The sequence below is a fragment of the Nocardia sp. JCM 34519.1 genome (assembly GCF_020361265.1).
Lineage (GTDB): Bacteria > Actinomycetota > Actinomycetes > Mycobacteriales > Mycobacteriaceae > Nocardia > Nocardia arthritidis_A.
Window position 1 is genome coordinate 57,672 of record NZ_JAIRBR010000019.1, and the last position, 57,671, is coordinate 115,342.

The following is a 57,671-nucleotide window of genomic DNA, read 5'->3' on the forward strand; positions in this document are numbered from 1 at the left end:
CACCGTCATGGCCGTGACCGATGCGGACAAGGGCGCCAACGGTATTTCGGCGTTCCTGGTCCACAAGGACGACGAGGGCTTCGTGGTCGGCCCGCTGGAACACAAGCTCGGCATCAAGGGATCGCCAACGGCCGAACTGTATTTCGAGAACTGCCGGGTGCCGGGCGACCGGATCATCGGCGAGCCGGGCACCGGTTTCAAGACCGCGCTGCAGACCCTGGACCACACCCGTCCGACCATCGGCGCGCAGGCGGTCGGCCTGGCGCAGGGCGCGCTGGACGCGGCCATCGCATACACCAAGGACCGCAAGCAGTTCGGCAAGTCCATCGCCGACTTCCAGAACACCCAGTTCATGCTCGCCGATATGGCGATGAAGGTCGAGGCCGCCCGCCTGATGGTGTACACCTCGGCCGCGCGCGCCGAGCGTGGGGAAAAGAACCTCGGTTTCATCTCCGCTGCCGCAAAGTGTTTCGCCTCCGACGTGGCCATGGAGGTCACCACCAACGCGGTGCAGCTGTTCGGCGGCGCGGGCTACACCACCGACTTCCCGGTGGAGCGGATGATGCGCGACGCCAAGATCACTCAAATCTACGAGGGCACCAACCAGATCCAGCGCGTGGTGATGTCGCGGGCGCTGCTGCGCTGAGCGAGCGCCGTCGCGGCGGTGACCCGCGTGGCGAAATTGGACAGGGCGGTTCGGGGTTTCGGCCCCGAACCGCCCTGTTTTTTACTCACGGGCCGATCGATCCGAAATGGAATCGAGGCCGACAGGTTGTGTTCCACTGTTAATATTGACGGATTCGTTATCGGCTCGGACGCATATTGTCACGATTGCGGTTTCGGGGGAAGATCGGCCGGATCGCCGGGTTCTAATCACCGATCTGCGCAGTTCAGAGCCGGTGCGGCGGTGAATGGGCATTATCGATAAAACTGACCCGTGTGTTAACGAATTTCACCATTGGATCGGCATGGAATAGTCCCCGGAAATTGGGTACTAATTACTCGTGAAATTTTGTTGACTTTTGGTGGATACTCGGACACGTAACGTGACGAGGTGAACGCATGACCAAGATCGTTATCGGACCGCGGTCGGGGATGAATTGGATCCCGCTGTCCAATATCGAGATACCGTGCCCATTCGCCGGATCCGCCGCTGGGGTGGTACGGGCGTGGGTCGAAGATCATTTGACGAGCAGTGCGCCGGAGCTCGGGCGCGACGGGCCCATCTGTCCGTATGTCGGGCCGTCGATTCGCCGAGATCTCATGTGGGTCGGCCGGATTCCGGGTATCCGGCCGCTACCGGACTTCGTGCGCCTGGTGCTCGCCGATGCGCTGGAGGTCTTTCCGAGGCTGCCGCCCGTCGATGGCGGGGCGGCGGTGCTGCGCACGCTTATCACCGCACTGCCGGATCTGGGTGACTACTCGCTGATCGACGAGCTGCACGCCGAACTCAAGACCGAATTCGTCGCGCGCGCAATGATGCTCGGTCAGTTCTACCCCGGCTGCGCGCAACCGGGCCTGTGGAACAAGGATTTTCATCCGCTGGACGCGCCGATCCCGATGCTGGTGGTGCGCAGCATGATGGCCACCGATTTTCCCTTCCTGCTGGAGCGGCCGGAGTGGATGTCGGCCTATGTCAAGAAATTCGCACCCGCGCTGCCCGCGCACGTGCGACACGCGGTGGTGCGCCGGCTGACGGCGAATCCGGACACGGAGGTGGCGGCCTACCGCGCCGCGCCGGACGACGAGCCGATGCCCGCCGGGCACCGCGCCGACTGATGCAAGGAAAATCTTTATGACGCACGGTGTTTCGACATCGGAATTTCCGCTGTCACCGGCCCAGCTCGGCATGTGGTATGCCCAGCAACTCGATCCCGGTGTGCCGCTGTACGAGGCGCAGTACATCGAGATGGACGGACCGCTCGATATCGCTGTGCTGCGCGACGTTTCGGTGCGCGCGGCGCGGGAGTTCGGCTCCGGGCTGCTGCGGCTGACCGAAAAAGACGGTCGGCCATGGCAGGTCGTGGCCGAGGATGTCGAGCAGCGGATGGCCTATCTGGATCTCAGCGATGCCGCCGATCCCGATGCCGAGGCGCTGCGCTGGATGCGCGCGGATGTGGCCGCTCCGATCGATCTGTTGCGTGACCCGCTCGGCATGTCCGCGCTGATCCGGGTCGGTCCGCAACGGGTGCTGTGGTACTCGCGGTGCCATCACATCCTGCTCGACGGGTTCGGGTCGGCGAGCCTGCTGTACCGGGTCGCCGACCTGTACAACGCCGCGGTCTCCGGAGTCGAGACGAAAACCGCTGCGGCTATGAGCCTTTCGGAGATCCACGAGGCGGAGATGAGCTACCGCGGCTCGCCCCGATTCGCGAGCGACGCCGCGTACTGGGCCGAACGCACGGCGGGCATGCCGCGCCGGTGCAGCCTCGTCGATGCGTACGCACCCGCGCATGCGCTAGGGCGTACGCATCGAATTACCTTGTCCGACAACGTTATCGAACGACTTGATGCGGCGGAAGCCCGATTCGGGACCGGTGCGCCCGCGCTGGTGCTGGCCGCGCTCGCGCTCTATTACGCCAGGCTGACCGGGCAGCGCGAGGTGGTGCTCAGCCTCCCGGTATCCGGGCGCACCACCGCGATGCTGCGGCGCTCGGGCGGCATGCTGGCGAATGTGGTGCCGCTGCGGATTTCGGTGACCGACGACAGCACCGTCGCCGATATCGTCGCCGCGATCCGGGTCGAGGTGTCAGGGGCGCTGCGGCATCAGCGATTCCGGCACGAGGAAATGCGCCAGGACGAGTCGGTCGGGCGCGGATTCGTCGGGCCGGTGGTGAACATCATGCTGTTCCCGGCCGAGGTGAACTTCACCGGCGTGCGGACCAACCTGCACGTGCTCACCTCGGGTCCGATCGAGGATCTGTTCGTCAACCTGTACCAGTACGGCGCGGGCGCGCCGATCCATGTCGACTTCACCGGGAATCCCGATCTGTACGACGCGGATTCCCTTGCCCGCCACCACAACCGGTTCATGCTGCTGTTCGAATCGCTGCTCGGCGCCGAGGCGGGTACTCAGGTGGCCGCGCTCGACTATTTCCTCGACGAGGACCGTCAGCTGCTGTCCGGGATGCCGGGTCCGGTGGTGCGGGCGCCGCGGCTGCTGCCGGAGATCCTGGACGCGGGTCTGCGCGCGGCCGGGCCCTCGGCCGTCGCCGTGCTGTCGGGTGCGCGCACGCTGACCTACGGCGAACTGGATCGGCTCTCGGATCGGCTGGCGCGGGCGCTGCTCGCGCGCGGTGCCGGGCCGGAGACGAGTGTGCTTGTCGCGCTGCCCCGTTCGGTGGAGTCCGTGGTGGCGCTGTGGGGTATCGCGCGATCCGGGGCGACGTATGTACCGGTCGGCGCCGGTGTTCCGGTCGAGCGGGTGGCGAGAATGGCCGCGGAATGCGGTGCTCGGCTGGGGATTACGTCCGCCGACGCGGTGGCCGAACTGCCGGGCGCGGTTTCGTGGATCGTCCCTTCAGAGCTGCCGTCGAACGAAGGCGTTGTGCGGCAGGCGATTCGACCCGAGCATCCTGCCTATACGGTATTCACGTCTGGTTCGACCGGTGTGCCGAAGGGGGTCGTCGTCACCCATGCCGGACTGGCCGGGCTGGTCGCCGCGGTGCGCGACGCCTACGGGGCCGGGCCGGGTTCGCGGGTATTGCACTGCCTCAACCCGGGATTCGACGCGTCGATCCTGGAGCTGTTGCTGGCCTTCAGCTCCGGCGCGACGTTGGTGATCGCGACGGGCGACGCGGTGGCCGATACCGGGCTCGCGGGCGCGATAGCGGAGTTCGGCATCACCCAATTGTGTTCCACGCCAGCCGTTCTGGCCACACTGCCGACCGGAGCGCTCGATGGTGTTCGCGCCGTGTCCACGGGCGGGGAGGCCTGTCCGCCGGAGCTTGTCGCGCGTTTCGGGGCGGGGCGCAAACTGGTGAATTCGTATGGGCCGTCGGAGGCGACGATCGCCGCCACCTTCACCGAGGGACTGACACCCGGCCTGGTCGCCGGAATCGGCAGGCCGGTGCCGGGGATGCGGCTGCTGGCGCTGGACCGGTTGCTGCGGCCGGTGCCGGTCGGTATGCCGGGCGAGCTCTATCTGGCCGGTCCGGGCTTGGCCCGCGGCTACGCCGGGCGGACAGGGCAGACCGCCGAGCGATTCGTCGCGAATCCGTTCGGGCCGAAGGGAACTCGGATGTACCGGACCGGCGATCTGGTTCGGTGGTATGCGGCGCCGGACGGTCCGGTGCTCGAATACCTCGGCCGCACCGACTTCCAGGTGAAACTGCGCGGAATGCGGGTCGAGCCGGGCGAAGTGGATATCGTGCTCGCCGCGCATCCCGCCATCGAGATCGCGGTGACCGTGCCGCGCCGGACCGCAGCAGGCGGCTCCGCGCTTGCCTCGTATGTGGTTCCGGTGGATCGTGACGGGCCGGGTCCGGACCTGGCCGAGCTGACCGAATTCTGCGCCAGTCGGCTGCCCGGCCACATGGTGCCCGCGACCATCACCGTGCTCGCCGCGCTGCCACTCACCCGCAACGGGAAGATCGACCGGCAAGCCCTACCCGAACCGGAACCGGTTGCCCACGAGGCGATCCGGGCCGCCGGAACAGAGACCGAACGCGCGCTGTGCGCACTCTTCGCCGAACTGCTCGGCGGCGGACCGGTCGGCGCCGAATCGTCGTTCTTCACCCTCGGCGGCGATTCGATCATGGCGATTCAACTGGTCTCCCGCGCCCGCGCGGCGGGCTTGGTCTTCTCGGCCCGCGACGTCTTCGAAAATCCAACCCCCGCGGCCCTCGCCAGAGTCGTCACCGCACCGCCGACCGAACGCCCTGTGCTGCAAGAGATTCCCGGCGGCGCGACCGGCCGGATGTCGCACACCCCGATAGTCGGCTGGCTGCTCGAAAACCCAACGGGCTGGGAACATTTCAGCCAATCAATGGTCCTGGAACTACCCACCGGCATCGATCGCCCACGCCTCGCCCAAGTGTTGCAAGCCGTCATCGATCGCCACGACATGCTCCGTGCCCGCCTCATCGATGGAGAACTCGAGGTCCTACCGGCAGGCGCGGTGAACGCCGACAAGCTGATCCATCGAATCGACGCCGCTGGGCATGAGTCCGCGCCGCAGCGATGCGCCGATGCCGCGCCGGGCTCAGCGCCCGAGCTGGGCAGGGATTCAACTGCGGTCGAGAATGCCGCCCGGCCGCCCAGGTCCGAACTCTGCGACGGTTCGGCGATGGACGCCGCGCCGCCCGCCTCCGAGCGACCCGACGATGAGGCTGCGGTCGCGGATGCCGTGCGGCGGTTCGGGTCCGAGCGCGGCGAGGATTCGGCGGAGGTCGCGGCTGTCCCGCCGGGATGTGCACCTGAGCGGCGGGCTGATTCGGCCGAGGCCGCGGACGGAGCGCTGAGGCTCGCCGCTGAATCGGACGAGGACCGGGTCGTCGCCGTGGCTGCGACAGTGCGGTCCGCGGATGAACCGGGCGAGGATTTGGTGACTGACGTGGATGCCGCGCCGGGAGTGGGCGGCGATCCGGCCGTCGCCGTCGCCGTCGCCGTCGCCGTGGCCGCCGGGCGGCCGTCCGGGTGCGCAGTCGGCGACGATTCGGCTGTGGTCGCGAGTGGCGCGATGCGGAGCGTTTCCGGGCAGGGCGACGATTCGGTCGCGGATGCCGTGCGACGGCTCGCGCCCGCGAGCGGCGTGATGTTCGCGGTTACCTGGGTGGATGCCGGGGCGGACGCGCCGGGGCGGTTGGTGTTGGTGGCGCATCATCTGGTGTTCGATGCGGTGTCGTGGCGGATCGTGATCGGCGATCTGATTGCGGCGTGGGGGCAGGTGGCGGCGGGGGTGGAGCCGCATCTGCCAGCGGTCGGGACTTCGATGCGGACTTGGGCGCATGCGCTTTCCGGCGCGGCACTTGACGATTCGTGGGTCGCGGAGGTCGGGTACTGGGCCGATGTGTTGGCGGGTTCCGCAGCGGTATTGGGGCGGCGGGCTTTGGATCCGGCGCGAGATCTGCGGCGTGACACCGGGCGAATCGAGGTGCGGGTGCCGGTGGAGACGATGCGGCCGCTGCTGGAGCGGATGCCGGTGGCGTTCCGGGCCGGGGTCGAGGACGCGCTGCTCACGGCGTTCGCGGTTGCGGTCGCGCGGTGGCGTCCGGCAATGGATTCCGCGCTGGTGATGGTGGAGCGGCACGGTCGTGATGAGACCGCGGTGCCCGGGGCCGATCTCTCGCGCACCGTTGGCTGGTTCACCAATCAGTTCCCGCTGCGACTCGAGCTGCCACGCGTGACGCCGGGCGCGGACTATCGCTCGCGTCCAGATCTGGCACGGGTGACGTCGCGCGGAGAAAGCCATTTGCGACTCGACACGTCGCGTGTGGTGCCGGATGCGGATGGCGACGGGCGCCCCGGCTCGTCGGCGCAGCTCGATGATTTGTCGAATTATGCTGTGCCGCAATATGAACGCGCTTTCATCACTGCTGCTCTGAAAGCGGTCAAGGAGCGGGTACGGGAGGTGCCGAGGGGCGGTATCGGGTTCGGGGTTCTGCGCTATCTCAACGAGGAGGCCGGTGCGCGATTGCGTCGGGTTCCGGAGTTCGGGTTCAACTATCTCGGGCAGGTGCCGGGCGGTGGATCCGGGCCGTGGTTGCCGGTCGCGGTCGGCACGGAATTGGGTGGTCTCGGTGACGCCGATCTGCCTGCCGCCGCGGTGGTTTCGCTCGATGCGGTGACGGTGGAGACCGCGGCGGGGCCGCGGCTGCAGGCGCTTTGGCGGTTCGCGTCCGGGGTGATCGATCGTGAGGATGTCGAAGAGCTGGTGCGGCAGTGGGTTTCGGCTCTGGACGTGATCGCGCGCCTGCTCGCCGAGCCGCACGCGGGTGGGCTGACACCCTCGGATCTGCCGCTGGTGGCGGCGACACAGGCGCGGATCGACGAGTGGGAGTCCCGCTATCGCGGCGTCACCGATGTGTGGCCGCTGACGCCGCTGCAGCGCGGACTGCTGTTCCATGCGCAGTTGGCGGAGCACCGATCCGACGGGTATTCGGTGCAGGCGGTGATCGATCTGGAGGGGGAGGTGGATCTCGACCGGATGGCGTCGGCCGCGCGAATCCTGTTGCGGCGCCACGATGCCCTGCGTACCGCGTTCCACACCGGTGATACGCCCGTGCAGGTGGTGCTCGAGGAGGTGGAGCTGCCATGGCGGTGCGTGACGGTTGATCCGCACGACGGTGCGGCCCTGGCGGACGCGGAACTGGCCGAACCGTTCCGGCTGGATCGGCCGCCGCTTATTCGTTTCCTGTGCCTGCGTCGCGGGCCACACGAGGTCCAGTTGGTGATCACCAATCACCATGTGGTGCTGGACGGTTGGTCGATGCCGCTGCTTTTCGCCGAACTGCTCGCGATCTACGAAACCGGTGACGATTCCACGCTCGATACCCCGGTTTCCTTCCGGCGGTATCTGGAATGGCTTGCAGCACAGGATCATTCCGAAATGCGCGCGGCCTGGTCCGCCGCCATGGCCGGGCTGGCCGGACCGACTCTGGTGGCCGCGGCTCGCCCGCCCGCCGCGCGGGTGCCCGGTCCGGATGCCCCGGCGCTGAGTTCGGATGTGCCCCTGCCAGGGCCGACCGCATCGGCCTTGGCGCGCACCGCGGCCGAGCGCGGCGTCACGCTGAACACCGTGGTACAGGTGGCCTGGGCGCTGCTGCTCGCCGAACTCACCGGCGGCAACGATATCGTCTTCGGCGCGACGGTTTCCGTGCGTCCACCGGAAATACCGCACGTGCGCCGCATGGTGGGGATGCTGGTGAACACCATTCCGGTGCGCATCCGGCTCGAGCCCGCGGAGGAAATCGGCGAGTTGCTGGCAAGGGTGAGCCGCGAGCAGGGTGCGCTCATCGCGCATCATGCGCTGGGGCTCACCGATATTCAGGCCGTCGCGGGCGTCGGCGCGCTGTTCGATACCGCCACCGTCTTCGAGTCGTATCCGGTGGACACCGCGGCACTTTCGGCGGCGACCGGCCGGGCCGGGTTGCGGGTCGAGGAATTCCGCGGTCGCGACGGCACGCACTATCCGCTCTCGTTGGCGGCCTATGCCAGGGACGGCCTGCGGCTGGTGCTCAACTATTCGCCCTGGCTGTTCGAGGACGACGAGGCGGTCGGCCTGGCCGAACGATTGGCCAGGATCCTGGCGCGGCTCGCGGCGGATCCGCGCCAGCGCATCAGGCAGGTGCGCGGCGGTGCGGCGGGTGACTATCCGGGTGTGTTGCGTGCGCGTCCGGAGCCGCTGCGGCTGCTGCCGGACCTGCTCGCCAACGGAACAGGCGCGAGCGGTATCGCGGTGCGTGCGGTGCTGCCGGGCGGCGCAACGGTCGAAATCGGTTACGCCGACCTGGACCGCCGCTCGAATCAACTGGCCCGCCTGCTCATCGCCGCGGGCGCCGGACCGGAATCGGCTGTGTTGCTGGCGCTTCCGCGCTCGGCGGAATGGTTCGTCGCGGTGTCGGCGACCGCCAGGTCCGGTGCGGCGTTCGTCCCGGTCGATATCGCCGATCCGGCCGGTCGGATCGCGGAGATCGCGGCCGGATGCGGTGCCCTGCTCGGGATTTCGAGCACGGCGTGGCGAGACAAACTGCCCGATACCGTCGCTTGGCGGCTGCTCGACGATCCGGCGGTTCGCGAATGCTGGGAAGGCTTTGCGCCCGAGGCGATCACGGCCGCCGAGCGCCCGCCGCTGCGCGCGGGACACCCGGCCTACATCGTCCACACTTCGGGTTCGACCGGTGCGCCCAAAGGGGTTGTGGTCACCCATGCCGGTTTGTCCGGCCTGGTCGCCGGGCTCTGCGCGCGCACCGGAGTCGGTCCGGGTGATCGCGTATTACATTGCCTGAACCCAAATTTCGACGCATCGACGCTGGTCTGGCTGACCACCTTCGCGACCGGTGCGACCCTGGTGGTCGCCGGGCCGGACAGCACGGTGGGCGAGGCGGTGCTCGAGACCGCGGCCACCCAACTGGTCGCGACACCGGGCATGCTGGCCACCGTGCCACGGGCGGATCTGTCCGGCGTCCGGGTGATCCTCACCGGCGGCGAGGCCTTCCCGCCGGAGCTGTCCGCTCGGCTGGGCGCCGGTCGGGCGCTGCTGAATTCATACGGCCCGGCCGAGGCCACCGTCGCCGCCACCTGCTCGGCGCCGCTGGCCCCCGGCGATCCGATCGGAATCGGCGCACCGCTGCCCGGTGCCGGGCTCGCCGTGCTCGATCCGTGGTTGCGGCCGGTTCCGCTCGGCGCGCTCGGCGAACTGTATTTGATGGGGCCGGGTTTGGCCCGCGGCTATGCCGGACAGTCCGGACCTACGGCGGAACGGTTCGTGGCGAACCCGTTCGGGACCGCGGGCAGCCGCATGTACCGCACCGGAGATGTGGTGCGCCGCGTCTCGCATGCGCGACTGGATTTCCTGGGCCGCAACGACGCTCAGGCCAAGGTGCGCGGAATCCGGGTCGAGCCGGGCGAGGTCGATGCGGTGCTGCGGGCCGGACCGGGAATCGCCATGTCGGCGACCGTGATTCGGGACGGCGCGGCGGGCGGCAAGGTGCTGGCCAGCTATGTGGTCCCGGCAGCCGGAGCCGCGCCGACACCGGCGCGCGTCCTCGAATATCTCGGCGCGCGGCTGCCACGGCATCTCGTCCCCGTGACGGTGACGGTGCTCGCGGCGCTGCCGCTGACCGCGAACGGAAAGGTGGATCGGCGCGCGCTGCCGGAACCCGAACGGACGCAGGCGGAATATCTGGAGCCGGTCGGTGCGCAACGGGCGGTCGCGGCGGCATTCGGCGCGGTGCTCGGACACGAGCGGGTCGGCGCGGCCGACGATTTCTTCGCGCTCGGCGGCGATTCGCTGTCCGCGACCCGGGTCGCCGCGCGGATCGGTGATGCGCTCGGCGCGCGGGTGCCGGTGCGACTGATCTTCGATGCGCCGACGGTGCGTGAGCTGGCGGCGCGGATCGGTGCGGATGCGCGGGCGGACGGCCCACGGCGGGCGCCGCGACCCGAACTGGTGCCGCTTTCGCCCGCACAGCAACGGATGTGGTTGATCAACCGCTACGACCCGGCTTCCGGCGCCTACAACATCCCGGTCGCGCTGCGTTTGACCGGATCGCTCGATATCGCGGCCATGCGCGCCGCGTTCGGCGATGTGCTGGACCGGCACGAAGCGCTGCGCACCGTGTACCCGGACAGGGACGGCGTCGGACATCAGGTGATCCTGCCAATGAACTCCGTTGTGCCACCGCTTGTTCCGGAGTCGATCGGCGAAGATGATTTGCCAGCCGCGGTACTCGACTGTGTCAGCGCCGGATTCACGGTGACGGCCGAGATTCCGGTGCGGGCGCGGCTGTTCCGGCTCGGTCCGGACGAGCACGTGCTGGTGTTGGTCGCACATCACATCGCCGCCGACGGATTCTCGATGGGTCCGCTGGCCGCCGATCTGATGACGGCATACGGGATGCGCAAGCAGGGCCGCGCACCCGAATGGCGGCCGCTGCCGGTGCAGTATGCGGATTACACCCTGTGGCAGCACGAACGGCTCGGTACGACGGACGACCCGGATTCATTGCTCAGCGCGCAGATCCGGTACTGGCGCACGACATTGGCAGGTCTGCCGGACCAACTGGCGCTGCCCACCGACCGGCCGCGTCCGGCCACGGCATCGCTGCGGGCGGGCACGGTCGCGGTCGAGCTGGATCCCGGTCTCACCGCGGCGGCGACCGCGCTGGCGCGGACCGGGCAGAGCACGCTGTTCATGGTGTTGCACGGCGCGCTCGCCGCGGTGCTCGCCCGACTCGCCGTGAGCACCGATATCGCGCTCGGCACGCCGGTCGCGGGGCGTGGAGCGGCCGAACTCGACGGTGTGGTCGGCATGTTCGTCAACACGGTGGTGCTGCGCACCGAGGTGCGTCCTGCCGAATCGTTCACCGCCCTGCTGGAGCGGGTGCGCCGCACCGACCTGGATGCGTTCGCGCACAGCGATGTTCCGTTCGAGCGGCTGGTCGACGTGCTCGAACCGGTGCGGTCGGCGGCGCGCCATCCGTTGGTCCAGGTGATGTTGGTATTCCAGAATCTGCCGCCGGTCGCCTTCGAACTACCCGGATTACGGGTGGCGGCAATGGAACTCGACCAGCGGGCGATCCGCTTCGACCTGAGCGTGACCGTATCGGAGACCGATGCCGGACTCTCGGCGCGATTCACCTATGCCACCGACCTTTTCGATGCGGAAACGATCGAACTGCTGGCCCGGCGCTGGATCCGGTTGCTGCGCGCGGTGGTTTGCGACCCCGGGCGTCCGGTGGGTGATATCGAACTACTCGAATCCGCCGAACGATCGGCGCTGCTGGCACCGGGCACACCGCCGATCGCCGAGCCTCGGGTACTGCCGGACTTGCTCGCCGCCGCAGTGGCCGCGAACCCGGACGGTATCGCGATCACCGACGGAACCACCGCCCTGACCTACCGCGAACTCGACCGACGCTCGAACCGGTTGGCCAGAACGCTGATTCGCGCCGGAGCGGGACCGGAACGTACGGTCGCGCTAGCGCTGCCCCGGTCCATCGAGTCGGTACTCGCGGTGTGGGCGGTCGCCAAGTCCGGAGCCGCGTTCGTCCCTGTCGATCCCACCTACCCGGTCGAACGGATCACCCAGATACTCACCGATTCCGGTGCCGCGCTGGGAATCACCAATGGACGAGCCGCCGCGAACCTGTTCGGCGAAGCACGCTGGTCAGTCCTCGACAACCCGGGAACGGCCGGAATGCCCTCGGACGCTGCGGCGGCCACTGGCGCGCCGCTCGACCAGATGCGCAGGCCAGTACTCGACGACCCAGACGCAGCCGAGGATCCTTCAGCCGCTGGGACGGCTGCCGGGAGACTGCCCAGCGAGGCATGCGGACCGATCATCGATGACTCGCACTCGGCCAAGGCACTTTCGGCCACCGACGACAGGAGGTTGTCTGTCTCGATGCGCTGGCTGGTGCTCGACGACCTCGATACGACCGCTGGGGGTCCGTCCGGCGAGATGCGTTGGCTGGTGCCGAACAGTACGGACACGGCTGAGACGGGCGATCTGCCGGGCGAGATGCGTTGGCCGGTGGACCCGGTCGAGACGCCTGTGACCACTGGACCGGAAGCCTGCTCGGTGTATCGGCTTTCGACCGAAGACGCCGACACGGCAGCGGTGCGTTCGGTCACCGACTCCGCGATAGGCGACGATGAGCGGCCGCCGCTGCGGCCCGATAATCCGGCCTACCTCATCTTCACCTCCGGATCGACGGGTCGGCCGAAAGGCGTGGTGGTGACCCATGCGGGCCTGGCGAATGTGGCTGCGCTGCAACGGGAACGCCTCGGCACCGATAAGTTGTCCCGAATAGCCCACCTGGCCTCGCCGAGTTTCGACGCCTCGGTGCTCGAGCTGCTCATGGCGATCGGACCCGCCGCGACCATGGTGATCGCCGGACCGACCGCATACGGCGGCACGGAACTAGCGGAACTTCTGGTTCGGCAACGGGTTACGCACATAGCGTTGACGCCGTCGGCCCTCGCGTCGGTCGAGCCGTCGGCCGTCGCCGGGGGCGAGCTCGCCGCGATAATCACCGGTGGCGAGGAATGCCCGCCGGAACTGGTCGCCCGGTGGGTGGCGCCGGGGCGTCGGCATTTCAACGATTACGGCCCCACCGAGGCGACGATTTGGGCCACCGGAAACGCGATGCGGCCGGGTGCCGAGATCACCATCGGCATGCCGGTGCCGGGCGTCACCGCACTGGTGCTCGATGAGCGACTGCACCCGGTGCCGGAAGGCGTGATCGGTGAGCTCTACCTCGCCGGAATCGCTTTGGCCCGTGGCTATCACGGCCGAGGCGGGCTCACCGCGGCGCGGTTCGTCGCCGATCCGCACGGCGCGCCGGGGGAGCGGATGTACCGCACCGGTGACCTGGTGCGCCGCAAGGCCGGTGAGCTGCACTATCTCGGCCGCGCCGATTCGCAGGTCAAATTGCGCGGGCTGCGCATCGAACTCGGCGAGGTCGCCTCCGCGCTGCTGGCCGATCCGTCGGTGCAGCAGGCGGTGGCCGATATCTACACCGATCCGGCGGTCGGCGAACTGTTGGTCGGCTATGTGGTCCCGGCCGAATCGGGCGATTTCGCGCCGGAACGTTTGAAAGAACGTATGTCCCAGCGGCTTCCGTCGTATCTGGTGCCCGCCGCGATCGTGCCGCTCGACGCCGTGCCGCGCACCGCCAATGGCAAACTCGACCGTAAGGCGCTGCCCGCGCCCGATATCCGATCCGGCCGATACCGCGCCCCGCGGACGCCGTCGGAGCGCGCCGTAGCAGCGATCTTCGCCGATCTGCTCGGCATCGAGCGAATCGGCCTGGACGACAATTTCTTCGCGCTCGGCGGCAATTCGCTGATCGCGACCAGGGTCGCCGCTCGGGTGGGCGCGGCGCTCGACATCAGGGTCCCGGTGCGCACCGTCTTCGACGTGCCCACCGTCGCGGCCCTGGTCGAGGCGGTGCGCGACGCGACATCGCCGCCCGGTCCCCGGCCCGGCCCTCGCCAACGGCCGCAACGGATCCCGCTGTCGGCGGCCCAGCGCCGGATGTGGTTCCTCAACCGCTACGACCCGGGCTCGCCCGCGCACAATGTTCCCGGCGTCTTCGAGGTCGGCGGCGATCTGGACGAGGAGGTGCTACGCGCGGCCATCGCCGATGTGCTGGCACGACATGAGTCGCTGCGGACCGTCTACCCCGTCGACGATGCGGGTGAGCCATATCAGCACATCGTGCCGATATCAGAAGTGATTGTGCCGCTTCAGGTTTCGACACACAGCGGGGGCAATACGCTGGAGCGAGCGATGCGGTCGGCGGCCGACGGCTTCGACCTCACCCGTGAGCTGCCGATCCGGATCCGGTTGCTGCGACCGGATTCCGGGCCCGCCCTGCTGGTGGTCGTCACCCATCACATCGCCGCCGACGGCTGGTCGATCGCGCCGCTGACCCGGGATGTCATGGTGGCCTGGGCCGCGCGGCGATCCGGTGCCGCGCCGCGATGGACCCCGCTGCCGTTGCAGTACGCGGATTACACGCTGTGGCAGCGGGAATCGCTCGGCACCGAAGACGATCCCGACAGCGTCGCGCATCGTCAGCTGACGTACTGGCGCGCCGCGCTGGCCGGTCTGCCGGACGCGCCGACGCTGCCGACCGACCATCCGCGGCCCGCGGTGCGGTCCGACCGGGCCGGATCCGTCGACTTCCGGATCAGTGCCACCGGGCAGCAACGGATCCGGGAGCTCGCGCGCGGATACGGCGTCAGCGTCTTCATGGTCGCGCACGCCGCGCTGGCGATCCTGCTGTCCCGGCTGTCGGGGCGCGACGACATCGCCATCGGCACGGTGACGGCCGGGCGCGGTGACGGCGAACTCGACGACCTCGTCGGCATGTTCGTCGGCACGCTGGTGTTGCGCACCCGCGTCGATCAGCGGTCCACCTTCGAAAACCTCTTGGCGGCAACGAAAGACAGCGATCTGGACGCCTTCGGTAATGCCGACCTGCCGTTCGAGCGATTGGTCGAGCTGCTCGCGCCCGCCCGCTCGATGGCCTATCACCCGCTGTTCCAGGTGCTGCTGGTGCTGCAGAACTTCGAGCGGGAGCCGATCAATTTCGCGGGGCTGGAGCTGCGGCCGGTCGAAACACCCACCGTCGGCGCGAAATTCGAGCTGGAGTGGATGCTGATGGAGGAGTTCGACGCCGACGGTGCGCCCGCCGGTGTGCGCGGCACCCTCATCTTCGCCCGCGACCTGTTCGAACCCTCGACCGCGGCGGCCATGGCGCGGCGCTATGTGGAGGTGGTCGAGGCGGTAACGGTGCATCCGGGGGTGGAAGTCGGTGCGCTGGAGGTGACCGCTCCGCCAGGGGCGTTCACCTATGAACCGCCGGAAGTCACGGTGCACCAAGCGAATCTGCCATATCGGCCACCGGTGACACCGGCCGAACACGCCGTCGTCGCCGCATTCGAGGAGGTGCTCGCTGCGGAGCGAATCGGCTTGGACGACAACTTCTTCGAACTCGGCGGCAACTCGATGGTGGCGATCCGGGTGGTCGCCGCCGTCCGTGCACGAACCGGATGCCACCTGCCGGTGCAGTGGATATTCGGTGATCCGACGCCGGGCGCGCTGGCCCGGCGCATCGCCGAAGGCGGCGGTGCCGACCCTGCGTTGCGGTCGATGCTGCCGCTGCGCCCGACGGGCGCAGGTCCCGCGTTGTTCTGTATCCATCCGGCCATCGGATTGGCATGGGGTTACGCGGGTTTGGTGCGATATCTCGACCCGGACCATCCGGTGTACGGCCTGCAATCGCCCGGCGTGACGACCGAGGTAGCACCGCGCCGGCTCGTCGAACGCGCCGCCGACTATGCCGATGAGATCGAGCGAACCCAACCGCTGGGCCCCTATCGCCTGCTCGGCTACTCGGCGGGCGGTCCGATCGCGCACGCGGTCGCCGTCGAACTGCAACGCCGCGGCGCGCAGGTATCCGCCCTGATCATCATCGACGGACGGGCCGACATCGCACCCGAAAGCGCAACGGAGGCACCGTCACCCGAGTACCTGCTGGCCGAATTCGGCGGCGTCGACCCGGCGGCGTTCGTCGATGACCAACCGGCGGACACCACGCTCGCCGAACGCGCCGCGGCCCTGCTGCGTGCCGCCGACGGCCCCTCCCTCACCGCCGACACCTTGAACCGGCTATACGCCGACTATCTCGAGCTCGTTCGGGAGGCCGCCGACCATCGACCCGCCCGCTTCACCGGTGACCTGCTGTTCTTCAGCAGCACCGACTCCACGGCGGCGGGCACGCCCAACGCCGCCACCTGGCTCCCGTATATCGATGGAGAACTCGTCGACCACGAAATTCCGTACGAACACAACAAACTCACCACGCCGGAGTCCTTCGCGTTGATCGGTCCGATCGTCGCCGCCTACCTGCGCTAGCCGAAGTGGCCTGCGGCGCATTTCGCCCGGAAACTTTACGGGTCAATGGCAAATCGCTGTGGCGCTACCCGAAAGGAGAGACCCGGAATCGCAAACGCCTGTGCGGGATCTGCGGCGCATGGGTGAAAAGCCGTCGGCCGATGAAAGTTCCGGGGCAGAATTGGCGCGCATCCGAGAGGAGTATTGCGATGCGTGGACGAATTATCTTGTCCCTGGCCATAATTGCCGCCGCAGGTGCGTTCGCCGGTCCGGCCGAGGCGGATACCGGAGGCCCGGTCGTCACCCACCCCGGATCCACACCGTTCGATTATCCGGCGGGTGAGGTGTGCGCGTTTCCCGCGCACGTGGAGTTCCCGGTGAGCGATTTGACCGAGCAGGTCTGGTACGACGGTGCGGGTCGACCCCTATTCGGCACGGAGACAGGCGCTTTGGTGATTCGGATAACGAATACCGACACCGGACGGACAGTGGACCGGAACATATCCGGCGACGGCACGCTGGTCTATCCCACGCTCGACCAGGACGACTTCGTGCTGAGCGGCGGTGATTGGTCGGCCGGATTCCACGGCTCCGACTCGCCCGCCTCCGCCCGGCACCACTGGTACATCTCCCACGGCTTCATGTCCGTGCGGGTGACGCGGCAGGGCGGTCAGATCACCCGGCAACTGCTGGCTTTGGTGGGCCCCTACGAGGACATATGTGAGGTCCTCGCCGGCTAGCCGGTGATGGCCGGATGATCTGTCGATGATGCCGAAATATCCCATTTGTCGAGCTCATCGGTAGATTTGCGCGCGGGTCGGGCTCGTCGATTGGAGTTGATTCAGTTATGCGCATGCGTCACCAGGTGGCAGTCGGCCTTGGTATCGCTGCTCTGTTCGGAAGTGCGGTGGGCGTGTTGGCGCCACAGGCCGCCGCGCAGGAATTGGCGCCCGGAGTTTCATGCGACGGATTCACCTGCCGCAACGACACCGACGATACCTATCGGGTAGAGGGCGTCGGGCAGTGCACGGACTTCGGCCAGCGCCGCATCACCGGGCAGGTGGTGGTGCGGCAACGTGTCCGCCCGCACTCGACCGAAAACATCAGCGTCAGCTGCACGAGTCCCGGCGACATGTGGCGCGATCCGATCTGGATCGATTACCGCAGCGCGGTAGTCGACAACTCCAGGCCGCCAACGGGTTCCGCCGGATAGCACGCGGCTGAACGAAAGGCTACGACGCCAGGAGTCCCGGGCGTCGTAGCCGCCACCCACTCGGCGCCGGTGAAAACCGATTGTGCCGGTGACGGTCTCATCGCACACTGGATCCTGCTGCGCTGAACATCCTTGGTAGATAAGGTTTCTGATTCACGGAGGTGGCGATCGTGGGGGAGCGCGTTCCGGTACTCGTCGTCGGCGCCGGGCTGGCAGGCCTGTCCAGCGCGATGTTCCTGGCCCGGCGTGGAGTCGGCGTGCTGCTGGTGGAGCGGCACACCGGAACATCGCTGTTCCCAAGGGCGGTCGGGCAGAACCAGCGCACGATGGAACTGCTCGGATACGGCGGTATCGCGGCCGACGTGCCGACGATCACCCCGAAAACACCGGGGCTGCGGGTGCGGATGGCGGCCACTCTGGCGGGACCGGCCTTCCACGAGGAGCCGCTTGAGACCGTCGCCGAAAACCTGAGCACCCTCTCCCCGGCCGGGGTCGGCACGCTCGGTCAGGACAAGCTGGAGCCGCTATTGCGTACGCGCGCGGTCGAATTCGGCGCGGAACTGCGTTTCGGCACCGAGCTGGTGTCCTTCACCCAGGATGACGACGGGGTGACGGCCGTGCTCCGCGGACCCGAGCGGACCGGCCGGGTACGCGCGGATTACCTCGTCGCCGCCGACGGCAACCGCAGCGGCGTGCGTGCGCGGCTCGGCATCGACCGGCACGGCAGCGAAAGCCTGGGCCACAGCGTGAGCATCATCTTCGATGCCGATCTCGGCGATCTGCTGGACCGGGAGCAGCGAGCGCTGCATGTGCTGCACAACGAACGGATACACGGCTACGGCATATTCGTCACCGTCGACCACGCCATCGATCGGCATGTGTTCAGCATCGGATACGACCCGGCCGCCGGACAGTCGCCCGCGGACTTCACCACCGAGCGGTGCACCGAACTGATCCGGCTGATCACCGAATCCCCGGAGCTCGAACCGAAGATCCTGGCCGTGCGGCCGTGGGAAATGGCGGCGACGGTGGCGGACCGGTTCCGGGTGGGGCGGGTGTTGCTCGCCGGTGATGCCGCGAAGGTGACGCCGCCCAGCGGCGGATTCGGCGGCAACACCGCGATCGGCGATGCGTATGACCTGGCATGGAAGCTAGCCGCGGTACTCGACTCGTCGGCGGGGCCCGGACTGCTCGACACCTATGACGCCGAGCGCCGCCCGATCGCCGAGCGGGTTGTCGCCGAGGCGCTGCGGTTGGTGGCCAGTCGCGGGCCGGGTGCGTCGCCCGACGCCGATGGGGTCCCCGATCATCAGCGTGCCGCCGAGTTGACGCTCGGCTTCCGCTACCGCTCGTCCGCGGTGCTCATCGATGACGACGATCGCGCCGACGCCGAGGACCCGTACCGGCCCAGTGGCCGCCCCGGGTTCCGCGCACCGCACGTTCGGCTGCACCGCAACGGCGAAAAGCTTTCCACCATCGACCTTTTCGGCCACGACTTCGTATTGCTGTCCGGTGCGGACGGCGGATTCTGGTCCGGTATCGCCGAGCGTCACGGCCTGCGCACCCACACGATCGGCAGGGAACTGACCGATACGGACGGTGATTTCCGCGCCCGCTACGGGATCGGCCCGTCGGGTGCGAGCCTGGTGCGGCCGGACGGCATCGTCGCCTGGCGCGCCGTCGACGCACCGAGCGACCCGGAGCGGGCCCTGCTCGACGCACTCGGCACGATCTTGGCCAGGTGATTACCCGACCAGGTCGCCGTACTCGCTGTGTTCGGCGATGAACTTGTCCACATACCAGCAGGTGGGGATGACCGAAAACCCTTGGGCGCGCGAATCCGCCAGCGCGAACTCGACCACCTTGGCGGCGATGCCCTGGCCGCGGAACTCCGGGAAGGTCATGGTGTGGTGGAAATCCCGGACCTTGGGTTCCGTGCGCTCGGCGTAGTCGGCGTAACCGGCCAGAACGTCGTCGACATAGATTTCGAAACGGGTGTCGGCGGCATTGTGCTCGAGCCTGGTCGTCATATCGGATGCAACTCCTGAGCGGGATCGATTGTTCCGTTAGAGGATCGAGCCGGGGTTGAGAATCCCGTGCGGATCGAGTGCGTCTTTGATCCGCCGGGTGAGCGCCATTACGTCGGGGCCGAGCTGATCGGGCAGCCACGCCTTCTTCAACCGTCCGACGCCGTGCTCGCCGGTGATGGTACCGCCGAGCGCGATGGCCAGATCCATGATCTCGCCGAAGGCGCGATGCGCGCGCTCGGTGTTGTCCGGGTCGGTGGGGTCGTGCACGATCAGCGGGTGGGTGTTGCCGTCGCCCGCGTGCGCGATCACCGAGACGGTCACCTCGTTGCGCCGCCCGATCTCGGCGATGCCGGTGACCAGATCGCCGAGCCGGGGCAGCGGCACCCCGACATCCTCCAGCAGCAGCGGCCCGATCTTCTCCACCGCCGGAATGGCGAAACGCCTTGCCGCGGTGAACGCCTCGCCCTCCTCCAGATCTTCGGTGTGGAAAACCTCTGTCGCACCGGCCTTTTCGCAGGCGGCCAGCATTATCCCGGCCTCGTGCGCGGCGAATTCACCGGGCGCGTCGGAGCGGGCGACCAGCAGTGCCGCCGCATCGCGATCCAAGCCCATCCGCAGCGAATCCTCGACCGCGTTGATGGCGATCGAATCCATGAATTCCAGCATGGACGGCCGCAATTGGGCGGTGATGGACAGGATCGCCTCGGTGGCCGCCGTCAATGTCGCGAAGCTGGCCACCACCGTGCTCTGCGGCGGCTGCGCGGGCAGCAGGCGCAGCGTGAGCTCGGTGATGACGCCCAAAGTGCCTTCGCTGCCGACGAACAGCTTGGTGAGCGAGAGCCCGGCCGAATCCTTCAACCGCGGCCCGCCGAGCCGCACCACCGCGCCGTCGGCCAGCACCACCTCCATGCCGAGCACGTAATCCGTTGTCACGCCGTACTTCACGCAGCACAGCCCGCCCGCGTTGGTGGCCGCGTTACCGCCGATCGAGCACATCTCGAACGATGACGGATCCGGCGGATACCACAGACCGTGTTCCGCGACAGCGCGTTTCACCTCGGCGTTGAGCAGACCCGGTTGTACCACGGCGGTTCTCGTCACCGGATCGACGGTGATGGCCCGCATGCGCTCGGTGCTGAGCACGATGCCGCCGTCGACCGCGGTCGCCCCGCCGGACAGCCCGGACCCGGCCCCGCGCGGCACCACCGGCACCCGGTGCTCATGCGCCCAGCGCAGCGTCGCGGCGACGTCCTCGGTGCCGGTCGCGCGGACCACCGCGAGCGGTGTGCCCGCGCCGGGGTCGCGCGCCCAGTCCTGGCGGTAGGTCGCGAGCAGGTTCGGATCGGTGAGCACCGCGCCGTCGGGTAGTCGGGTGATCAGGTCATGCAGGTCCACGGCATTCACGCTAGCGCTCTGCGGCCCGTTGCGTCCCGAGGTGCGGGTTTGCCGGTTGATCATCTGGTGGACACCTGCCGCTGGCAGGCTGGCCGGGTGTCTGATCATCCCCGGATCGAAACCGTCGCGGATCGCTTCTCCCGCTGGTGCGAGGCCGTGGTGGCGCGGTTGCCGCTGGGGCTGAATCGTCTTGTCGCACCGACCTTCCTGGGTTTCGCGTTGATCAACGGCTGCACCTTCGGGGTGGATCTGACGCTGCTCACGGTGCTGCACGGCGGGCTCGGCGTTCCGGTCTGGCTGGCGGTGACCGTGGCCTATATCTGCGCGTTCGGATTGAGCTTCCTGCTCAACCGCACCTTCAACTTCCATTCGCACGCGCCGGTGGGCAGGCAGATGGTCGTCTACGTGATCGTCGTGGCGATCAACTATCTCGCGTTCATCATGGGCGTCGGCAGCGGGCTGGCGATGCTCGGCGTCGAATACCATCTGTCCCGGCTGCTCGCGGGTGGTTGCGAGGCGATCTACATGTACAGCGCGATGCGCTGGGTGGTATTCCGCCGTCGGGACACCCCGGCCGAACCGGAACTAGCGACGGACGCGTACTAGTCGCCCGGTACACTCCGCCGGTGTCCGAAGCTCAACTCGAAATTCAGATGCTGCACGACCGGGTCATGATCCGGGTGACGCCCGAGGCGGGCGAACGCCGTAGCAGCGGAGGAATTCTGATTCCGGCGACGGCGCAGGTTGCCAAGCGATTGACCTGGGGCCAGGTGTCCGGCGTAGGCGCGCACGTGCGCTCGGTCCGGGTCGGTGACCGGGTGCTGTTCAGCGCCGACGACCAGTACGAGGTCGAGATCAAGGGCCAGGCCTACCTGGTACTGCGCGAACGCGACCTGCACGCGGTGGCCAGCGAACAACCCGAACACGGCACCGGCCTCTACCTCTGAACCCTTGCACCTCACGCGGCGTGAGGACCTACCGTCGGATTCGTGGCGAAGACGAGCGAGTACGTCAAGGTCGGCGAGCTGGCCGCGGCCAGTGGGCTGACCATCCGCACCCTGCACTACTACGACGAGATCGGCCTGCTCTCGCCCTCGGGCCGCAGCGGCGCCGGGCATCGGCTGTACTCGGGTGACGATGTGCAGCGGCTGTACCGCATCGGCCTGCTGCGCGGGCTCGGGCTGCGGCTGGACGAGGTGGCCGCCGCGCTCGACGATCCGGCGTGGGATCTGCGCGGGGTGCTGCACCGGCACATGGCCCAGCTCGACCATCGGCTGGCCGTCGGGCATCGGCTGCGCCACCGGCTGACCGCGATGGTCGCCGCGATCACCGATCACCGCAGTCTCGAAACACCCGAGCTGCTGGGCACTTTGGAGGATATGGCCATGCTGGACACCAAGATTCGACGCCGCATACCGACGCTGGTCTACCGCGACATCGCCGCAGCGCACGAATTCCTCACCACCGTCTTCGGTTTGGAGCCGGGTGAGCTGAGCCGCGGTGCGGATGGCACCGTGCACCACGGCGAGGTCACCGCGGGCGACGGGGTGATCTGGTTGCACGCGGTCTCCGAACAGTTCGGCCTGCAGTCGCCTGCGACGGTCGGCGTGTGCACCGAGGGTATGTCGATCGTGGTCGATGACGTCGACGCACACTTCAGGCATGCGAAAGCCGGTGGCGCCGAGATACTTTACGAGCCGACAGATCAGTTCTACGGGTACCGCGACTACAGCGCCCGCGACCCGGAGGGGCGCCTGTGGACCTTCATGTCGCCGTTGGCTTGATCAGTTCCTCGACTCGGTCGCCGTCTACCACGATGGCGTCGTCGTCGGTGAGCGCCCAGTGCGGGATGCCTTGGGCGCGAAGGTTTTCGGCGAATCGCTTGCATTCACCGTCGAAATCGGTCGGTGAGTCGATATGGGGGACGATCGGGCGGTCGACCAATCCGAGGCCGTCCCAGCGGATTTCGTCGCCGCCCGCGGTCGCGACCTCGGCCGGATCGTCCACCGTCTCCAGGCCGTGCAGATCGGGTGTCATGACGGCGGCGCCCGCGCTGTATCCGGCGTAGACAAGGGCGTCATCGGCCAGCAGCCGGGTGAGCGCGAGATCGGCTCCGCTGCGGGCGAACTGGGCGCGCAGCACGAAGGTGTTGCCGCCACGCGCCAGCACCAGCGGATAATCCGCGAGCCTGCGCGCCAGTTCCGCACCGCGCCCGAGGTATTCGCGCAGATCGAGCACCTCGGGCGTGTAGCCGAGCCGCCGCAGCGGCACCAGATCGCTGGTCACCGCCGACGCCCAGGCCGCGGGCCAGGCGTCGCAGGCGTTGGGTATGAGCGCGACCCGGCCCGGCGCGCCGGCCAGCTCGACGAGCCGGTCGTGGTGTGCGCCGAACCGGTAGCTGGACAGGAATAGTCGCATCTACAGCGTGAAGGCCAGGTTGTCGACCAGCCTGCGGCCGAGCTCCGCGTCACCGGTGATGGCGATCTCGCCGAGGTGGTCGGCCGCGGCGGTGCGCCCACCGCCGAGCCGCACGAAAAGCCCCGAATCCAAGCGGATTCCGACGGTTTCCGGCCCGTCGAAGGATTCGACATAAGCGGCCCGCCCGTCCACTTGAATGCGCAGCTCGCGCGCCAACGGACCGGTGAGCGTGACGGCGATCCGCGAACCCTGCGGCGCACCACCGCGTTTCACCACCACCCTGGGGATCGAACCGGCGAATTCGGCGAAGGCGAGTTCGGCCCGCGCACCGCCCTCGTCCACCGTGACGCCCAACGCGTCGGCGATATCGAGTTCGTGCATCCAGCAGTCGAACAGCCGCACCCGCATGAACCGGCCATAGCTCACCTGCCCGATCGGTGACGGCGTCTCGGCCTGCCATTGCGCATCGTCCATGGCCGCCAAGGCCTTCCGGCGCCGGTCGATCACCTCCCGGTACAGCTCGAGCAGCTGTGCGCCCGAGCGGGGCCGCAGCCGCTGCACCCAGATCTCGTTCAACGCGGCGGTGTCGTTGCGCACGTGCGGCAGCGTGCGCACGTCGATCTTCTCGACCCCGTCCGGCAGCGCGGGTGGTTTCTCGCCGAGCAGCCAGGATTCGGTGCCGACAACGTGGGCCACCACGTCGAAAACCGTCCACCCCGGCAGCGGAGACGCTGTGCGCCAGCCGGTTTCGTCCAGGTCGGCGACCAGTGCGGCGATCGCGTCCCACTGCTCGGCGAGCCCGGCGATCAGCGGCGGACGCTCCAGGGTGCGGTCGGTCATGCGAATTCCTCTCTCGTCCAGCGGTATTCGGTCGAACTCAGTCGGCCGAGGCATCCAGCGCCGCGATGCCCGCGCGAATGGCGGCCGCGGTGGATTCGGGATCGTGCGGGCGGCGCAGCACCAGGCCCGTCGCGAAGCTCAATTTGTCGCCCTTGCGCCGCGGGATGACGTGCAGGTGCACGTGCGGAACCGTCTGGAAGGCCGCGGTGCCGTCGTTGAGCACCAGGTTCGCGCCGTTCGCGGCGAGGCTGCTGCGCCGGATGGCCAGCGCCAGCCGGTGCCCGGCGCGGAATATGTGCGCGCCCAGTTCGGCGTCCAGATCCTCCAACTCGGTGGCGTGCCGCTTGGGAATCACCAGCGTGTGGCCGCGCACGATCGGCCGGATGTCGAGGAACGCGCACAGCGTCTCGTCCTCGTAGACCTTGGTGGCGGGCGCCGCACCCGCCACGATGCGGCAGAACACGCAGTCCTTCACAGGGCAGACCTTACGGCCTGGTCATGATCCGCGTCACTGTCCGGTTTTACACAGTACGGCCGACCTCGTCTCGAACCTTTGAGTAAGTAAGCGACCCGTACGTTCGGTCTTGTTCGGCTCGCCCGAGCCGATCACCATCGAAATCGGCGATCGACCGATTCGCCGGGTACGGGTAGGAGGTTGGCCACCGGAGATTCGGGCATAACGCCGGAATCCGGCTCCCGTATGTGACGGGCATCTCAGATACGCTCACGGCGGGCCGGGTACAGTTTGCGAGATCCAGGCAACCTTACTCACAAGTAATAACGCTCAGGCCGACGACACAGCACAGTCGGCGAACAGTAGATCGCCCCGGCCGTCTATCGGTGGCTCGAAACTCAGCACGAGAAGGAAGTCAGACAAGTGGAGGCAACGCAGAGCGTAGGCGATTCGTCGCCGCGTGGCGCGCGTGTCGGAGTTGTTCGCGAGTCCAACGCGGGCGAACGACGTGTCGCATTGGTACCGAAGATCATTCCGAGTCTGGTCAAGCACGGTGTGGATGTGGTGATCGAGCCCGGCGCCGGCCTCGGCGCGCTCATCCCCGACGACGCCTACGTCGCGGCGGGCGCGACCATCGGCGATCCATGGTCGGCCGACGTCGTCGTCAAGGTCGCGCCGCCCAACGACGCGGAGGTGGCCAAGCTGGCGGCCGGGCAGACCCTCATCGGCTTCCTGGCCCCGCGCAATGCCGACAACCAGATCGCCAAGCTGAAATCCGCTGGGGTGCAAGCCTTCGCGGTGGAGGCGATTCCGCGCATCTCGCGCGCCCAGGTGATGGACGCGCTCTCCTCACAGGCCAATGTCGCGGGCTATAAGGCCGTGCTGCTCGCCGCCTCCGAATCGACCCGCTTCTTCCCGATGCTCACCACCGCCGCGGGCACCGTCAAACCCGCGACCGTGCTCGTGCTCGGCGTCGGCGTGGCCGGACTGCAGGCGCTGGCCACCGCGAAGCGGCTCGGCGGGCGCACCACCGGCTACGACGTGCGCCCCGAGGTCGCCGATCAGGTGCGCTCGGTGGGCGCGCAGTGGCTCGACCTCGGCATCGACGCCGCCGGTGAGGGCGGCTATGCCCGCGAGCTCACCGACGACGAAAAGGCAAGGCAGCAGCAGGCTTTGGAGGACGCGATCAAGGGCTTCGACGTGGTGATCACCACCGCGCTGGTGCCGGGTCGTCCCGCGCCGCGCCTGGTCACCGCCGCGGCCGTCGAGGGGATGAAGCCCGGCAGCGTGATCGTCGACCTGGCCGGTGAGACCGGCGGCAACTGCGAACTCACCGAACCGGGCAAAACCGTTGTCAAGCACGAGGTCACCATCGCCTCACCGCTGAACCTGCCGGCCACCATGCCCGAACACGCCAGCGAGCTGTACTCGAAAAACATTGCGGCACTGCTGGAACTGATGCTGGTGGACGGAAAACTGGCCCCCGACTTCAGCGATCAGGTGCTGGCGGATTCATGCGTCACCCGTGAGGTGGAAAAGTAATGTACACAGAACTTCTCGCGAATATCGCGATCCTGGTGCTGTCCGGGTTCGTCGGATTCGCCGTGATCTCCAAGGTGCCCAACACCTTGCACACCCCGCTGATGTCGGGCACCAACGCCATTCACGGCATCGTCGTGCTCGGCGCGCTGGTCACGCTCGGCAATGTCAAGGATCCGTCGATCCTCACCCAGATCATCCTGTTCATCGCGGTGGTCTTCGGAACCCTCAACGTGATCGGCGGTTTCGTGGTCACCGACCGCATGCTCGGCATGTTCAAGAGCAAGAAGGCGGCCAAGTGATGCACACCTTCGACAATGTGACCTACCTGGTCAACGGGCTATATATCGTCGCGTTCGCGCTGTTCATCTACGGCCTGATGGGCCTGACCGGCCCGAAGACCGCGGTGCGCGGCAACCTGATCGCCGCGGCGGGCATGGTGATCGCCGTTGTGGCGACGTTGATTTCGGTGCGGCACACCTCGAATTGGATCCTGATCATCGCGGGTGTCGTCGTCGGCGTACTGCTCGGCGTTCCGCCCGCCAAATTCACCAAGATGACCGCGATGCCGCAGTTGGTGGCCGCGTTCAACGGTGTCGGCGGCGGCACCGTCGCGCTGATCGCCTGGTCGGAATTCATCAATTCCCATGGCTTTTCGCACTTCGACGAGCAGCCGACGGTGCATATCGTCATCGGGTCGCTGTTCGCGGCGATCATCGGTTCGGTGTCGTTCTGGGGTTCGCTGATCGCCTTCGGCAAACTGCAGGAGATCCTGCCCGGCCGCCCGATCGGCATCGGCAAACTGCAGCAGCCGCTGAACCTGCTGCTGCTCGCGGGCGCCATCGCGGCCGCGGTGGTGATCGGGGTCGGCGCCACCGAAGACGGTGTGTCCCAACTGTGGATGATCGCGGTGCTGGTGCTGGCCGGTGTGCTCGGGCTGATGGTGGTGCTGCCGATCGGCGGCGCCGATATGCCCGTGGTGATCTCGCTGCTCAACGCGTTGACCGGATTGTCGGCCGCCGCGGCGGGTCTGGCGCTGAACAACACCGCGATGATCGTCGCGGGCATGATCGTCGGCGCGTCCGGTTCGATCCTGACCAACTTGATGGCCAAGGCGATGAACCGGTCCATCCCGGCCATCGTCGCGGGTGGCTTCGGCGGTGGCGGCGTCGCCGTCGGCAGCGCGGGCGGTGAGCAGAAGCAGGCCAAGGCCACCTCCGCGGCCGACGCCGCGATCCAGATGGCCTACGCGAACCAGGTGATTGTCGTCCCCGGTTACGGCATGGCGGTGGCGCAGGCCCAGCATGCGGTGAAGGAGATGGCCGCGCTGCTCGAGGCCAAGGGCGTCGAGGTCAAATACGCCATCCACCCGGTCGCGGGCCGCATGCCCGGCCATATGAACGTGCTGCTGGCCGAGGCCGAGGTGTCCTATGACGCGCTCAAGGAAATGGACGATATCAACGGCGAATTCGCCCGCACCGATGTGGCACTGGTGATCGGCGCGAACGATGTCACCAATCCGGCGGCCCGCGAGGACAGCTCCAGCCCGATCTACGGCATGCCGGTGCTGAACGTGGACCAGGCCAAGAGCGTCATCGTGCTCAAGCGATCCATGAACAGCGGCTTCGCCGGAATCGACAACCCGCTGTTCTACGCCGACCACACCTCGATGCTGTTCGGTGACGCCAAGAAATCGGTGGGTGCGGTCACCGAGGAACTGAAGGCACTGTAAAACCGACGACGGCCCGCCGTTTCGCTTCGACGCGCAACGGCGGGCCGTCTCACTGAGTGGGCAGTACGGGGCCGCCGGATAACTCGGGGATTGCATTCGGCTAGATTCTGCGTGGAGGTCGCCGGTCGAGAGGTACGACCGGATTTTCTCGGACCCGGGGAGGGATCAGATGACCACACCACCGAACTATCCGAATTCCGGTCAGCCGCAGCCAGGTTGGGGCCAAAAGCCGGGATATCCGCCCGCCGCACCGGGATACGGTCCGCCGCAACCCGAATCGGGCGCGCAGCTTGGCAATCCGGGGGGATATCCGCCCGCGCCGGGGCAGCAGGCTCCCGCGGGTGGCTATCCACAGGGCGGATATCCACCGCCGCCCCCGCCGGGCGGCTATCAGCAGGGCGGCTTTCCACCGCCGAATCAGCCTGGGCAGCAAGGGTTCCCGGGGCAGCAGCCGGGCATTCCCGGCGTGCCGCCCGCCCCGTACTCGCCGACGCCGCCGCAGTCCGGCGGCAAATCGGCGCTCAAGATCGTGATCGCGCTCGTGGTGCTGGTGGTGGTCGGTGGCGGGCTGTTCGGAGCCAGTCGGCTGCTGCGTTCTGATCCACAGAAGATCAATGTCGGCCAGTGCGCGAAACTATCCGGAACCACCTACAAACCGGAGTTCGCGACCAAGGACTGCGGCGACGCCGAGGCGAATTACGTGGTGGCACAGCGGATCGACAAATCCGACGCCGATTGCGCGACCAAGGACTACGCCAGCTACTACGAAACCGGCAAGGGCAACCATTACACGCTGTGCCTGCGCCTGAACGTCAAAGAGGGCGACTGCGTCAAGACGTCGACACTCGGTGCGAGCACCAAGGTGGCCTGCACCTCCTCGGCCGACTTCAAGATCGGCCGGATAGTCACCGGTCAGGCGACGCCGAGCGCCTGCGGCAGCGATTACACCGAACGCGAGACGATCGTCTATCCGAAACCCGATCCGATGACGCTGTGCCTGGTCGAGCCGAAGTGACGCCGTAAATTCGGTGGACAGCGGGCGGGCCCCGGGATGATCATGGTCGGGGTGTCTGCACGAAATGAGCCGCTGCGGCTGATCGGTTCCGAAGCACCCGCCCAGGGATCGTCGCCGGAGCCCGCCGCCGCGACCCGGCTTCCGTGGTCCGCCGCCATCGATTCCTCCTACACCATGCGGGATGCGCTGGACGCGCTCGCGCTGGCGCCGTTCCTGCGCGGCGATCAGCCCTACGCACGGACGATGCATCTGGAACGGGTCCGCTCGGACGCCCAACTGCGTCCGGGCGGCGCGCACGTGGTGCGGGCCGCCGAGGAGGACAACACCGGCGCCGTGCTCTCGGCCGGACCCGGCTGGACCCTGCGCTCGGTGCGCTGGTCCGGCGGTTCGGCCATGCTCGAAATCACGGCGGAGAGCGACGATCTCGCGCGCTCGGTGCTCGCCGAGGCGATCCGGGACGCCACCGAGACAACTGCGGCCACCGAAACCGTCGACATGGGTTTCTGGCATATGGACGTGCGCGGTTCGCGCCGCCGTGGCCGGGTGGTCTCCACGCCTGAATGGCCGGAGATCCGGGGCAATTATTCGGGCGCCGTCGCGGCGGCGATGGATCGGCTGATGGCGTTGACGGCGGCCGAGGTCACCGGCAGGCTCATCCTGCTGCACGGCCCGCCGGGCACCGGCAAGACCACCGCGCTGCGCGCACTGGCCCGCGCGTGGGCGTCCTGGTGTCAATTCGACTGTGTGCTCGACCCGGAGGTGCTGTTCACCAACCCCGGCTATCTCATGGAGGTGGCGGCGGGCGTCGACGCGGACGGCGAACACGGCCAGCGCTGGCGGCTGCTGGTGCTGGAGGACTGTGACGAGCTGATCCGCGGTGAAGCGAAAGAGACTGCGGGCCAGGGCCTTTCGCGTCTGCTCAACCTCACCGACGGCATACTCGGCCAGGGCCGCGATGTGCTGGTCGCGATCACCACCAACGAGGATCTGTCCCGGCTGCATCCGGCCGTCATCCGCCCCGGGCGCTGCCTCGCGCAGATCGAGGTCGGCCGCCTGTCGCCCGCGGAGGCCGCCGCCTGGCTGGACCGGGCGGGCGCGCCGCGCCTCGGCACCGTCGAATACGGTGCGACCCTTGCCGAATTGGTCGCGCACCGCGACGGTGAGGCGCGGATCCGGTCCGTCGCAAGCGATCCCGCGAGTCCAGGTATGTATCTGTAGCGATTACCGCTGCGGAGCAACGGCATCGGCGAGGATGAAGCACAGCAGAACCGCGACCAGCGGCACCGTCATCGCGATCGTCAGCGGAACGAGAAGGGTGAACCAGCCGATCAACGCTGGTCCCGCCAGCAGGCCGAAATAGCCGAGGCCGAAGACCCGCGACATATCGGTGGCGGCCGTCCGCGAGCCCAGATTGCCCGCAGCGGTGAAGATCTGCGGGACGACACCGGACAGGCCGAATCCGGCCATGGTCCAGCCGAGCAGCGTCAGCGGGATCCACAGCGATCCGATGATCAATGCGAAACCCGCTGCCGCCATGGCCGTTCCATAGCGGACCACCGCGACCCGGCCGAATGCGCCGCTGACCCGATCGGTGGCGAGCCGGCCGATGGTCATGGTGACCGAGAACGCGCCGAAAGCCAGTGCGGCGGTGGCGGCGTCGGCGCCCAGGTGGTCGCGCATGTGCAGGGTGCTCCAGTCGTTGGCGACGCCCTCGGCGAGCAGCACCCCGAATGCGATCCCGGCCAGCGCGAGCACCTTTCGGATGCGCGCGGCCGCGGGCTTCGGCGTGGAATCGGGGTGCGGCGCATCGTGACCGGCTGTCCCGGAATCCGCTCGGAAACCGGTGTGCGGATCGGCCGGATCCGCCTCGGTCGGGTGGGTATCGCGGAGCAGTCGGGGAACCAGGGCCGCCGTCAGCAGGATTCCGGCACCGGCCGCGAGGGACAGGGTCAGGCGGGCGTCCCAGCCCGCGCGCAGCGTCGCCGCACCCAACAGCGAACCCAGCAGGCCGCCGCCGGAGAACAGTGCATGGAACGCCGCCATGATCGGGCGTCCGTACGCGCGTTCCACGTGCACCGCTTGGGTATTCATCGACACGTCCAGCGCGCCGTTGCCGAATCCGAAGCAGGACAGGGCGATCGCGAGGCCCAACGGGCTGCCGGCGAGTCCGGGGCCGAGCACGGCGACCGAGGTGACGGTCGCGGCGGCGGCGACCAGCGTCCGGCTGCCGAACCGGTCGGCCAGCGGCCCCGCGACCCGCATTCCGACGATGGCCGCGCCCGCCATCAACAGGATGAAGCTGCCGAGGGTGGCGGGATCGACGCCGGTGTGGTCGGTGATCACCGGAATGTGCACGACCCACATCGCCATCAGAAAGCCGTTGAGCGTGAAGATCGTGAACACCGCACCGCGCGCGACGCGGGTGGGCCGATCGAGCGTTGTGGCAGACACCAATCGACGGTACAGATGATCGCCTGCCGCCGCATCGAGCGAACCGCGGGACCGGTGCCGAGGCGTCGTCGACCCGGCAGTGACCCGGTCGAATGGACCCCGTCGTCGCGGTCCAATCCCGCGGCACCTTCTTTCCAACTCCCTACTGCTCCTGAATATTCCATGCTCCGGTGGCCGCGACGCCCTTCACGTAATCGGCGAAATCTCTTGGCGCCCTTCCCAACGCACGCTGGACGCCATCGGCGGTCGCGGAGTTCCTGCCGTCGAGCACGGTGGCGAACAGGTAGTCCAGCAGGCTCACCACATCGGCGGGCACCTGGTATTCGGTCAGCGCCGCAACGAAATCCGTGCGCGAGATCGGGATGAAGGCGATCTCCCGGCCCGTGGCGGCCGCGATCTCGGCCACCGCCTCGGCGAAGGTCAGCGCGCGCGGCCCGGTGAGCTCGTAAACCTCTCCGGTGTGCCCGTTCTCGGTGAGCGCGGCGACCGCGACATCGGCGATATCGTCGGCGTCGACGAACGGTTCCGGCACATCGCCGTTCGGCACCGCGAATTCGCCTGCCAGCACATAGTCGACGAAGGCGCCCTCGCTGAAATTCTGCGCGAACCAGGCGCAGCGCACGATGGTCCATTCGAGACCCGAATCCCGCACGATGCCCTCGCAGACGGCGGCTTCCGGCTCGCCGCGACCGGACAGCAGCACCACCCGGCGCACCCCCGCCGCCTTGGCCGCGGCGGTGAACGCGCGAATGGTGTCCGGCGCGGTCGGCACCGCGATATCGGGCTGGTAAGCGAGGTAGACGGCGGTGATTCCGGTGAGGGCCCGGGCCCAGGTCGCGCGGTCCGCCCAGTCGAACGGGATATCGGCCTTACGTGACCCGATCCGGACGGGTCGGCCCATGTCGGTGAGCCGGGCGACGACGCGGCTGCCGGTCTTGCCGGTGCCTCCGGTGACGAGGACGAAGGGCTGGTCTGCGGTGTTTTTTGGCATGCCTCGAGTACACCGGTGCGCGCGTCGACAAAACATCGTCGAACGACTCGCGATCATTCGTCATCGTCTACCGTGGATCGGGTGGATGCGCTCGCCAGTCTCCTCGAAGGTCCACGTGCCCGCGGTGCGTTCGTGATGTGTTCGCTGCTGGATCCGCCGTGGTCGCTGCGGGTGCGCGACGAGGCGCCGCTGACCATCGTCGCGGTGGTGCGCGGCGGCGGGTGGATCGTCACCGACGGCGGTGCGCCCCGGCAGGTCGGCGTCGGCGATGTCGCGATATTCCGCGGTCCGGACCACTACACGATGGCCGACGACCCGGCGACCGAGCCGCAGATCTTCATCGAGCCGGGCAATGTCACCAAAACTCCGGACGGCGAAATCGTCTGCGAGACATTGAGTCTCGGCCTGCGCCAATGGGGGACCAACCCGGACGGCAAGACCGTGCTGGTCACCGGGTCCTACGAGTCGGCGGGGGCGGCGAGCCAGCGGCTGCTGCGTGCGCTGCCACCGCTTATCGTGTTGCAGCGCGGCGATTTCGACGCCAGGCTGCTGGAATTGCTTGTCGACGAGGCGGTTCGGGACGAGCCCGCACAGAGCGTCGTGCTCGACCGTCTGCTCGATCTGGTGCTCATCGCCGCGCTGCGCGCCTGGTTCGCCCGCAACGACGCTCCCGCCTGGTACCACGCCTATGGTGATCCGCTGGTCGGCCGGGCGCTGCGGCTGTTGCAGCACAATCCGGCGCACGGCTGGACGGTCGCGGGCCTCGCCTCGGCCGTCGGGGTGTCCAGGGCCGCGCTGGCCAAACGATTCACCGATCTGGTCGGCGAGCCGCCGATGTCCTTTCTCACCGAATGGCGGCTCGCGCTGGCGGCCGACCTGCTGCAGGAAAGCGATTCGACGGTGGAAGCGATCGCCAGGCAGGTCGGCTATGGCAGCGCGTTCGCGTTGAGCACCGCGTTCAAACGGCATTTCGGGGTCAGCCCGCGCGATCACCGGCACGGGGTGACTGGGCTATCGTCGGCCGGGTGACGCAGCAGCAATATCCGGTGCTCTGGCCGATGCCGACCCGTTGGTCGGACAACGACCACTACGGTCACGTCAACAACGTGACGTATTACTCCTATTTCGATACCGCGGTTAATGGTTGGCTGATGCAGGCCACCGGCCGCGATATCCGCGAACTGCCCGCGCTCGGCGTCGTCGCCCAGACCTCCTGCCAGTTCCTCGGCTCGCTGAGCTTCCCGGACCAGCTGCGGGTCGGCCTGCGTATCTCCCGGCTCGGCCGCTCCAGCATCACCTATGATCTGGCGATCTTCCGCGACACCAACGGTTCGCTGGAGCTGGCCGCCACCGGCACCTTCGTCCACGTCTACGTGGACGCCGAAACCCGCAAACCCGTGGCGATTCCGGAGATCATCCGCACCGCCGCGGCCGCATTGGTCACCGACTAGATCAGCTGCCCAGCTGGGCGATCACATCGATCTCGATCTGCCAATCGGGCTGCGCCAGGCCCGCGACCTGCAACAGGGTATCGGCGGGGTAAGGCTCGCTGAAGAATTCGCGCCGCAGCTTGATGATCGTTTCCAGATTGCTCATATCGGTGACCATGATGGTCGCCTTCACCACATCGGCCAGCGTGGCGCCCGCCTGGGCCAGCACGGCCGCGATATTCGCGAACGCCTGCCGCGCCTGCGCCTCGAATCCGCCGGGTACCGTGGCGCCGCTGGCTTCGATCCCGGCCTGCCCGGACAAGAACAGCAGGTTGCCGCTGCGGATGCCCTGCGAGATCGCGTAGGGCTCGTAGTAGTCCTGCTCGATGGTGATGCGTTGGGCCGTATCGAGACTCATGACAGCTCCCGTATTCGCTCGAAGATTGCTTGACGAACGTAGCTGTGTCCGAGCGAAAGTCGCGTCCACCTTTGGTAGGACCGGTCCGCGCGGACACATCACCGGCCAACATCCCCGCGCCGCCGATCCATTCCCGGTCGGTCAGACGCGGCTGAGCAGAGTCAGCGGATCCTCCAGCAAACCCGCCGTCGTCGCGAGGAAGCGGGCGGCCAATTCGCCGTCGATGAGGCGGTGGTCGAAGCTCAGGGTCAGCGTCGTCACCCAGCGGATGGCCAGCTCATCGCGATAGACCCAGGGCTGCTTGCGAATCGCGCCCAGGCAGAGGATGGCCGCCTCGCCCGGATTCACCAGGGGAATGCCGGTGTCGACGCCGAATACCCCGACATTGCTGATGGTGAACGTGCCGCCGCGCAGGTCGGTCGGGGTCGCGGCGCCGGAGCGTGCGGTGTCGACCAGCCAGCCGATCTCCCGGCACAGGTCGCGCAGGTTGAGCGCCTGTGCCTCTTTGATATTCGGCACCAGCAGGCCCCGGTCGGCCGCGACGGCGATGCCGAGGTTCACGTAGTGCTTGGTGACGATCTGCTGGTTCTGTTCGTCCCAGTGCGCGTTGATGCCCGGGAATTCGGCGATGGCCGCGAGCACCGATTTGGCAACCAGCGCAAGGGGTGTCAGCGTCAGCTCGGCGAAAGCCTTTGTGCTGCGTAGGTGATCGATCAATTCCATCGAGCCGGTGACGTCGACGGTGACCGCGGTGGCCGCCTGTGGGATGGTGCGGGCGCTGGCGATCATGGCGGCGGCGGTGCGTTTGCGGACACCGGCGATCGGTGTGCGTTCCTCGCGGGCCGCGGGACGGACGACGCCGGAACCGGATTGGGTCCGCTGGGGCGGCGGCGCGGTGGGCGCGGCCTGCGGAGCCGGTACGCGCGGCTGCGAAACCGGTACGGCCCCACGGACATCCTCGACGGTGACCGCGCCGTCCGGACCCGAACCCGCGACATACCAGAGGTCGATACCCAGCTCGCGGGCGAGCTTGCGGGCGGCGGGCGTCGCGGCTGCGCGATAGGCTTCCGGCGAATATGTTTGGGCGGCAGTATTATTCGCGGAATCCTCGGTCGTGGCCTGATCCTCGACGGGCATTACGGTGCCATTGCTGATCTGCGCGCCGTTCGCGACCGGTCCGTTCTCGGTCGTCCGGCCCGGTCGGCGACGCCGGCGGGACGCGGCCTCGGGTTCGGGTCCATATCCCACCAGTACCGCGTTCCGCTGCTGCTCGGAGCCCGGATCGGCGGTGGGCTCCGCATCGCTGGCCACCCGGATCAGCGGCGCGCCCACCAGCACCGTCGCCCCCGGCTCGGCCAGCAATTCGACGACTCGCCCGGCGAACGGCGACGGCAGCGCCACCACCGCCTTGGCCGTCTCCACCTCGGCGATGGTCTGATTCAGCTCGACGGTGTCGCCGACCGCGACCGCCCATGACACCAGCTCGGCATCGGTGAGCCCCTCGCCGAGATCCGGCAGCCGGAATTCCAGGATATTCGAATTCTGTTGCTGCGCAGTGTCTTCCACGTGGCAAACCCTTCGGGCTAGGCGGCGAGCGAGCGATCGAGCGCGGCCAGGATACGGTCGGGATCGGGCAGGTGATGCTTTTCCAGTTTGGACGGCGGGTAGGGGATGGCGAATCCGCCCACCCGCAATACCGGCGCTTCCAGATGGTAGAAGCAGCGTTCGGTGATGCGGGCGGCGATCTCCGCGCCGAGCCCGGCGAATACCGGCGCCTCGTGCGCGACGATCAATCGCCCGGTCTTGCGCACCGACTCCTCGATGGTGTCGAAATCGATCGGGGAAAGGCTGCGCAGATCGATCACCTCGAGCGAATTGCCCTCCTCGGCGGCGATTTTCGCGGCGGTCAGCGCCGACGCGACGGTGCCGCCATACGCGACGACCGTGGCGTCGGTACCGGTCACGCAGACGCGGGCCTGCTCCAGCGTGAGCTCGCCGCCCGCGTCGAGCGCCGCGAAATCGACATCGGCCTTGTCCCGGTAGCGGCGCTTGGGTTCGAAGAAGATCACCGGATCGTCGAGCGAAATCGACTGGCGGATCATCAGATACGCGTCGGCCGGATTGCTCGGGCTGACCACCCGCAGCCCCGCGGTATGCGCGAAGTACGCCTCCGGTGATTCGGAATGGTGCTCCACCGAACCGATTCCGCCGCCGAACGGGATGCGGATCGTCAGCGGCGCGGTGACCCTACCCTGGGTGCGGTAGTGGATCTTGGCCACATGCGAGACGATCTGGTCGAAGGCCGGATATACGAACCCGTCGAACTGGATCTCGCACACCGGCCGGTAACCGCGCAGCGCCATCCCGAAAGCCGTTCCGACAATGCCGGATTCGGCCAGCGGGGTATCGATCACGCGGTTGTTCCCGAAATCCTTCTGCAGTGTGTCGGTCACGCGGAAGACGCCGCCGAGCTTTCCGATGTCTTCGCCCATCAACAGCACCTTGGGATCGTCCTCCAAGGCCCGGCGCATACCGGTGTTGAGCGCGCCCGCGAAGGTGGTGATCATTTACGGGACTCCTTCCGTTCGCGCGGTCGACTCGCCGGGATCGCCGGCCAAGTACGCCGCGTAGTCCCGCCGCTCTTCGGTGACAAGCGCGTGCGGGGTGGCATAGACATGTTCGAACAGTTCCATCGGATCCGGATCGGGCATCTCGATGGTCGTGCGGCGCACCAGCGCGCCGATCTCGTCGGCGTGCGCCCGCACCCGGGCCTCGAACTCCTCGTCCAGATATCCTTCGCGGTCGAGCAGGCGGCGCAGCCGATCGATCGGATCGCGGCGCGCCCATTCCTCCAGCTCGGCGGCGGTGCGGTAGCGGGTCGGGTCGTCGGCGGTGGTGTGCGGGCCCATCCGGTAGGTGATGGCCTCGATGAACGACGGCCCGCCGCCGCTGCGCGCCCGCTCGATCGCCTGCCTGGTGACCGCGAGCACGGCGAGTGCGTCATTGCCGTCGACCTGGACGCCCGGAATCCCATAGCCGTAGGCACGCCGCACGATCGGGGTCTGGCTCTGCACCCGCACCGGTTCGCTGATCGCCCACTGATTGTTCTGGCAAAGGAATACCACCGGCGCACTCCAAGCGGATGCGAAGCCGAGCGCCTCGGCGATATCGCCCTGGCTGCTGGCGCCGTCACCGAAATACGTGAGCACGGCGATCTCCGCGCCGTCCAGATGCGCCGCGTAGGCGTAACCCGTCGCGTGCAGGCCCTGCGAGCCGACGATGATGTTCGGGTTGGTCATATTGATGGCGTTCGGATCCCAGCACGAGTGCGCGACGCCGCGCCAGAGCCTGGTGATCGATGCGGGATCGGCGCCGCGGCAATAGGCGACCGCCGCCTCGCGATAACTGCAGAACACATAGTCGTCCGGATGCAGGGCGTGTGCCGAGCCGACCTGGGTGGCCTCCTGCCCGAGCAGCGGCGCCCACAGGCCGAGCTGGCCCTGGCGCTGCAGCGCGGTGCCCTCGGCATCGATGCGCCGCGCGACCACCATGTCCTCGTATAGTCGGCGCAACTGTTCCGGGCCGACGTCGGCTACCAGCGCGGCATTTTCCCGGTCGAGCACGCGGCGGCCGTCCGGCTGTATCAATTGGACCGGGTAGATGGGCTTTTCCGGCATCATCGACCGCCTCCTCGCCACGGTGCCGAACGCACATGTGTCGTATACCACACAGCTTCCACGAGAATGCGCTCTGCGCAAGCGATCGACACGCGCATGAGCAGAATGCCCAATTTCGACCGCATCCATGGTGTCATACTGCGTCGTATGAGCAGTCGAGAATCCGTCGACATGACACTGGACGCGACCGACGCGCGCCTGTTGCTGGAACTGGTCGCGAACCCCAGGGCCACCGGTGTCGAACTGGCCGCCCGGCTCGGGCTCTCACGCAATACCGTGCAGGCCAGGCTGTCGCGGTGGGAGGCGGGCGGGGTGCTCGGCAGCTTCGAACGACGGGTGCGGCCGCGGGCGCTCGGCTATCCGCTGTCGGCGTTCGTCGCGGTGGTCGTCGATCAGCATCAGCTGGATTCGGTGGTGGACGAGCTCGCCGAGGTGCCGGAGGTGACCGAGGTCTGCGGCATGACCGGGCTCACCGATCTCACCGTCCGGGTGGTCGCCCAGGACGCCGACGACCTGTACCGGATCGCCGGGCAGATCCTGAAGATTCCCGGCGTCGAACGCACCAATATGGCGCTGGTGATGCGCGAGCTGGTCGGCCCGCGCACCGCACCGCTGCTGCACCGGCTGGCCCGCTCGCATCGCGCCACCGAATCCTCTTGACCGGCAATAAGTTCCGGGACAGTCGCGGTGTCGCCTCGATAACGGCCCTGGGCCGAGGGTGCACCGCGCACTAGGGTGCGGGAATGGAGATTTCGGGCAAGGTTGCCATTGTCACGGGTGCCGGGGCGGGGATCGGGGCGGCGCTGGCGCGGCGGCTCGTCGCCGACGGGGCCCGGGTGGTTGTCGCGGATATCGCCGGGGAGGCCGCGGCGAAGGTCGCGGCGTCGATCGGGGACGGTGCGATCGCGGCGGCGGGCGATGCCGCCGACGCGGCGGCGATCCACTCGCTGATCGTGCGGGCCGAGGCCGAATTCGGGCCGGTGGACCTGTATTTCGCGAATGCGGGCATCGGCGGTGGCGCGGGGCTCAACAGCACCGACGAGCAGTGGGCCGCCGCGCTCGAGGTCAATGTCATGGCCCATGTGCGGGCCGCGCGGCTGCTGATGCCCGGGTGGCTGCGGCGTGGCAGTGGGTATTTCGTATCGACCGCGTCGGCGGCCGGACTGCTCACCCAGCTCGGGTCCGCGCCGTATTCGGTATCCAAGCACGCGGCTGTCGGATTCGCGGAATGGTTGTCGGTGACCTACGGCGACAAGGGAATTCGAGTCAGCTGCGTATGCCCGATGGGTGTCGACACCCAACTGCTGCACGGTGGGCTGGTGCCCGCCGAGGATGCGGCCGAGGCGGAACTGGCGGTCAAGGCGGTGACGACGGCGGGCGAGGTGCTCACCCCGGAACAGGTCGCCGAGGTGATCGTCGCGGGGCTCGCGGCCGAACACTTCCTGATCCTGCCGCATCCGGAGGTGCTGAAGATGTACCGCCACAAGGGATCCGACTACGACCGCTGGCTCGGCGGCATGCGGCGGTTCCAGAGCGCGCTCGGCGGCTGAGCCCGGCGCTCGGGCGGGTGATATATCTCCCACGTCACCTGGCCGAAACACGGGACACGCTTCCCGTAAAGAACGGGGGCTAGTTCTTGAGCATGGCAGTAGCGCATCCCGTCGACACCCGGTTGCCGTTCGCGCGGCAGCTGGTGTTCGGCATCCAGCACGTTTTGATCATGTACACCGGCTGTGTCACGGTGCCGCTGGTATTCGGCGCCGCGGCCGGGCTGGACCGGGCCACCGTCGGGCTGCTGGTGAGTGCCGACCTGCTGGTCGCCGGGCTGGTGACGCTGGTGCAGAGCGTCGGCATCGGCAAACTGGCCGGAGTGCGGCTGCCGATCGTCTGCGGCGCCACCTTCGTCGGGCTGAATCCGATGATCCTGATCGCCAAGGAGTACGGGCTCGACGCGGTGTACGGATCGATGCTGGCGGGCGGTGTCGTCGGCATCGCGCTGGCCTGGCCGTTCGCCAAGGTGGTTCGTTTCTTTCCGCCGCTGGTCACCGGGACCGTGCTCACCGTTGTCGGGATCTCACTGATCGGCGTCGCGGGCGGTTTGATCGTCGGCTCCGACCCGAAAGCGGAATCCTTTGCCGCGCCTGGGAATATCGGCCTGGCCGCGGTGGTGGTCGCGATCGCCGTCGGCTTCATCTGCCTCGGACGCGGGGTATGGTCGCAGCTCGGCGTGCTGATCGCGCTGCTGGTCGGCATCCTGCTCGCATTGCCGATGGGTTTGCTGCACGATTCGGGTTCCGATGCGGCGTGGGTCGGGTTGCCACGGCCGTTCCATTTCGGCGCACCGCATTTCCCGGTCACCGCGGTCGTCGCGATGAGCATCGTGATGGCGGTGGCGTTCGCGGAGTCGACGGCGAGCATGCTCGCGGTCAGCGAGATCACCGGAAAGCCGTTGCGTGACGCGGATTTGGCGCGCGGCCTGATCGGCGACGGTCTGTCCGGCGTGCTCGGCGGCGTATTCACCGCGTTCATCGACACGATCTTCAACCAGAACGTCGGCTCGGTGGCGGCCACCCGGGTGTTCAGCCGATATGTCACCGCGACCAGCGGGGTGATCCTGGTAATCCTCGGCGTGCTACCGCGTTTCGGCGCGCTGGTGGCCGCGGTGCCGAGCCCGGTGATCGGCGGCGTCGGGCTGGTGCTGTTCGCGACCGTCACCGTGGTCGGCGTCGACACGCTGCGCCGCGCCGAACTTTCCGACAGGGTCAACGCCACCATCGTCGCGGTCGCCGTCGGCATCGGATTGCTGCCGGTAATGGTGCCCGGCATGTTCGCGAAATTCCCCACCGCCGCCCAGATCCTGTTGACCAGCGGCGTAACGCTCGGAGCGGCAACGGCTTTCACGTTGAACCTGCTGCTCAATCACACCCGGTTGGGCGCATTCGCACGCGGCACGAAGCCCGCCGAGCCGAGCGCTGTTCCGGCAGCACGAGTTCGCGCATAGCAGTTGAGTTCGCGCGCAGGCCGCCGGAATCAGTCGCGCCGGGCCAACAGCCGGTGTGCGACCAGCCCGACCAACAATGCCCAAAATGCCGCTCCGACACCGAGGAATCCGACGCCGGACGCCGCGATGACGAAGGTGAGTACCCCGGCCTCGCGATGCTCCTCCGCGCGCAGCGCACCGGTCAGCGCGGCCGCGAGCGTGCCCAACAGGGCAAGTCCGGCAACGGTTTCCAGCGTTCCGGCCGGGGCCGCGGCGATCAGCGCGACCAGGGCCGCCGAGCCGAGCGCCAGCCCGAGATAGACGCCGCCCGCCGTGAATGCCGCGATCCAGCGGCGTTTCGGATCCGGATGGGCCGACGGCGCGGCGGACAGGGCGGCGCTGATCGCGGCCAGGTTGATCGCATGCCCGCCCGCGGGCGCGCCGACGAGGGTGCCGAACCCGGTGACGGTCATCGCCGCCCGCCACGGCACCTGGTAGCCGAACGAGCCCATCACCGCGACGCCGGGAATGTTCTGCGAGGCCATCGTCACGATGTAGAGCGGCACCGCGACGCCGATCAGCGCCTGCCAATTCCATTGCGGTGCGGTCAATTCCACGGTCGGCATCATGGCGGCGAAATCCAGGCGCCGGTGCTGGACCACGATGGCGACACCCGCGCCCACGGCCGCGGTGGCGAACGCCGCGATGATCGCCCACCGCTTGGCGAAGCGCTGCAACACCAACCACACCGCGATCACCGGAAGTACGACGGCCGGACTGCTCGGCACCGCCTTCACCGGCGCGAGGCACAGCGGCAGCAGCACCCCGGCGAGCATGGCCTGCGCGATCTCCACCGGAATCGCGGCGACCAGATTGCCGATGCGCTGCCACACCCCGGTGATGACGATCAGAACTCCGGTGATCGCGAACGCGCCGACCGCGGCGGGCCAGCCGCCGGTGACGGCGCCGGTACTCGCCAGCAGTGCGGCGCCCGGCGTCGACCAGGCCAGCGTGATCGGGATCCGGTAGCGGTAGCTCAGCAGCATCATCCCGACGGCCTGGGTGACGCACACGGCGAGCAGTCCCGACGCCGCCTGCGCCGGCGTCGCCCCCGCCGTCGTCAAACCCTTGAGCACCACCGCGAACGCGCTGATGAATCCGACAAGCGCGGTGACGATGCCGGCCGCGATCGGCTGTCCGAGCCCGATGGGCCGATCGGGCGACGCGGCGGGGATCCGTGGCCGTGAGAAAACGTTCGCCATTGTGCGGATGATTCCTGCCGTGCGGTGGATGCGTCGGTAGCCAGTAGTCCGAAACTGGTCTGACTTTCGCGCATCCCGTACACCCGCGCCACCTGGACCGTTCCCGATGGTGGGCGGGGTAACGCGAGTCGGCGTCGCTCGGGTGCGTAGGGTGGTCCGCATTGACGCGAGCCGGAAATTCGTCGAGTAGGAGTGACGTTGAGCGGGGTGCTGATCTCACCGGAGGAGCTGCGGGAAGCGCTGGCGGACAAGCGAGTTCGCCTACTCGATGTGCGCTGGCTGTTGGGCGACCCGGACGGTCCGCAGCATTATCTGGACGGTCACATCCCCGGCGCGGTCTTCGTCGATATGGAGACCGAACTCGCCGCGCCCGCGTCGCCGGCCAGGGGCAGGCATCCGCTGCCGGAGATCGGCCAGCTGGAGAAGTGCGCGCGCAGTTGGGGTATCAAGGCGGGCGATTCCGTCGTCGCCTACGACGCCAACGGCGGTCTGGCCGCCGCGCGCGCCTGGTGGCTGCTGCGCTGGGGCGGACTCACCGACGTGCGCATCCTCGACGGCGGGCTGCCCGCCTGGACCGCGGCGGGCGGCGAGCTGGCCAGCGGGGCCGAACCGGATCCCGAGGTAGGTGATGTCGTGCTCACCCCCGGTCATCTGCCGGTCATCGATGCCGATACGGCGGCCCGCTGGCCGGGTGTGCTGCTCGACGCGCGGGCCGGTGAGCGCTACCGCGGCGAGACCGAGCCGATCGATCCGCGCGCAGGCCACATCCCCGGCGCGGTGAGCGCGCCGACCGCCGAAAACCTGGACCCGTCCGGCCGGTTCCGCGGCATGGACGAATTGCGGGACCGTTTCAAGGATTTGGGCGCGGGCCCGGTCGCGGTGTACTGCGGCTCCGGCGTCACCGCCGCGCATCAGATCGCGGCGCTCGCCATGGTCGGGGTAGAGGCCGCGCTGTATCCGGGTTCCTGGTCGCAGTGGTCGAACGATCCGAAACGGCCGGTGGCCACCGGCGCTTGACCGGCGCTCACAGCCAGGCGCGGGCCAGGAGTTCGTCGTCGGCGAGGTCGTGCACCCTGGGCGGGAAATGGGTAGCCGCGATGGATTCGGTATGGACCCCGTCGTGTCCGATCAGCCATGCGCCGCCGCGTTCCTCGCATTCGGCGATTTTCGCGAAGGTGGTGAGCAGGAAGGTGATCGCCTCGCGCGGGTCGACGGTGCGGGCCAGCCGCTGGGATTCGCCGGGGCGGGACAGATCGAGCCAGACGCCGCACTGTCCGTCGAGGCGCATTCCGACGATCTTGTCGGCATTGACGAAGGTGAATTTTCGCCGCTCCCACGGTGTGGTCGGTGTGAAGCTCTGCTCGAGTACCTGGAGCAGAATCGTCATGCTGCTGCCCTCCGCCTTCTCCGGTTGCCGGCTAGCTGCGATGAATATGCGATGACCAGCGGATATTCCAGTATGTTCCCAAAACGGTGCAGTTGGATAGAGGTGCGGCCGTCTCGGCCGCGCCGGAGTGTTCCCGTTTGCTGGCCCGTCGTTGCTCGTGCGGTCGGAGCCGCCGGGTCACGGCGGCGGGATGGATCCGGAAAACCGCCGCTGAGCTGGGATGTAGCCCGGAAGCCATCGGTTGCCCGCGGTCATCGTGTCCGATTTCCGCCGCTTTGGGTGATTCCAGGGCCATTGCGGCAGGCGGCCGGGTGCCGCGGGGCGATGTCGGCGTCGCCTGCTTTGATGGCCTGATGCTGCACGGTCTGTGGTCGCCTGGATCCGGGTTGCTGCTGTGGACCGAGGATCCGGCCGCCGCGGTGCCCGGTCCGTTGGGCGGTGTGCTGGCCAAATCGAAATTCCGGCATCGAGCCCGAGTTCTGCTCGACGGACAGCCGCGCGAAGTGCCCGCGCACGCGCTCGCGCCGATGACGGCCGCCACGGCGCTGCGCCAGCGGCTGCCCGCCGATTCGATATCCGGTGACCTGCGGTTTCTCGGTCATGTGGCGCAGGGGGTCGAGCGGTGGGCCCGCGCGGGCCGGGTGGCGCCGGACCTGCGGCGCGAGGATGGGCAGTGGTGGGCCCGCTGGCGGCTGGTCGGCGGCCGCGCGCAGCGGGCCTGGCTGGCCGAGCTGGTCGCGACCATGCCGCCCGCGCTCCAGGTGGCGGGCAGGCCGGGCGCGCTGCTCGACGACCTGGTGACCGAACTCGCCGATCCGATCGTGCGCGAACTGCTCGACTCGGCGGCGGCGACGCACCCGTTGCTCGCCGGGCTGGTCGGCGACACCCCGATCGATGGCGGCAGCCATCAGGTGGCCGAGGTGCTCGGGCGCTGGCGGGACAGCCTCACCGGTGACGAACCGGATCTGGTGCTGCGCCTGCTCGAACCCGACGGCGACTCCGACGATTCGGTGGCGCTGTGGCGGCTGGAGGTGTGTCTGCGCGAGTCCGGTGATGCGCCGACTCCCGTTGCGCTGCAAGGCGATCAGACGCTGGTACGGATCGCGGTCGACAAACTGGGCGCGGCGCAGCGGGCGTACCCTCGGCTGCGCGATCTGCCGAGCGATCCGCAATCGCTCGATCTGCTGCTGCCCACCGAGGTGGTCGCCGATCTGGTCGCGCACGGCGTCCATGCCCTGCAGGCGGCCGGAATTCCGCTGCTGCTGCCGCGCGCATGGAATATCACCGAACCGGCCATGCGGTTGCGGGTGGAAAGCGTGCCCGCGGCGGAGAGCACGGTCGGCATGCGCGAATTGGTTTCCTATCACTGGGAACTCGCGCTCGGCGACACCGTGCTGACCAGGGCGGAGATGGAACGACTTGTGCGGGCCAAATCGAATTTGGTGCAGCTGCGCGGCGAATGGGTGCAGGCCGATCACAAGATCTTGGCCGCGGCCGCCCGATTCGTCGCGGCGCATATCGATCCGACCACCGCCGAATTGGACCAGATGTTCGTCGAGCTGGCGAACAATCGCATCGAACAGGTGCCGATCACCGAGGTGACGGCGACCGGCTGGGTGGCCCAGATCCTTGATAGGTCAAGGAATCTCGAGCCGATGACGGCCCCCGCCGGACTACAGGCCGAGCTGCGCCCGTATCAGGAACGCGGCCTGGCTTGGCTGGCCACCATGAGCAGAATGGGTCTCGGCGCCATCCTGGCCGACGATATGGGCCTCGGCAAGACGGTGCAGGTGCTGGCCCTGCTCGTGCACGAACGCGAAGCGGCGCAACGACTTTCGCCGGGGCCGACGCTGCTGGTCTGTCCGATGTCGGTGGTCGGCAACTGGCAGCGGGAGACGGCGCGGTTCGCACCGGAGCTGCGGGTGCTGGTGCATCACGGCACCGGCAGGCTGAGCGGCGCCGAATTCGATGCCGCGGTGGCCGATTCGGATCTGGTCGTCACCACGTACTCGCTGCTCGCCCGCGACGTCGAGGAACTGAAGCGGCCGGAATGGGCCCGGGTCGTGCTGGACGAGGCACAGCACATCAAAAACTCGGCCACCAGGCAGGCCAGGGCAGCGCGCGGGCTGCGGGCGCGACATCGGTTGGCGCTCACCGGAACTCCGGTGGAGAACCGGCTGGAAGAGTTGCGGTCCATCCTGGATTTCGCGATGCCGTCGCTGCTCGGCAGCCCGCAGTCCTTCCGCGCCCGCTTCGCCGTGCCGATCGAACGCGAACGCGATCAGAACGCCATTTCGCGCCTGCGCTACGTCACCCAGCCGTTCGTATTGCGAAGGGTGAAAACCGATCCCGCCGTCATCACCGACCTGCCGGAGAAGCTGGAGATGACGGTGCGCGCCAACCTGACCGTCGAACAGGCCGCGCTGTATCAGGCCGTCGTCGACGACATGATGGCGAAGATCAAGGACGCCAAGGGTATGGCGCGTAAGGGCGCGGTGCTCGGCGCGCTCACCCGGCTGAAGCAGGTGTGCAACCATCCGGCGCATTTCCTCGCCGACGGTTCCGGGGTGCTGCATCGCGGTGCGCACCGCTCGGGCAAGCTCGCCCTGGTCGACGACGTGCTGGAGGCGGTGCTCGCCGATGGCGAGAAGGCATTGCTGTTCACCCAGTTCCGTGAGTTCGGCGAGTTGCTCGCGCCGTATCTGTCCGAGCGTTTCGGTACGGTGCTGCCGTTCCTACACGGCGGTGTGCCCAAGCAGCGACGGGACCGCATGGTGGCCGGGTTCCAGTCCGCCGACGGGCCGCCGCTGATGTTGTTGTCGCTCAAGGCCGGTGGCACCGGACTGAACCTGACCGCCGCGAATCACGTTGTGCACCTCGACCGCTGGTGGAATCCGGCGGTGGAGAACCAGGCCACCGACCGCGCCTTCCGTATCGGCCAGACGCGCAACGTGCAGGTGCGCAAGCTGGTCTGCGTCGACACCATCGAGGAGCGGATCGACGAAATGATCACCGGTAAACGGCAACTCGCCGATTTGGCCGTCGGGACCGGCGAGAACTGGATCACCGAATTCGACGACGACGAGCTGCTGCGGCTGTTCACCCTCGGTGCGGAGGCGGTGGGCGATTGAGTTCGGCCGATCGCGGTATCTACATCGATTACAGCCAGTTCGGGAAGCGGCGGCCGGTGCGTGGCGGGGTCGAGGCGCGCAGCCGCCGTGGCGGGTTCGGGCGCACCTGGTGGGGGAAGGCACTGATCGAGGCCGTCGAGGCGATGGCGCAACCGGGCAGGCTGGCGCGCGGGCGCAGCTACGCCAGGTCGGGACAGGTGATCGACTACCGGATCGAGCCGGGCGCGGTCACCGCGGAGGTTCAGGGCAGCCAACCGCGCCCGTTCACCGCCGTATTCACCGTGCGGCCGCTGCGCGCGGAGGAGGTGGAGCTGATCATCGACACCATTCGCGGCGCGCCGGGCATGCTCGCCGAGATCGCCTCCGGCGCACTGCCGACCGGGCTCGGCCCGCTGCTGCTGCCGACCACCGCCGCCGATCTGGATTTCGGCTGCACCTGTCCGGATCCGGGCTGGCCGTGCAAGCATGTGGCCGCCGTCTGCTACATCCTGGCCGAACGGCTCGACGAGCGGCCGCGGGAGATCCTGACCCTGCGCGGCCTCGACCTCGACGCGCTCATCAGCGGTATCGAACGTGAGCCGACTCCGTTGGACTCGGCCGACCCGTACGGCGACGACCTGGTGCTTCCCGATCTGCCGAAGCTCGAATTCCGTTCGGCCATGGACGATCTGGATCCTTTGCAGCTGCGCAAGGCGCTGCGGATGACGGCGCCGGACGAGGAGACGGTGGCCCGCGGCCTGCGTGAGCTCCGCGCGCTCTACGAACAACTGGACCGCTGAGGTACGTTCACGGCTATGGACGGCCAACATCGGGCGCCGGACGATCTCGGAGCGCGCGTCACGATCACACGGCCGGTGCGGCGCGTCGTCTCCCTGGTGCCGTCGCTGACCGAGGCGGTGGCGGTGAGCTGCCCCGGCCTGCTGGTCGCGGCGACCGAATGGTGTACCCACCCCGCGGACCTCGATGTCGAACGGGTGCGCGGCACCAAGAATCCGAATGTCCGCCGGATCGTCGAACTCGCGCCGGACCTGGTGCTGTGCAACCAGGAGGAGAACCGGCGGATCGATGTCGAACGCCTGCGTGCCGCCGGAATCCCGGTCTGGGTCACCAGGATCGAGACATTGGACGATGCGTTCACGTCGCTGCGGCGGCTGTTCACCGTCGCGCTCGGCGCCGCCCTGCCCGATTGGCTACTGGAATCCGAAAAGTCTTGGGCCGCAGCGCCTTTGGAGCCGCCGCGCAATGCGGTGATCCCCATCTGGCGCAATCCCTGGATGGTGGTGGGCCGCAACACCTTCACCGGCGATCTGGCCCGCCGACTCGGTCTGCGCCTGGTACACGCCGACCGGCCCGACCGCTATCCGCGGGTGACCGCCGATGAGCTGGTCGCGGGCGTGGAGCTGGCCGTATTACCCGACGAGCCATATGTATTCACCGAAAGCGACGGGCCGGACGCCTTTCCCGGCATCCCCGTCGCGCTGGTCGAGGGCCGCGCGCTGACCTGGTACGGCCCGTCGCTGGCCACCGCCCGTGGCACTCTCATCGAGCGGATCCGCCAGGCGCACTGAGCAGATTCAGCAGGGCGGGCCGGGGCTGCGGGTTCGCCGGTCATATCGATGCCATTCCATTCGTCATCCATATGGGGGACAAACGAAGACGAGGGTTGGAGGGCCAGGTGGACGCGTACGAAGACCGGTTCACACAGTTCCGGCCGCGGCTGCGGGCGATGGCCTATCGGATGCTCGGTTCGCCGAGCGAGGCGGATGACGCGGTGCAGGAGGCGTGGTTGCGTTGGCGGCGCGCCGATACCGCATCGGTGGACAATCTGGGCGGCTGGCTGACCACCGTGGTCGGCCGGGTGTGCCTGGATATGTTGCGCGCGCGGCGGTCGCGGCGCGAGGATCCGGTCGGCATCGACGTACCCGAGCCGGTCGGCGAGCATCCGATGACACCGGAAGAGGAAGCGGTGCTTGCCGATTCGGTGGGGTTGGCGCTGCTGGTCGTGCTGGATACGCTCGCGCCCGCCGAGCGGCTCGCCTTCGTACTGCACGATCTGTTCGACCTGCCGTATGCCGAGATCGGCCCGATCGTCGGCCGGTCGCCGAATGCGGCGGCGCAGCTGGCGGCCCGCGCCCGCCGCCGGGTGCGTGGGGCCGATCCGCGCGATCCGGCCGCGATCGGCACGCAGCGGCGCGTGGTCGACCGCTTCCTCGACGCGGCCCGCGGCGGCGATCTCGCCGGGCTCATCGAGGTATTGGACCCGGACGTCGAGGTGCGCGCCGACGCGACGGCCGCGCCCACCGGAACACCCACGGTGCTGCGCGGACGCGATGCCGTCGCACCGGCCGCGCGCGCCTTCGGCGGCCGGGCCGCTCGATTCACCCGGCTCGCCCTGGTCGACGGCGCGGTCGGCGCGATCGTCGCGCCCCGGGGGCGGCTCGCAACGGTGCTCGCATTCCATCTCGCGGGGGACCGGATCGCCGAAATCGACATCATCGCCGACCCGGATCGACTGCGCGCGCTCGACCTCGCCGTCTTCGAATCCAATTGAGACACAACGAAAGAACCGACATGAACATTCGACTTATCGGCTATTGGGCCGCGACGGCGCTGGTCGCGGCCGAGCTCGCGGTCGGCGGCGAATGGGATATTCAGCGAATCCCGTTCGTGACCGGCATTACCGACCACCTCGGCTATCCGACGTATTTCCTGGTGCTGCTGGGTGTTTGGAAGTTGCTCGGCGCGGCCGCGCTGCTGGCCCCCGGCTTCCCGCTGGTCAAGGAATGGGCTTACGCCGGAACGGTTTTCGTGTACACCGGCGCGATGGTCTCCCATCTGACCAGGGACTACGCCCTGTCCGAGCTGTGGTTCCTCGTGCCGATGCTCGTGCTGACCGGCACGTCCTGGCTGCTGCGTCCGCCGAACCGTCGCTTGACCGCGGGCCGGCCGAACGCGCCGGAAAAGGTGGCGACAGTGACGGCGGCACGGGGTTAACATCGGGGTCGCGGCGCCGACGAGCGTGACGAACTCCGAGCCGCGGCGGCCGGTCACCGTGCCCAACGACCATTCGAGGCGGCGGATTTCGTCGCGAAGGTGTGGTGGCACCGCGAGCTACCCGATCGCCCACACCTCCCGGGGACAGCGAACCAGGAGGTGAAAGATGATGTCGCGCACCCTTTGCGCGGAATTGCCCGCCGTTGCGGGCAGGCCGGTGACGTTGGCGGGCTGGATCCACCGCCGCAGACAACTGGCGGCGGTGACGTTCGTCGTCATCCGGGACCGCACCGGGCAGTCACAGGTCGTGGTGACCGATCCGGCTGTGCGCGAACAGGTTTCGGGTCTTTCGGAGGAGACCGCGGTGCGGGTGACCGGGACGGCGCTCGCGAACCCCAAGGCGCCGGGCGGTGTCGAGGTGGTCGAGCCGTCGATTCACCCGCTGTGCGCGCCCGCCCGGCAACAACCGGTCGATCTGTGGCGGCCGACCCTGCGGGCCACCCTGCCGACGGTGCTCGACCATGCCGGGCTCACCTGGCGGCACCCCGGAAGGCAGGCCGTGTGGCGCATCGCCGCCGCCTCGCTGGCCGGATTCCGGGAGCACCTGGACGGTAACGGCTTCACCGAGGTCGCGACGCCGAAGATCGTCGGGCAATCCACCGAATCCGGTGCGAACGTCTTCCCGCTCGACTATTTCGGCTCCACCGCCTATCTCGCGCAGTCGCCGCAGCTGTACAAGCAGATGCTGGTCGGTGTCTTCGAGCGGGTGTACGAGACCGGGCCGGTATTCCGGGCCGAGCCGCACGACACGGCCCGCCATCTCGCCCAATACACCTCGCTGGACGCCGAATTCGGCTTCGTCACCGACCATCGTGACGTTATCGAGCTGCTGCGCGGCACGCTGGCCGCGATGCTCGACCGGATCGCGGAACGGGCGGGCGCGTCGGTGGAAATGCTGGGTGCGCGGTTACCTGTTGTGCCGGACCGGATTCCGGTGCTGCACTTCCGTGCGGCACTCGAATTGGTCGGCGCCGCACCGGACGAGCCGGACCTCGCCCCGGAACACGAGCGCTTCCTCGGCGAATGGGCGAAGACCACCTATGGCTCGGATTTCCTTGCAGTGGAAGGCTATCCGGCGGTGAAGCGACCCTTCTACACCCATCCGCAACCGGACGAACCGCGCTGGACCAACTCGTTCGACCTGCTGTTCCGCGGCCTGGAACTGGTGACGGGCGGCCAGCGCCTGCACAACCACGCCGACTATCTGGCCGCGCTCACCGCACGCGGCCAAGACCCGGCGGATTACGGGCCGTATCTGGCGGCGATGGAACACGGGATGCCGCCGCACGGTGGTTTCGCGTTGGGTCTCGAGCGTTGGGTCGCCAGACTGCTGGAAATCGAAAACATCCGCTACACAACGCTTTTCCCGCGCGATCTACACCGCCTCCAGCCGTAAGGTAATCCATTGCGGACCTCGGCCGGTTACGGCGCCGGACCGGCCGAGGATCGGGCCAGCCCGATCCTCGGTGCCCGGCCTTTACAGTGGTGCCCGTGGCCGAGCGAAGCAAGGAACCAATGGACGCAGCACCGTCGGTCGTGACCAGTCCGGAGGAATTGCCATTCGATCCGCGGGACGCCGAGTTCCTGGCCGATCCTTATCCGCGGTTCGCCCGGCTGCGGGAGCGCGGGGCGGTGCATGCCCATCCTGGTCTGGGCATGGCGGTGGCGGTTTCGCATGCGGCGGTCGCGCAGGTGCTGCGGGATCGGGCTCTCGGGCGGATCTGGACCGATGCCGAACCGGCCGCGGAGTTCCCGAATTTCAATCTGCTGCACCGTAATTCGCTGCTGGAGACGGAACCACCCCGGCACACCAGGCTGCGCGGTCTGGTGGCGTCGGCATTCGCCCGCGGGCATGTGGCGCGGCTGCGGCCCGCGGTGTACCGGCTGGCCGAGGCGCTGGTGGGGGAGTTGGCCGCGGCGATCCGCGCGCACGGCGCGGCCGACCTGCTGGAGACGGTGGCGGGGCCGCTGCCCGTCGCGGTGATCGCGGAGTTGCTCGGCGTGCCCGAATCCGATCGCGGGCTGTTGCGGCCGTGGTCGAACACGATCGTGAAGATGTACGAGCCCGACCCGCCCGCCGCGCGCCGCGCGCAAGCGGAAAGCGCCGCAACGGAATTCGTCGACTATCTGCGCGGCCTGGTGGCGGCCCGCCGGACGCGGCCCGGCCCGGATCTGTTGAGCGAGCTGGTGGCGGTCACCGATGCGGGCGGCGGGCGGCTCACCGACGACGAGCTGGTCGCCACCGCCGTCCTGCTGCTGATGGCCGGGCACGAGGCCACCGTCAACGCGATCGGCAACGGCGTCAACGCATTGCTGTGCCATCGGGACCAGTGGCAGCGGCTGATCGACCGGCCGGACCTCGTCGACACCGCCACCGAGGAACTCATCCGCTACGACTCGCCGCTGCAGATATTCGTCCGCACCGCGACCGCCGACACCGTCATCGCGGGCCATCGTCTCGCGGCGGGCGACCGGATCGCGGCCCTGCTCGGCGCGGCGGCCCGCGACCCGCTCGTCTTCGCCGACCCGGACCGCCTCGACATCACCCGAAACCCCAACCCGCACCTCGGTTTCGGCGCGGGCATCCACTACTGCCTCGGCTCGGCGCTGGCCCGCGTCGAGGTCACCGCCGCGCTCGCCGAGCTGACCCGGCAGCTGCCGGGGCTGCGGCTCGCCGAAGAACCGGTCCGCCGCCCGGAATTCGCGATTCGCGGATTCCGGACCCTGCTCGTCACGGCGTGACCAACCCACCCGGCTAGCCTTCGGATGTCCACCGAAACGAGAGCGAGGGGCATGGCCGAGCAGATACCTACCGGCGGCTCGTTCCCGCTGCGCCGTCGCGGCGCGGCGATGTGGCTGCTGCTGTTGCCCGGGCTGCTGTACTGTCTGGCGCCGTTGGTGGCCAACCGAATCGAACCGCGGGTGTTCGGGATCCCGTTCCTGATCGCCTATCTCATCGCGGTGACCGCGCTCACCGGGCCGATCGTCGCGGTGGCCGCCAGGTTCGATCCGGCATATCGCAGCGGCGCACCGGAATACGTGCCCGCCGACGCCGACCCCGAGGAGCGCGGATGACCGACCGCGCCGTGGCCGTCACGCTGTTCACCGCCGCCATGGTCGCGACCGTCGCGGTAGGCGTGTTGTCCGGTCGTGGCCGGGTCAGGTCGATGTCGGAGTGGTCGGTCTCGGGACGCGGGCTCGGCACGATATTCGTGCTGCTGCTGATGGCGGGGGAGACCTACACCAGCTTCTCGTTCCTCGGCGCGGCCGGTTGGTCCTACCGGTACGGGGTGCCGATCTTCTATCTGATCGCCTATCTGAGCACCGGACTCGCGGTCGCCTATTGCGTCGGCCCGCTGATCTGGACCTATTGCGCCAGGCATCAATTGGTGTCGATCGCCGATATCGCCGAGCACCGCTACCGCTCCCGGCCGCTGGGCATTCTGGTCGCCCTGATCAGCACCGTCTTCTTGATTCCCTACGTGCAGTTGCAGATCCAGGGCATGGGTGTCGTCGTGCACGCGATGTCGTACGGCGCAGTGGATCTTCGGGTGGCCGCGATCGTATCCTTCGTGGTCGCAGAGGTTTTCATCCTGTCCTCGGGGCTGCGCGGCTCGGCGTGGGTGAGCGTGCTGAAGGACGGGCTCGCGGTGCTCAGCGTGGTATTCCTGGCGATCTACCTGCCGCTGCACTACTTCGACGGAGTCGGCGCGCTGCTGGATCGCATGGTTGCCGAAAAGCCGCACTGGCTGACCTTTCCCGGTGCGGGCGGCGGCACGTTCGGCGCGGGCTGGTTCATTTCGACGATCCTGCTGAACGTCGTGACGATCGGCATCTTCCCGACGACGGTCGCCGGATACCTCTCGGCATCCGGTCCCAATGCGCTGCGGCGCAATTCGATCATGCTGCCCTGGTATCAGCTGCTGCTGCTTGTTCCGGTGGTGATCGGGTTCGCGGCGCTGTTCGTGGTGCCGGGGCTGAAGAATCCGGATCTCGCGCTGTTCGAGCTGGTCACCGACTCGCTGCCGCCCGCGGCGGTGGCGGTGATCGGGATCGCTGGCGCGCTGTCGGCCATCGTGCCGATGAGCGTATTTCTGGTCTCGATCGGAACACTGTGGGGCAGAACGGTTCTGGGTGGCGGTCTGCACGGCGGCGAACAGGATCGGCGGCAGCGTGGACTGTCCCAGCTCGTCTGCCTGGTGGTCGGCGCGGTGGCGCTGGGCGGTGCGCTGTTCTCGCCGAGCGTCCTGGTCAACCTGTCGGTGCTGTCGTACGAGGGTATGGCGCAACTGGTTCCGGCCCTGCTGCTCGGGCTGTATTGGCGCAGGCTCACCACGCTCGGTGTGACGGCGGGCCTGGTGGCAGGCAGCGCCACTGTGCTCGGCCTGCACGCGGCGGGACGTGATCCGCTGTTCGGGGTCAACGGCGGGTTGCTCGCGCTCGCATTGAATCTTGTTGTCGCCGCGAGTGTTTCGCAGATCTCCCGGCGTCCCGACTACCGGGAGGCGCTCTCGAAGCGGTAATCGCCGAGATCGAAATGCCCACTGCGCCAGGCCGCTTCGACGGTGGTGGTGGGGCGCAACGGCACATCGCCGTGCTTGTCGAAGTAGTAGCTGTTGGCCAGCGCGCAGCTGTCCTGCCAGAACACCTGACCGCCGCGGCGGGACAGCATCTCCCGGAAGAAGCGGTCGTTGGCCTCCTGCGTCACCTCCACCAGGGTGGCGCCGCTGGTGCGGGCGTGGCGCAGGCAGCGCAGGATATGCCGGGTCTGGTTCTCGATCAGGGTGAAATACGAGGCGCCGTTGTAACCGTATGGCCCGATGATGGAGAAGAAATTCGGGAAGCCGGGCACGCTCACCCCCTCGTAGGCCTGCAATCTGTGCTCGTCCCACCACTTTTCGAGATCGAGGCCGCCGACGCCGCGCAGATCGTAGGTCGGCATATTGCCCGATTCCATCACCTTGAATCCGGTGGCCAGGATGAGCACGTCGGCCGCGTGCTCGGTACCCGTCGCGGTCCGCACGCCGCCCGCGGTGATCCGTTCGATCGGATCGGTCTCCAACACCACGTTCGGCCGGTTGAAGGTGGGCAGGTAGTCGTTCGAGAAGCCCGGCCGCTTACACCCCAAAGCGTAACGGGGCGTGAGCTTTTCCCGGATCGCCGGATCATGGACCTGGCGGCGCAGATGCGCGAGTCCGGACCGCTCGCCGAGCGCGGCGGCCGGCACGGTGTCGTAGTAGTGCGCGGAGATCGGGAAGGTCAGCTCGACGTAGGCCTGGCTGAGCAACCGGGTGAGCGTGCGCCCGCCGGGCAGGCGCAGCAGCCGCCGCACCGCGGGCGGCAGCGGGCCGTCCGGGCGCGGCAGACACCAGATCGGCGTGCGCTGGAAGACGGTGAGCCGCTGTACCTTCGGCGCGATCTCCGGGATGATCTGCACCGCCGAGGCGCCGGTGCCGATGATCGCGACCCGCTTGTCCCGCAGATCCTCGGCGTGATCCCAGCGCGAGGTGTGCATGGTTGTTCCGCCGAATTCCGAAACGCCCGGAATATCGGGCAGTTTGGGCCGGGTGAGCACGCCGGTCGCGCTGATGACGAAGCGGGCCGTCAGCTCGCCGCGGTCGGTGCGCAGCCGCCACCGGTGCAGATCCTCGTCGAACTCCGCGCCGAGCACCGTGGTGGACAGGCGGATTCGCGGTCGCAGCCGGTACTTGTCGACGCAGGATTCGGCGTACGCCTTCAGCTCGTGCCCCTGCGCGTACACCCGCGACCAGTTCGACCGCTGCTCGAACGAGTACTGATAGCTGAACGACGGAATATCCACCGCGATACCGGGATAGGTGTTCCAGTGCCAGGTGCCGCCGACGCCGTCGGCATCGTCGACGATGATGAAATCGTCGAATCCGGCCGCCAGCAGTTTGATCGCGGCGCCGATACCGGAGAATCCGGCCCCCACCACGATGATCTCGTGATCGGTCGTCGATGCGTTCATCGGTCCCTCCCAGTGCCTGGCCGGGTCGGTCGCCGGGGAAGGACGGCCGACCCGTTCCGTATAACTACCCATCGGCGCGCAACGCTATGCCGCCGAAACGATCCGGTAAGTCCGCTGCGCGGTCCGCCGGAAGACCTGTTCGAGTTCGGCCGGGCCGCCGCCGTGGCCGGTGATCGCCGCCGCGATGGTCCGCATGCTGTTGCCGATGCTGGTGATCGGCTTGTCCACCGGGAAATTCGAACCCCACAGCAGCCGCTCGGCGCCGAAGACGTCCAGCGCGTGCTCGACCAGCGGAGCGATCCGGTCGAGCAGCGCGCTCACCGGTGTCGGCATGCCGCGCGGCGGCACCGGATGGCCGAGGATAGGCATCATCAGCCCGCTCACCTTCGCCACCACATTGCGCTGCGCGGCCAGCGCCGCCAGATCGTCGCGCCAGCGGACGAACAATTCGCGTCGCAGCCCGGGATTGGTCCCGGTGCGCTTGCCGACCGGACCGAAAATGCCCGCGGGCGTGCCGAGATGGTCGAGCACGATCGAGACCTCCGGATAGCGTTCGGCCAGCGCCGTCACCTCCGGCAGCGCATGCGAGTACACCCAGGCCTCGAAGGACAGCTCATATTCGGCCAATATGCCGAATCCGGAAAGGAATTCCCTTGTGGTGAGCGCGCTTTCGCGTTTGGTGAAGGACCGGACGCCGGGGTCGGGATGGTGCGCGACCATGGTGCGGATACCGCAGACCAGTGGCGAGGCGGCCCGGTGCGCGTCGAGCAGTTCGGCGAATCGCGGCGCCGCCGGATCCGCGCCCGCGACGATCGCACCCAGCTCCGGCCCGTCCCGATCGAAGGGCAGCCGGGCCACCCAGCCGGTTTCGTCGGCCTTGGCCAGCGGGTCGGCGCCCGCCCATTCCACCTCGATATGCGTCACGGTATCCACCGGAACGTCGGCCGCGTCGGCGCGATAGTCCGGCGGCAGATACGGATGCAGAAAAGGCGTTGGGTCGCCCGCGAATTCACGGTCCCGCCGCGGTGCCAGCAGGGTTGCGAACTCCACGGGAATCGGCAGCAACCGGAACAATTTGGCCAGCGTACTGAAATCCCGTGGGGTGGTGAACGGATCCCACTGGTGGATATGCGCGTCGATGATTCGGATATCCGGGAAATTCATGCCATGCCATCCCGCTCGCAACACTGCGTCGATGGCCCGATTGTCACACGATGTGTCGCGCCGCCGGAAGGCTCTCACACATTTCGGCGGTATTGGCCCCCAACCGTGAAGAAAGTGTCGGTGATCTGTTGTAAGGTACAGACCCGCGCCGCGTCCATCAGCACCTCGAAAATATTCTCGTCGGTGCGCGCGACCGCCTCCAGCCGGGCCAGCGCCGCGTGCGCGGCGTCACGGTGCCGCTGCTGGAATTCGCGAACGCGGCGCAGCTGGGACTGTTTCTCCTGCTCGGTGCCGCGCGCCAGCTCGAGCTCCCGGTGCGGTTCACCGTGCGGGTTGCGGAAGGTGTTGACGCCGATAATCGGCAGCGAGCCGTCGTGTTTGCGCTGCTCGTAACGCATCGACTCATCCTGGATGCGGCCGCGCTGATATCCGGTCTCCATGGCGCCGAGCACGCCGCCGCGCTCGCTGATCCGCTCGAATTCGGCGAGCACCGCCTCCTCCACCAGATCGGTGAGCTCATCGACGAGAAAGCTGCCCTGCAGCGGATTTTCGTTCATCGCGACACCCCATTCGCGATTGATGATCAGCTGGATGGCCAGCGCCCGGCGCACCGATTCCTCGGTGGGGGTGGTCACCGCCTCGTCATATGCGTTGGTGTGCAGGCTGTTGCAGTTGTCGTAGATGGCGATGAGCGCCTGCAGCGTGGTGCGAATGTCGTTGAAGCTCATCTCCTGTGCGTGCAGCGACCGGCCGGAGGTCTGGATGTGGTACTTGAGCTTCTGGGAACGGTCGTTGGCGCCGTAGCGATCTCGCATGGTCACCGCCCAGATGCGCCGGGCCACCCGGCCGATCACCGAATACTCCGGATCCATCCCGTTGGAGAAGAAGAACGACAGATTCGGCGCGAAATCGTCGATGTGCATACCGCGCGCGAGATATGCCTCCACATAGGTGAATCCGTTGGCCAGCGTGAACGCGAGCTGGCTGATCGGATTCGCACCGGCCTCGGCGATGTGGTACCCGGAGATCGAT

General features: G+C 68.0%; 45 protein-coding genes (2 of these 45 cut by a window edge). 29 read left to right on the forward strand and 16 right to left on the reverse strand.

Annotation, left to right across the window (positions count from 1 at the left end; genetic code table 11):
* From LGY53_RS33605 to rdmE, 6 genes are all read left to right on the forward strand, one after another.
* Positions 1-646, forward strand: the 3' portion of a protein-coding gene (locus LGY53_RS33605; RefSeq protein ID WP_225730726.1) for an acyl-CoA dehydrogenase. Its footprint begins 512 nt before the window's first position; 646 of the gene's 1,158 nt are visible here — the last part of the coding sequence; the start codon falls outside the window, past its left edge; its stop codon occupies positions 644-646.
* Between the two features lie 416 nt (positions 647-1,062).
* Positions 1,063-1,779 (forward strand): DUF6875 domain-containing protein, encoded by a 717-nt coding sequence (locus LGY53_RS33610; protein WP_225730727.1) that lies wholly within the window; start codon positions 1,063-1,065, stop codon positions 1,777-1,779.
* 16 nt (positions 1,780-1,795) lie between these two features.
* Positions 1,796-16,090 carry a non-ribosomal peptide synthetase gene (locus LGY53_RS33615; protein WP_225730728.1) on the forward strand — a complete coding sequence of 4,765 codons (14,295 nt, stop codon included), beginning with the start codon at positions 1,796-1,798 and terminating at the stop codon, positions 16,088-16,090.
* Positions 16,091-16,278: 188 nt separating this feature from the next.
* On the forward strand, positions 16,279-16,809 hold the full coding sequence (locus LGY53_RS33620) for a hypothetical protein (RefSeq protein WP_225730729.1): 531 nt from the start codon (positions 16,279-16,281) through the stop codon (positions 16,807-16,809).
* Positions 16,810-16,922: 113 nt separating this feature from the next.
* Positions 16,923-17,282 (forward strand): hypothetical protein, encoded by a 360-nt coding sequence (locus LGY53_RS33625; RefSeq protein ID WP_225730730.1) that lies wholly within the window; start codon positions 16,923-16,925, stop codon positions 17,280-17,282.
* 170 nt (positions 17,283-17,452) lie between these two features.
* On the forward strand, positions 17,453-19,027 hold the full coding sequence (rdmE, locus tag LGY53_RS33630) for an aklavinone 12-hydroxylase RdmE (RefSeq protein ID WP_225730731.1): 1,575 nt from the start codon (positions 17,453-17,455) through the stop codon (positions 19,025-19,027).
* Here rdmE and LGY53_RS33635 read toward each other — a convergent pair whose 3' ends face one another.
* Together LGY53_RS33635 and LGY53_RS33640 are read right to left on the reverse strand one after the other, a co-directional pair.
* Positions 19,028-19,312, reverse strand: coding sequence for a GNAT family N-acetyltransferase (locus LGY53_RS33635; RefSeq protein WP_167472426.1), 285 nt, complete (start codon positions 19,310-19,312; stop codon positions 19,028-19,030).
* A 36-nt stretch (positions 19,313-19,348) separates the two neighbouring features.
* Positions 19,349-20,707, reverse strand: coding sequence for an FAD-binding oxidoreductase (locus LGY53_RS33640; RefSeq protein ID WP_225730732.1), 1,359 nt, complete (start codon positions 20,705-20,707; stop codon positions 19,349-19,351).
* Between the two features lie 96 nt (positions 20,708-20,803).
* Here LGY53_RS33640 and LGY53_RS33645 point away from each other — a divergent pair, with 96 nt between their 5' ends.
* The 3 genes from LGY53_RS33645 to LGY53_RS33655 are packed head-to-tail and all read left to right on the forward strand — an operon-like array spanning position 20,804 to position 22,491.
* Positions 20,804-21,313, forward strand: a complete 510-nt coding sequence (locus tag LGY53_RS33645; RefSeq protein ID WP_225730733.1) for a GtrA family protein — start codon at positions 20,804-20,806, stop codon at positions 21,311-21,313.
* 20 nt (positions 21,314-21,333) lie between these two features.
* Positions 21,334-21,654, forward strand: a complete 321-nt coding sequence (locus tag LGY53_RS33650) for a co-chaperone GroES (protein WP_174867291.1) — start codon at positions 21,334-21,336, stop codon at positions 21,652-21,654.
* A gap of 42 nt (positions 21,655-21,696) precedes the next feature.
* On the forward strand, positions 21,697-22,491 hold the full coding sequence (locus LGY53_RS33655; RefSeq protein WP_225730734.1) for a MerR family transcriptional regulator: 795 nt from the start codon (positions 21,697-21,699) through the stop codon (positions 22,489-22,491).
* On the opposite strand, the gene LGY53_RS33660 is transcribed toward LGY53_RS33655, so the two are convergent.
* Genes LGY53_RS33660 through LGY53_RS33670 form a run of 3 tightly spaced genes read right to left on the reverse strand, consistent with a single transcriptional unit; the run spans position 22,472 to position 24,440 of the window.
* The gene (locus LGY53_RS33660; RefSeq protein ID WP_225730735.1) at positions 22,472-23,125 is read right to left on the reverse strand and encodes a Type 1 glutamine amidotransferase-like domain-containing protein; all 654 of its coding nucleotides are present in this window, start codon (positions 23,123-23,125) and stop codon (positions 22,472-22,474) included. The genes LGY53_RS33655 and LGY53_RS33660 overlap by 20 nt on opposite strands.
* A complete protein-coding gene (locus LGY53_RS33665; protein WP_225730736.1) occupies positions 23,126-23,965 on the reverse strand; it encodes a maleylpyruvate isomerase family mycothiol-dependent enzyme in 840 nt (279 codons plus the stop codon).
* Between the two features lie 37 nt (positions 23,966-24,002).
* A complete protein-coding gene (locus LGY53_RS33670) occupies positions 24,003-24,440 on the reverse strand; it encodes an HIT family protein (protein WP_225730737.1) in 438 nt (145 codons plus the stop codon).
* A 402-nt stretch (positions 24,441-24,842) separates the two neighbouring features.
* Here LGY53_RS33670 and LGY53_RS33675 point away from each other — a divergent pair, with 402 nt between their 5' ends.
* The 5 genes from LGY53_RS33675 (at position 24,843) to LGY53_RS33695 (ending at position 29,923) form a co-directional block, all read left to right on the forward strand.
* On the forward strand, positions 24,843-25,961 hold the full coding sequence (locus tag LGY53_RS33675; RefSeq protein WP_167472433.1) for a Re/Si-specific NAD(P)(+) transhydrogenase subunit alpha: 1,119 nt from the start codon (positions 24,843-24,845) through the stop codon (positions 25,959-25,961).
* Entirely contained in the window at positions 25,961-26,260 is a 300-nt protein-coding gene (locus LGY53_RS33680) for an NAD(P) transhydrogenase subunit alpha (protein WP_167472434.1), read from the forward strand. The genes LGY53_RS33675 and LGY53_RS33680 overlap by 1 nt, the downstream gene beginning before the upstream one ends.
* Positions 26,260-27,690, forward strand: coding sequence for an NAD(P)(+) transhydrogenase (Re/Si-specific) subunit beta (locus tag LGY53_RS33685; RefSeq protein ID WP_225730803.1), 1,431 nt, complete (start codon positions 26,260-26,262; stop codon positions 27,688-27,690). The genes LGY53_RS33680 and LGY53_RS33685 overlap by 1 nt, the downstream gene beginning before the upstream one ends.
* Positions 27,691-27,859: 169 nt before the next feature.
* On the forward strand, positions 27,860-28,705 hold the full coding sequence (locus LGY53_RS33690; protein WP_225730738.1) for a hypothetical protein: 846 nt from the start codon (positions 27,860-27,862) through the stop codon (positions 28,703-28,705).
* 42 nt (positions 28,706-28,747) lie between these two features.
* A complete protein-coding gene (locus LGY53_RS33695) occupies positions 28,748-29,923 on the forward strand; it encodes a DUF5925 domain-containing protein (protein WP_225730739.1) in 1,176 nt (391 codons plus the stop codon).
* A 3-nt stretch (positions 29,924-29,926) separates the two neighbouring features.
* Here the strand turns inward: LGY53_RS33695 and LGY53_RS33700 are convergent, their stop codons facing one another.
* Together LGY53_RS33700 and LGY53_RS33705 are read right to left on the reverse strand one after the other, a co-directional pair.
* Positions 29,927-31,156, reverse strand: coding sequence for an MFS transporter (locus LGY53_RS33700; protein WP_225730740.1), 1,230 nt, complete (start codon positions 31,154-31,156; stop codon positions 29,927-29,929).
* A 142-nt stretch (positions 31,157-31,298) separates the two neighbouring features.
* Positions 31,299-32,147, reverse strand: coding sequence for an NAD(P)H-binding protein (locus LGY53_RS33705; RefSeq protein WP_225730741.1), 849 nt, complete (start codon positions 32,145-32,147; stop codon positions 31,299-31,301).
* Positions 32,148-32,228: 81 nt separating this feature from the next.
* Between LGY53_RS33705 and LGY53_RS33710 the strand changes: the two genes are divergently transcribed.
* The gene (locus tag LGY53_RS33710; RefSeq protein ID WP_225730742.1) at positions 32,229-33,176 is read left to right on the forward strand and encodes an AraC family transcriptional regulator; all 948 of its coding nucleotides are present in this window, start codon (positions 32,229-32,231) and stop codon (positions 33,174-33,176) included.
* 29 nt (positions 33,177-33,205) lie between these two features.
* Positions 33,206-33,598: a thioesterase family protein gene (locus LGY53_RS33715; protein WP_225730804.1), complete on the forward strand. Its 393-nt coding sequence runs from the start codon at positions 33,206-33,208 to the stop codon at positions 33,596-33,598.
* Position 33,599: 1 nt separating this feature from the next.
* Here LGY53_RS33715 and LGY53_RS33720 read toward each other — a convergent pair whose 3' ends face one another.
* The 4 genes from LGY53_RS33720 to pdhA all read right to left on the reverse strand — a co-directional run bounded on the left by LGY53_RS33720 (position 33,600) and on the right by pdhA (position 37,672).
* Positions 33,600-33,995, reverse strand: a complete 396-nt coding sequence (locus LGY53_RS33720; RefSeq protein ID WP_225730743.1) for a RidA family protein — start codon at positions 33,993-33,995, stop codon at positions 33,600-33,602.
* Positions 33,996-34,136: 141 nt separating this feature from the next.
* Complete coding sequence (locus tag LGY53_RS33725; protein ID WP_225730744.1) at positions 34,137-35,561, reverse strand: dihydrolipoamide acetyltransferase family protein; 1,425 nt, start codon at positions 35,559-35,561, stop codon at positions 34,137-34,139.
* 17 nt (positions 35,562-35,578) lie between these two features.
* Complete coding sequence (locus tag LGY53_RS33730) at positions 35,579-36,562, reverse strand: alpha-ketoacid dehydrogenase subunit beta (protein WP_225730745.1); 984 nt, start codon at positions 36,560-36,562, stop codon at positions 35,579-35,581.
* Entirely contained in the window at positions 36,563-37,672 is a 1,110-nt protein-coding gene (gene pdhA / locus LGY53_RS33735) for a pyruvate dehydrogenase (acetyl-transferring) E1 component subunit alpha (protein WP_225730805.1), read from the reverse strand. It lies immediately after the preceding gene.
* Positions 37,673-37,819: 147 nt separating this feature from the next.
* On the opposite strand from pdhA, the gene LGY53_RS33740 reads away from it, so the two are divergent.
* The 3 genes from LGY53_RS33740 to LGY53_RS33750 all read left to right on the forward strand — a co-directional run bounded on the left by LGY53_RS33740 (position 37,820) and on the right by LGY53_RS33750 (position 40,673).
* Positions 37,820-38,332 carry an Lrp/AsnC family transcriptional regulator gene (locus LGY53_RS33740; protein ID WP_374111268.1) on the forward strand — a complete coding sequence of 171 codons (513 nt, stop codon included), beginning with the start codon at positions 37,820-37,822 and terminating at the stop codon, positions 38,330-38,332.
* Between the two features lie 83 nt (positions 38,333-38,415).
* Entirely contained in the window at positions 38,416-39,222 is an 807-nt protein-coding gene (locus LGY53_RS33745; protein ID WP_225730746.1) for an SDR family oxidoreductase, read from the forward strand.
* A gap of 92 nt (positions 39,223-39,314) precedes the next feature.
* Positions 39,315-40,673 carry a nucleobase:cation symporter-2 family protein gene (locus LGY53_RS33750; protein ID WP_225730747.1) on the forward strand — a complete coding sequence of 453 codons (1,359 nt, stop codon included), beginning with the start codon at positions 39,315-39,317 and terminating at the stop codon, positions 40,671-40,673.
* A gap of 29 nt (positions 40,674-40,702) precedes the next feature.
* On the opposite strand, the gene LGY53_RS33755 is transcribed toward LGY53_RS33750, so the two are convergent.
* Positions 40,703-41,914 (reverse strand): benzoate/H(+) symporter BenE family transporter, encoded by a 1,212-nt coding sequence (locus LGY53_RS33755; protein WP_225730748.1) that lies wholly within the window; start codon positions 41,912-41,914, stop codon positions 40,703-40,705.
* Positions 41,915-42,124: 210 nt separating this feature from the next.
* On the opposite strand from LGY53_RS33755, the gene LGY53_RS33760 reads away from it, so the two are divergent.
* Positions 42,125-42,931: a sulfurtransferase gene (locus tag LGY53_RS33760; RefSeq protein WP_225730807.1), complete on the forward strand. Its 807-nt coding sequence runs from the start codon at positions 42,125-42,127 to the stop codon at positions 42,929-42,931.
* 7 nt (positions 42,932-42,938) lie between these two features.
* On the opposite strand, the gene LGY53_RS33765 is transcribed toward LGY53_RS33760, so the two are convergent.
* Positions 42,939-43,301, reverse strand: coding sequence for a hypothetical protein (locus LGY53_RS33765; protein WP_225730749.1), 363 nt, complete (start codon positions 43,299-43,301; stop codon positions 42,939-42,941).
* Between the two features lie 353 nt (positions 43,302-43,654).
* Between LGY53_RS33765 and LGY53_RS33770 the strand changes: the two genes are divergently transcribed.
* The 9 genes from LGY53_RS33770 (at position 43,655) to LGY53_RS33810 (ending at position 54,009) form a co-directional block, all read left to right on the forward strand.
* Positions 43,655-46,432 carry a DEAD/DEAH box helicase gene (locus LGY53_RS33770; RefSeq protein ID WP_225730750.1) on the forward strand — a complete coding sequence of 926 codons (2,778 nt, stop codon included), beginning with the start codon at positions 43,655-43,657 and terminating at the stop codon, positions 46,430-46,432.
* A complete protein-coding gene (locus LGY53_RS33775) occupies positions 46,429-47,211 on the forward strand; it encodes an SWIM zinc finger family protein (protein ID WP_225730751.1) in 783 nt (260 codons plus the stop codon). The genes LGY53_RS33770 and LGY53_RS33775 overlap by 4 nt, the downstream gene beginning before the upstream one ends.
* Positions 47,212-47,226: 15 nt before the next feature.
* The gene (locus tag LGY53_RS33780) at positions 47,227-48,000 is read left to right on the forward strand and encodes a helical backbone metal receptor (protein WP_225730752.1); all 774 of its coding nucleotides are present in this window, start codon (positions 47,227-47,229) and stop codon (positions 47,998-48,000) included.
* Between the two features lie 107 nt (positions 48,001-48,107).
* Positions 48,108-48,983, forward strand: a complete 876-nt coding sequence (locus tag LGY53_RS33785) for a sigma-70 family RNA polymerase sigma factor (protein ID WP_374111270.1) — start codon at positions 48,108-48,110, stop codon at positions 48,981-48,983.
* A gap of 20 nt (positions 48,984-49,003) precedes the next feature.
* Positions 49,004-49,426 (forward strand): DoxX family protein, encoded by a 423-nt coding sequence (locus LGY53_RS33790; RefSeq protein ID WP_225730754.1) that lies wholly within the window; start codon positions 49,004-49,006, stop codon positions 49,424-49,426.
* Positions 49,427-49,592: 166 nt separating this feature from the next.
* Positions 49,593-50,882 (forward strand): aspartate--tRNA(Asn) ligase, encoded by a 1,290-nt coding sequence (gene aspS / locus LGY53_RS33795; protein ID WP_225730755.1) that lies wholly within the window; start codon positions 49,593-49,595, stop codon positions 50,880-50,882.
* Positions 50,883-51,001: 119 nt separating this feature from the next.
* On the forward strand, positions 51,002-52,228 hold the full coding sequence (locus LGY53_RS33800; protein ID WP_225730756.1) for a cytochrome P450: 1,227 nt from the start codon (positions 51,002-51,004) through the stop codon (positions 52,226-52,228).
* A 51-nt stretch (positions 52,229-52,279) separates the two neighbouring features.
* Positions 52,280-52,561: a DUF3311 domain-containing protein gene (locus LGY53_RS33805; RefSeq protein WP_225730757.1), complete on the forward strand. Its 282-nt coding sequence runs from the start codon at positions 52,280-52,282 to the stop codon at positions 52,559-52,561.
* A complete protein-coding gene (locus LGY53_RS33810) occupies positions 52,558-54,009 on the forward strand; it encodes a sodium:solute symporter (protein ID WP_225730758.1) in 1,452 nt (483 codons plus the stop codon). The genes LGY53_RS33805 and LGY53_RS33810 overlap by 4 nt, the downstream gene beginning before the upstream one ends.
* Here the strand turns inward: LGY53_RS33810 and LGY53_RS33815 are convergent.
* From LGY53_RS33815 to icmF, 3 genes are all read right to left on the reverse strand, one after another.
* Entirely contained in the window at positions 53,982-55,475 is a 1,494-nt protein-coding gene (locus LGY53_RS33815; protein ID WP_225730759.1) for an NAD(P)/FAD-dependent oxidoreductase, read from the reverse strand. The two genes, LGY53_RS33810 and LGY53_RS33815, sit on opposite strands and share 28 nt — an antisense overlap.
* A gap of 84 nt (positions 55,476-55,559) precedes the next feature.
* Entirely contained in the window at positions 55,560-56,639 is a 1,080-nt protein-coding gene (locus tag LGY53_RS33820) for an amidohydrolase (RefSeq protein WP_225730760.1), read from the reverse strand.
* A gap of 74 nt (positions 56,640-56,713) precedes the next feature.
* Positions 56,714-57,671, reverse strand: partial view of a fused isobutyryl-CoA mutase/GTPase IcmF gene (gene icmF / locus LGY53_RS33825; RefSeq protein WP_225730761.1) — the end only. It continues 2,258 nt past the right edge of the window; only the last 958 of its 3,216 coding nucleotides appear in the window; its start codon lies off the right edge, out of view — the gene reads right to left on this strand; its stop codon occupies positions 56,714-56,716.

Coding starts and splice junctions, on each gene's coding strand:
- LGY53_RS33610 (WP_225730727.1), top strand. CDS start 1,063: ATGACCAAGATCGTTATCGGACCGCGGTCGGGGATGAATTGGATCCCG.
- LGY53_RS33615 (WP_225730728.1), top strand. CDS start 1,796: ATGACGCACGGTGTTTCGACATCGGAATTTCCGCTGTCACCGGCCCAG.
- LGY53_RS33620 (WP_225730729.1), top strand. CDS start 16,279: ATGCGTGGACGAATTATCTTGTCCCTGGCCATAATTGCCGCCGCAGGT.
- LGY53_RS33625 (WP_225730730.1), top strand. CDS start 16,923: ATGCGTCACCAGGTGGCAGTCGGCCTTGGTATCGCTGCTCTGTTCGGA.
- LGY53_RS33635 (WP_167472426.1), bottom strand. CDS start 19,312: ATGACGACCAGGCTCGAGCACAATGCCGCCGACACCCGTTTCGAAATC.
- LGY53_RS33660 (WP_225730735.1), bottom strand. CDS start 23,125: ATGCGACTATTCCTGTCCAGCTACCGGTTCGGCGCACACCACGACCGG.
- LGY53_RS33665 (WP_225730736.1), bottom strand. CDS start 23,965: ATGACCGACCGCACCCTGGAGCGTCCGCCGCTGATCGCCGGGCTCGCC.
- LGY53_RS33680 (WP_167472434.1), top strand. CDS start 25,961: ATGTACACAGAACTTCTCGCGAATATCGCGATCCTGGTGCTGTCCGGG.
- LGY53_RS33685 (WP_225730803.1), top strand. CDS start 26,260: ATGCACACCTTCGACAATGTGACCTACCTGGTCAACGGGCTATATATC.
- LGY53_RS33690 (WP_225730738.1), top strand. CDS start 27,860: ATGACCACACCACCGAACTATCCGAATTCCGGTCAGCCGCAGCCAGGT.
- LGY53_RS33695 (WP_225730739.1), top strand. CDS start 28,748: ATGGTCGGGGTGTCTGCACGAAATGAGCCGCTGCGGCTGATCGGTTCC.
- LGY53_RS33705 (WP_225730741.1), bottom strand. CDS start 32,147: ATGCCAAAAAACACCGCAGACCAGCCCTTCGTCCTCGTCACCGGAGGC.
- LGY53_RS33715 (WP_225730804.1), top strand. CDS start 33,206: ATGCCGACCCGTTGGTCGGACAACGACCACTACGGTCACGTCAACAAC.
- LGY53_RS33720 (WP_225730743.1), bottom strand. CDS start 33,995: ATGAGTCTCGATACGGCCCAACGCATCACCATCGAGCAGGACTACTAC.
- LGY53_RS33730 (WP_225730745.1), bottom strand. CDS start 36,562: ATGATCACCACCTTCGCGGGCGCGCTCAACACCGGTATGCGCCGGGCC.
- pdhA (WP_225730805.1), bottom strand. CDS start 37,672: ATGCCGGAAAAGCCCATCTACCCGGTCCAATTGATACAGCCGGACGGC.
- LGY53_RS33740 (WP_374111268.1), top strand. CDS start 37,820: ATGAGCAGTCGAGAATCCGTCGACATGACACTGGACGCGACCGACGCG.
- LGY53_RS33745 (WP_225730746.1), top strand. CDS start 38,416: ATGGAGATTTCGGGCAAGGTTGCCATTGTCACGGGTGCCGGGGCGGGG.
- LGY53_RS33750 (WP_225730747.1), top strand. CDS start 39,315: ATGGCAGTAGCGCATCCCGTCGACACCCGGTTGCCGTTCGCGCGGCAG.
- LGY53_RS33755 (WP_225730748.1), bottom strand. CDS start 41,914: ATGGCGAACGTTTTCTCACGGCCACGGATCCCCGCCGCGTCGCCCGAT.
- LGY53_RS33765 (WP_225730749.1), bottom strand. CDS start 43,301: ATGACGATTCTGCTCCAGGTACTCGAGCAGAGCTTCACACCGACCACA.
- LGY53_RS33770 (WP_225730750.1), top strand. CDS start 43,655: ATGCTGCACGGTCTGTGGTCGCCTGGATCCGGGTTGCTGCTGTGGACC.
- LGY53_RS33780 (WP_225730752.1), top strand. CDS start 47,227: ATGGACGGCCAACATCGGGCGCCGGACGATCTCGGAGCGCGCGTCACG.
- LGY53_RS33790 (WP_225730754.1), top strand. CDS start 49,004: ATGAACATTCGACTTATCGGCTATTGGGCCGCGACGGCGCTGGTCGCG.
- aspS (WP_225730755.1), top strand. CDS start 49,593: ATGATGTCGCGCACCCTTTGCGCGGAATTGCCCGCCGTTGCGGGCAGG.
- LGY53_RS33800 (WP_225730756.1), top strand. CDS start 51,002: ATGGACGCAGCACCGTCGGTCGTGACCAGTCCGGAGGAATTGCCATTC.
- LGY53_RS33805 (WP_225730757.1), top strand. CDS start 52,280: ATGGCCGAGCAGATACCTACCGGCGGCTCGTTCCCGCTGCGCCGTCGC.
- LGY53_RS33810 (WP_225730758.1), top strand. CDS start 52,558: ATGACCGACCGCGCCGTGGCCGTCACGCTGTTCACCGCCGCCATGGTC.
- LGY53_RS33815 (WP_225730759.1), bottom strand. CDS start 55,475: ATGAACGCATCGACGACCGATCACGAGATCATCGTGGTGGGGGCCGGA.
- LGY53_RS33820 (WP_225730760.1), bottom strand. CDS start 56,639: ATGAATTTCCCGGATATCCGAATCATCGACGCGCATATCCACCAGTGG.